Here is a 55,306-nt window from a genome sequence, read left to right as displayed (position 1 = left end):
GCATGCGCCAGAACATTCAGCTTCCGCTGCGTCCATCCTCTCGCGGCTCGGTCAGCGCGCGGCGGTACTTGGCGTAGAGCTCGTCGGACATATTGCTGGAGCCGAGGATCTTCAGCGCGAAGGACTTCACTTCGTCGTTGCTGTAAGGCTCCGGCCGAGGCGCAGACTGGCTGCTGCAACCTGCCAGCCACAGCGGCGTGATCAGGGTCAGTAAGGCAAGGGCACGGTTCATCGGGTTTACCCGTAGAGGGAGCGGAATGGATGCGAGGCTATCAATTGCACGGATCGCGCAGAAATCATCCCGTTTGATAGTGAGTATCGTTATGGCGACTTCCGACAGGTCGGTCTGTAAGAAGGTTCCCTACTTACGGCGTTTTTTCGTGATTGCGGATATCCTTCGCGGCTGTTCATCTCTTCTCAGGACCTCCCCATGAAAGCGCAACTCGTCGAACTCCTCACACTGATCAGCTCGGGCTGCCTGGGCGAGGCGGAGATCGAGCAGATCGCCGACGAGGCCACCCAGGCCTACGCCGATCCGAAGGCGTTCCACGCGGCCAACCCGGACATCAACTACGACGACAGCTTCCCGATTCCCCTGGGGGAGTGGGTGGTGGTGGGCAGCCTCCCGGAAATCGTGCTGTTCCAGGGTGACAGCTATGAAGAGTTGTTCGGGGAGATTCGTGCGTCCTTCGATCCGGGCGTCAACTTCGTCCTGCAGGCCAAGCAACTGCGCAAGGCCGAGCCGCTCGTGGCGCTGAACCGCATCCAGACCCAACTGGGCGCGCTCTACCCCGAGAAGGGTGGCTATGTCCTGGTGGACTTCAGCGAGCCGCTGGATGACGAGCTGCAGTGCGTGCTGGTCTACCGCAACGACCTGGAGCGCGCCATGAACCTTTGCGTGGAGATCGGCATTCCCGCGGCCCCCGCACTGGAAGCCGCGCAGGACGCCGCTCAGGAGTGATCGAAGTCCTTGGGCGATGGGCGAAAGCTGCCGATATGGGTCGGCAGCCAGCGGTAATAGAAGTGAAAGGCGAACAACCGGGGATGCCGACAGGTGCAGAGCGTCGCCTGGCGGTCGAGCGCTGGCGCCTGCATGTGCAGCAGGCCGATGTGCTGGAACTCTCGCAGCGCATGGCACTCTTCATGGACGAGCAGCACTTGCTTGCCGCGCGCCAGGTCTGCCGCGTGAAGGCAGATCCGTGGCAGCAGGGGCAGGCTCATTTCGCCGAGTCGGCCTGTTTGAGCAGGGCGCTCAGGTCCACCAGGAGCTGGCCGCCAATGATGCGCGAAGGCACCTCACCGAGGTCGATCCATCGCTGCACCACGATCAGCCGGTCGCCCATGCCGATCAATTGCGCAAAGCGCTCGGGCGTCAGGTAGTACTTGCCCTCGATGAGGTCCGGGGAGAACGGTTCTTCCACTTTCATGCTGCATCCTGCACCATCGGAAATTGCTCGAAACGGCAGGTTCGAGCCCCTGTGAAAGGGTAATTTTATCCTAATTGTTAGGAATTTATAGCCGGACTATACAGTCTCGGACACGGATGACATATGGTGAAGAAACGTTTCCTGTTCACTGCAGGAGAAAGACTACGGGCGCTTCGTGCGCTGACTGGCCTGTCGCGCCGCGCATTTGCCGAAACAGTCGGTATGAAAGAGAAAGATGTGGAGAACATCGAGTACGGCAACCAGCGCATGCGCGACGAGGACTTCGAAAAAGTCTGCAGCGAGTATCAGGATTTCAGCCGCTGGATCACCTACGAAGGGCCGATCGACTCCGCCGAGGTGACCTGGAAGGTCGCCGATTCCGCCCAGCGCGCCGCGGTCTATCTGGTCAAGCGCCATCCGCAGTTGCTCGCCACCAGCAACCTGAGCCTGGAAGAGTGGCAGGCGCGCCACCGTGAGGTGCTGGAAAGCCTGAGCGAGGAAGAGCGCCGGATCAGCGAGGACGATGCTGCCGAGTAGCGCGGCGGATCTCAGCCGGCCGAGCTGGCGCGTCGCAGGTAGTCGATGACGTCCGCGGCACCGGCCTCCCGCAGGCCCTGGCCGAAGGCGTCGGATTGCGGATGATCCTTGGGCAGCAGCAGGCTTTCCGGGGTTTCCGTGTTGAACAGACCGAAGCGCGCGTAGGGCATGCCGGTGTCCAGCAGCAGGTCCATGAACGCCGGGTCGCTCCAGGCCCGTGCCGGCATTGCCAGCATGTGGAAGCCGCGATCCAGTTCATCCAGCACCGCTGCGTGCAGCTCGAAGCACTGAATGACCGCCGGCAGCGTGATCTCCAGCCCTCGCCGCCGGGCATAGACCACGGCGCAGGCCATCTCGCAGGCGTGATTGTCGTCATCCCAGAACAGCCGGTCGCCATGCCAGCTGGCGCGCCGCAACTGCAAGGCGGCCTTGCGCTGGAAACCCGGCAGCGCCTGGCCGAGAACCTTGGTGAAGTCGTTGTAGCTGATGATCCGCACCTTGCGGCAGTTGTCGCTTTGCGTCAGTTCGTCCAGTGTTGCCAGGGTGCTGTCCTGCAGTGAGCGGTGGCACAGGCCGTCCAGCGTGCGCAGGTCGAGGGCCGGATGCTCGTCGCGGTGGCTGCCGACCAGGCGCTTGAGCACCGCGTGGATGCGCGCCTTGTCTTCCTGGACCGGCCCGGACAGCGCTCCGCGCGGCAGGTCGATCAGGCGGTGGAGCGGTGCGCCGGACTGCCAGCCGATGCCGCTGACGAAGGCGCCGGGGGCCTCGAACGGCAGGGAAAGGGTACGGCTGCGTTGCGCGACATTGTGGGCATCGGCGCCGCCAAGTCCCAGGCGCTGGGCGAGGGCGGACAAGCGGCTGGTCATGCTGCGGTGGCGAGGGGGCTGGCTCATGTTCGACGCAAGACTCCCGATGGCCGGACGGTCAGTGCAGGAAGCGCCGAAGCGGATGCGCGGCGAATTGCCCTAAGCATAGAAAACCCTGGCGCCATGTGGCGCATGCGTTGCGGCAAAAATCTTCCTATCACTCGGGGGAGACCTCCGTGGCTTGCGTGGTGCTGAACATCCGTCTGCCGGCGCACCGGTTGCAGGCAGTCTATCGTGGCACGCCATCGCGTGCGGGGGCCGACCTCGATGGTCGCTGCCGGTCCATCCTCTGCGGCCTTTCAGCCCGCGCCCGAGCGTGCGGGTCGCTTCGAACGGGCAATTCGATGGCCCCGGGCGGTCGCTGGCGTCGCAGCGCCTCGCCTGAGCGGGGTGCCGCCAGCTATAATAGCGCCCCATTTTGCCGACCGATGCCCGACCATGTACAGCCTGGCCCGCGAGCTCCTGTTCAAGCTTTCCCCGGAAACGTCCCACGAACTGTCCATCGACCTGATCGGTGCCGGCGGCCGCCTTGGCCTCAATGGCCTGGTCACCCAGTTGCCGGTGAGCCTGCCGGTGAAGGTGATGGGGCTGGAGTTCGCCAACCCGGTGGGATTGGCCGCCGGCCTGGACAAGAACGGCGACGCCATCGATGGCTTTGCGCAACTGGGCTTCGGTTTCGTCGAGATCGGCACAGTCACCCCGCGTCCCCAGCCGGGCAACCCCAAGCCGCGCCTGTTCCGCCTGCCGCAGGCCACTGCGATCATCAATCGCATGGGCTTCAACAACCACGGCGTCGATCACCTGATCGAGCGAGTCAAGGCGGCGAAATACCGTGGCGTGCTGGGCATCAACATCGGCAAGAACTTCGATACGCCCGTGGAACGCGCGGTGGACGACTACCTGATCTGCCTGGACAAGGTCTATGGCCACGCCAGCTATGTGACGGTCAACGTCAGCTCGCCCAATACCCCCGGCCTGCGCAGCCTGCAGTTCGGCGACTCGCTCAAGCAACTGCTCGAAGCCCTGCGCCAGCGCCAGGAAGACCTGGCCGTGCAGCACGGCCGCCGTGTGCCGCTGGCGATCAAGATCGCTCCGGACATGAGCGACGAGGAAACCGCGATGGTCGCCAGCGCGCTGGTGGAGGCGGGCATGGACGCGGTGATCGCCACCAACACCACGCTGAGCCGCGAAGGCGTCGAGCACCTGCCCTTCGGCGATGAGGTGGGCGGGCTGTCCGGCGCGCCGGTACGCGAGAAGAGCACCCACATCGTCAAGGTACTGGCGGGTGAGCTGGGTGGGCGCCTGCCGATCATCGCCGCGGGCGGTATCACCGAAGGCATCCATGCGGCGGAGAAGATCGCCGCCGGAGCGAGTCTGGTGCAGATCTATTCGGGCTTCATCTACAAGGGCCCGGCGCTGATCCGCGAGGCGGTGGATGCAATCGCCGCGGCTCAGCGGGGATAAGGACGGTAGAAATAAGTAGGGCTCCTTTCGGAGCCCTTGGGCTTGCGCCCTTTTCCGCCCGGATGGGGCGGCTTGGGGAAGTCGGTGTGGTCCGTCGATTCAGCCGTTCGCGTGCTGCATCTGATTCAGACGTTGAATACCGGCGGTGCCGGTCAAACCATCCCAGTTGTCGCCACGGCCCTCACGCCAGCCATTGAGCCAGGATTGCCGAGCGGTGGGATGGGTAAACGGACAGAGGTCGCGAGATTTTCCAGTGATGCCGTGCTGATAACCGCGCAAAAAGGCTCTTTCCAACGGATCACGCTTAAGTCTTCTCATAGGGTGTTGCCCTCACTTGTTGACTGTTATGTCCCGTTGGCCCCCCAGGGAGGCCGGGCGGAAATTTCCGCCAATGGGGCGCATTGCCGGCGTGACGCGCCCCCCCCGTTATCATTGCGATAACGGATTAAGCTGAGTTCTAACCAAAGCCCAAGGGGCTGTGAACAACCAATTTGTCATAAAGACTTAACTCTTATGGAATCAAGCCATAAGCGTTTGCCCGGTCGGAGAGTGCCACCATCGCGTAATCCACCAGGGACGTGGGGTTGTACCGGGTCAAGGGGAAAGTGTGTCTAATTGCGACTTTCTCTCATTCCGACGAGTGGGCCGGTGATATGCGACTCGAGGTCGCAGACAGGTTGAACGACTGTCCCGGAAAATGAACACCGATTGCTGTTCGCGGGAAATCCCCCGCGCGGATGGCCGACAGAGCTCCCTGGTGGAGCTTCATGAAAAAGAGAGGGCTGCGGCCCGGGAAGATTGACATGGCGGAACACTACGAACTTTTCCTGACCTGCCCCAAGGGGCTCGATGGCCTGTTGCTGGACGAGGCGCAGGCCTTGGGTCTTGAGGAGGCGCGCGCACAGGTATCGGCGGTGCGCGGGCAGGGCGACCTGGAGACGGCCTATCGCCTGTGCCTGTGGTCGCGCCTGGCGAATCGGGTGTTGCTGGTGCTGTCGCGTTTCCCGGTGAGCAATGCCGAAGACCTGTACATGGGCGTCAATGCCGTTCAATGGAGCGATCACCTGGACGCCGGCGGCAGCCTTGCCGTGGAGTTCAGCGGCAAGGGCTCGGGCATCGACAACACCCACTTCGGTGCGCTGAAGGTGAAGGACGCCATCGTCGACAACCTGCGCGCCGAGTTCGGCAAGCGCCCGACGGTGGACAAGGTCAATCCGGACATCCGCGTGCACCTGCACCTGGACCGCGGCCAGGCCGTCCTGTCGCTGGACCTTTCCGGCCACAGCCTGCATCAGCGCGGTTACCGTCTGCAGCAGGGCGCCGCGCCGCTGAAGGAAAACCTCGCCGCCGCCGTGCTGATCCGCGCCGGTTGGCCGAAGATCGCCGCCGAAGGCGGCGCGCTGTCCGACCCGATGTGCGGCGTCGGTACCTTCCTGATCGAGGCTGGCCTGATCGCCGCCGATGTGGCGCCGAACCTCAAGCGCGAGCGCTGGGGCTTCAGCAACTGGCTGGGCCATGTGCCGGCCATCTGGAAGAAGCTGCTCGAAGAAGCCCTGCATCGGGCTGACGTCGGCCTTTCGAAGACCCCGTTGTGGATTCGCGGCTACGAGGCCGACCCGCGCCTGATCCAGCCGGCGCGCAACAACATCGAACGTTCCGGTCTGGCCGAATGGGTGAAGATCTACCAGGGCGAACTGGCCACCTTCGAGCCGCGTCCGGACAAGGGCCAGAAGGGCCTGATCATCTGCAACCCGCCCTACGGCGAGCGCCTGGGCGATGAAGCCAGCCTGCTGTATCTCTACCAGCACCTGGGCGAGCGTCTGCGCCAGAGCTGCCTGGGCTGGAGCGCCGGGGTGTTCACCGGGGCGCCGGAGCTGGGCAAGCGCATGGGCATCCGCAGCCACAAGCAGTACGCCTTCTTCAACGGCGCGCTGCCTTGCAAGCTGATCATGCTCGACGTGGAGCCGCGCCAGTTCGTGACCGGCGATCGGGGTGAGCGCAGCGAGTCGGCGCCGACCCAGGGTCCGGCGGTGATCGAGCAGGCCCGCCTGAGCGAAGGCGGGCAGATGTTCGCCAATCGCCTGCAGAAGAACCTCAAGGCGCTGGGCAAGTGGGCGCGCAAGGAAAAGATCGAGTGCTACCGCCTGTATGACGCGGACATGCCCGAGTACGCCCTGGCCGTGGACCTGTACCGCGACTGGGCACATGTACAGGAGTACGCCGCGCCCAAGTCCATCGACCCGGCCAAGGCCCAGGCTCGCTTGCTCGACGCACTGGCGGCGCTGCCGCAGGCGCTGGGTATTCCCACCGAGCGCATCGTGATCAAGCGTCGCGAGCGTCAGGCCGGCAAGAAGCAGTACGAGCGGCAGAGCGCCGAAGGTCGCTTCATGGAAGTGGAAGAGGGCGGCGTCAAGCTGCTGGTCAACCTGACCGATTACCTCGACACCGGCCTGTTCCTCGACCACCGCCCGATGCGCCTGCGCATCCAGCGCGAGGCCCAGGGCAAACGCTTCCTCAACCTGTTCTGCTACACCGCTACGGCGACCGTGCATGCGGCAAAGGGCGGGGCGCGCAGCACCACCAGCGTCGATCTGTCCAAGACCTATCTGGACTGGGCGCGGCGCAACCTGTCGCTGAACGGCTTCTCCGACAAGCAGCGTCTGGTGCAGAGCGACGTGATGGAGTGGCTGCGGGAAGATCGTGGCGAATATGAGCTGATCTTCATCGATCCGCCGACCTTCTCCAACTCCAAGCGCATGGAAGGCGTGTTCGACGTGCAGCGCGACCAGGTCGAACTGATCGACCTGGCGATGGCGCGCCTGGCCAAGGGGGGAGTGCTGTACTTCTCCAACAACTTCCGCAAGTTCGAACTGGATGAGGGCGTGGCGGCGCGTTATCAGGTCGAGGAGATCAGTGCGCAGACCCTGGACCAGGATTTCGCGCGCAATAGCAGGATCCACCGGGCCTGGCGCATCAGCATACGCTGATGCCGGCTGGCGCACGGCACGCCGTGGCCGTGCGTCGAGTGGCTTTCGGGCAATCTGCCATCATCTGCTATAAGAACTGGGTACCCTTTCCGCAGCCCTGAACGCGGGAGTCCCCATGACTCAGTTGCCGGCCTATGAGCAGTTGCCTGCCGCTCAGGGAGTCGCCCGCCAAAAGAAGGCGCTGCGCGCGGCCGGCCTGGTACTCGCCGCCGGGGTGCTGCTGACGGGCCTGCTGGGTTGGAATGTCTGGCGCAACGCGCGCACGGCGCTGGAGCAACAGTTCGCCCTGGCGGCCAACGAGCGGGTCGACCGGGTGCGTGAGCGGTTGCTGCTGCAGCGCAGCGAGCTCGAATCCATCCAGCGCTTCTTCGAGAACTCCAATGAGGTATCGCGCGAGGAGTTCGAGCATTTCGTCAGCCCCTTGCTGGGCGATGCCCTGGGGTATGCCTGGCTACCCAGGATCGAACACGGCGGGCGCGCGGTGTTCGAGGCGCAGGTCCAGGCGTCGGGGATGCTCGACTATCAGCTCCATGAGCTGGGCCCACAGGGCGATCCGGTTCCCGCGCAGGTTCGTGAGCGCTACTTCCCCGTGCTCTACGGAGCTTCCGAGTATCTGCAGGAGTTGCCGCTCGGACTCGACCTGGGGTCCACCTTGCCGGGGCGCGAACTGACGCAGCGGGTGCTCATCGGACGACAACTGACGGCTTCGATGCCCGTGGTCCTGCCCGGCGCTCCCGTGGCGGATGCGGCCGGCGTCCTGTTGGCCGCGCCGTTCTACCGAGGCGGCGTGACGACCGCCGCCGGAGAGGAAGGCCGTGGCGGCCTGCTGGGTATCCTGGTAGCGGCGATCAGCTACCGCCTGCTGATCGAGCAGGGCATGGATGCCGACAGCCTGGCGCAACTGGCCCTGACCCTGCGCGACAGTGCGGAGGAGCAGCCGGATCCGCCGATGTATCGCAGTGCGGTGATGGCCGCGCCGGATTCCGGCCTGGTGGCGGAGCGGCATCTGGATTTCGCCGGGCGGGACTACCTCGTTCGTATCGAGCCTTCCCGGGATTTTCTGCAGCGCAACGAGGGCCATCCACAGTTATGGGTGGTCTTGGGCGGACTGCTGACGTCGCTGCTGCTGGCGGGGTATGTACTGGCGCTGCTGGGGCAGCGTCAGCGGGCGTTGCAGCTGGTGGCGGAGCGCACTGCCGAGCTGCGTGCCAACCAGCTGGAGCTCCAGGAGAACCAGGCACGCCTGCACTTCGCGATGGACAGCGCCGGACACGGCGTGTGGGACTGGAACCTCGATCTGGGCAAGGTGTTCTACTCCCACGCCTGGAAAGCCATGCTGGGGTTCCGCGCGGCGGAGATCGGTGCGAGTCCGGACGAGTGCGCGCGCCGGGTTCATCCTGACGACCGGACCGCGCGCAGCGAGGCCCTGCAACGGCATCTGCGCGGCGAGACGTCGCTGTACCAGAGCGAGCACCGCTTGCGCTGCAAGAGCGGCCGCTGGCTGTGGGTGCTGGATCGCGGCCAGGTGGTGGAGCGGAGCGGCGAGGGTTCGCCGCGACGGATGATCGGTACGCAGACCGATATCAGTTCACGCAAGGCGGTGGAGCTGGAGCTGGGGGAGGTCAACAATCGCCTGCACGGGCTGCTCGATGCGGCGACCCAGGTCGCCATCGTGTCCACCGACCTGCGAGGCTTCGTACGCAGCTGCAACGTCGGCGCCGAACGCCTGTTCGGCTACAGCGCGCGGGAGGTGCTGGGCCGACCGGTGCCGGAGAATATCTTCGTCAAAGAGGAAATCCTCCGCCGGGCGCATGACCTGTCGATTGCGCTGGGACGCGAAATCCGTGGCTTCGAAGTCGTTGGCGCGCTGGTTGGCGAGGGGCATGAGGAGCATGAATGGACCTGTGTTCGCCGGGACGGCCGGCAGTTGAAGATCAATCTGATCATTACCGGCGTACGAGACTCCTCGGGCGTGCTGACCGGCTACCTGGGCATCGCCACGGACATCACCCGACGCAAGGAAGCGGAGTTGGAGTTGCGGCGGCTCTCGGTGACCGACGCGCTGACAGGGGTGCACAACCGGCGGTACTTCAAGGAGCAACTGGAACTGAGCATGGCGCGCTGCTCACGCAGCGGCGAGCCGCTGGCGCTGGTGATGTTCGACGTCGACCATTTCAAGGACATCAACGACCGTTTCGGCCATGAGGCGGGCGACACCGTGCTGATCACGCTGTGCCAGAGAGTCTCCCAGCGCCTGCGCAAGGTGGATGTGTTCTGCCGGCTGGGCGGGGAAGAGCTGGTGGTGCTCTGTCCGGGTAGTTCTGTGGAGCAGGCGGCGCAGTTGGCCGAAGCGCTGTGGCAGGCGCTGCGGAGTCAGCCCGTGGAGGGCGTCGGTGTGGTGACCGCCAGCTTCGGGGTGGTCGGTTGGCGTCTCGGCGAGACGGCCGACGATCTGCTGCGCAAGGTGGACCGCGCGGTTTACCGGGCGAAGCGCTCGGGGCGTGATCGGCTGGAACGCGACGACGGGTGAGGACCCCGGCATGGACCGGGGTCCTTGCGTATCAGCCGCCGGTGCGCCTGGTGCTGCTGTAGAGGTCCAGCAATACCTGGTCGAGGATGGACGAGGCCCCCCAAGGCCGATTGCTGTTGAGGATCGCCACCACCACCCAGTTGCGTCCGTTGGCGTCGCGGCTGAAGCCGGCCAGGGCGCGGACCGTGTTCAGCGTACCGGTCTTGACGTGCGCCTCACCGGCCATCGGGGTGCCGCGCAGGCGTTTGCGCATGGTGCCGTCCTTCGCCACGATCGGCAGCGAGGAGATGTACTCGGCGGCATAGGGGCTGTGCCAGGCGGCTTGCAGCATCGCGGCCATCTCGCGAGCGCTGACGCGCTCGTCGCGGGACAGGCCGGAGCCGTTCTCCATCACCAGGTGCGTGGCGGTGATGCCCTTGCGGGCCAGCCATTGGCGAATCACCCGCTGCGCGGCCTGGGCGTCATCGGCATCGGCACTGTTGCGGAAGCGTTCGCCCAGGGAGAGGAACAGCTGGCGCGCCATCGTGTTGTTGCTGAATTTGTTGATGTCACGGATGACTTCCACCACGTCCGGTGAGTTGGCGCGGGCGACCAGCGTGGCGCTCTTGGGCACGTTGCCTTCGCGGTCCTTGCCCATGATGCTGCCGCCCAGCTCCCGCCAGATGCCGCGAACGGCACCGGCGGTGTAGCCCGGATGGTCGAGCAGCGACATGTAGGTCTGCGCGCTGCAGCCCGATGGGATCTGGCCGGTTGCCACCAGCGAGGTGCCGTCGAACTGGGTGACGGGGTTGAAACGCAGTTTCGGCCAGGCCGGGCAGGGCGCCGCCTTGCTGACCTTGACCTGGTTGTCGATACGCACGTTGGCCAGCGGCGGGTCCATCAGCACGCTGGCCTTTCCGCCGTCGGAGCGCACGACCAGGCGCACGCTCTTGAGGTTGACCAGCAGGGAGTCGGGGCCGACCAGGAAGGGTTTGTTGTCGTCGCCGCCGTCGTCGTTGAACACCGGCAACTGCGGAATGTTGAAGTAGCTGCGGTCCAGCACCAGGTCGCCGGTGACCTTGCTGACGCCATTGGCGCGCAGGTCACGCATGAGCAGCCAGAGCTTCTCCATGTTCAGCTTGGGGTCGCCGCCGCCCTTGAGGTACAGGTTGCCGTTGAGCACGCCGTCCTTGAGCTGGCCGTCGGTGTAGAACTCGGTCTGCCATTGGTACGTCGGGCCGAGCATTTCCAGGGCGGCGTAAGTGGTGAACAGCTTCATGGTTGACGCCGGGTTCACCGAGACATCGGCGTTGAAGTAGGTTGGATTGCCGGGGCCGTCGAGGGGAATCATCACCAGCGACAGCGCGTCATTGGTCAACTTGCTGGCCTTCAGGGCCTTTGCAACGCGGTCGGGCAGGGTGGTGTTGATCTGGGCCAGTGCCGGCAGGGTGAAGGGTAATAATGTGGCGAAGGCGAGAACACGCAGCGATTTGAACATAGGAAAGGTGACATCCCAGTGGTCGGGCATTGACTTGAAAAAATGAAAAGATGAAACGCAACAATACGAATGAGCAGCTCCTTGTTTCCCCGGAGCTGCGGACATTATGCCGCAAGCTGCCGCGTGTTGCGCTGGGCAACACATGCCAGTTGTCATGGGAGCGGCGGTGGAGCTGTTAGAGTTGTGGATGGCCTGCCCGGGGAGCGTCGGGCAGTAGTTGGAATAATCATGATAAGGCCGACCTGTCGCCTTATCCGCAGGAGGTTGTCAGATGGCCACCAATCGTTCTCGTCGTTTGCGCAAGAAGTTGTGTGTCGATGAGTTCCAGGAGTTGGGATTCGAATTGAGCTTCCAGTACCAGTCCGGTCTGGATGCAACGGCGATTGCGGCCTTCATGCAGCGCTTCGCGTCGGATGCGGTGGAGCCCAACGAGCTGGTGTACGGCGGGTGTGACGAATACGGCTTCATCTGCCTGGCGCACCGTGGCTCGGTCAGCGAAGAACAGCGCGCCACTGTGGATGGCTGGCTCAGGCAACAGCCGGAGCTGGCCGCTTTCACGGCGGGACCGTTGATGGATGCCTGGTATCCGGATCAGCCCATCAACGCCAAGACGGAATGAGGGCGTGCGCCGGATGCGCTCGCTGCGCAACGCGGCGGTGCATCCAGGCGCTCCGGGCCGTTACCCGGCCTTCTCCCCCAGGGTTTGCAATAGCGTCCGCTGGTCCAGGGGCTTGGACAGGCAGGCTAGAACGGGGAGGCCGCTGCTTTTGAGCTGCTTTTCCAGCCTCTGCAGCTCGTCTTCCTCCCTGTAACTGAACAGTATCGCCTGCTGTATGCCGCCACTGCTGGCCAGCTCGGTGAGCAGCTCTATGCCGTTGGTATCCGGAAGGTTGATGTCGCACAGCAGCAGGTCGAAGGGTTTTTCACGCCGTTGACAGGCTTCCCTGGCCTCCTCGGCGTCCAGCGCGGGAGTCAGGTAGAAGAACCCCATTCGGTTGAGGTGCATCTGCATGGCGATCAACTGAAAGGGGTGATCCTCGACGACCAGGATGGCGAGCGTGCTGTCCTGCATGGCGGTTTCTCCTGGGGTTCTGGGGTGTCTGAGCATCGGGTGGGGGCTGATGGCGCGGGTCGGCGTCTGGTAGTGCCCGGTCCTGTTTTCGATATGGCTGCTCCGTTCAGGATGTTGCAGGTCGGCTATTTCCAGATTGATGGAGCGATTATTGAGTTGGCGGGTGGAGCTGTCCGTTTCAATGAAGGTCAGTGACTTATCGATGGTAAGCCGGGTTGGTTGAAGTTTCAGGTCGTGAACTTTCATAAATCCAGAAGAGTGTGTGAAGTGACTTGCTCTGGGTTTTTGCTTATTCATCGAGTAGATCTTTCTGCGTCGCACTCTGAAGTGGTGGTGGAATTTGTCGTCGGTTGTAAGGGGTGAAATCTTGATTCGCGAGCACTTGGTGAATTGCATTGACGGCAATGTCGGGATAAACGAGTTTGGTTTTGCCTCTCCAGGATATCTATAAACACTGTTCTGCTCTTGCAGTCTCGATAGATAGATGGATTTTTCAACTCCACCCAGAACTTGGAGTTTGTACCGATCGGCCAGATGCAATATCGCTTGGCGCAGCTCGGGCGATAACTCGCTGACTCGTATCGCTGGCCTTGACCTGATACGTCTGGGCGGCCAGTCGGAGGATGCTCAAACCGTCCATGCCCGACCCGTGGGCATCGCAGGTCACGATGTCTACGCCTCCGCTCTGGCGGAGCTGCAGCAAGGCGTCCTGTTCGTTGGTTGCAGCTTGTATCCCCCGATAGTCGAGAGTCTGCAGGGGGGCATGTAGTGGACTGCCTGGGGAGCGGGTGATCCTCCAGAACCATCAGCAGAGGAGAGGTCATGTGGGAAATCCGTTGGTGCCGGAGCTTTCTGTCGATGGTGCTGATCTGACCGAGGAATCGATGTCGGTGTTTCGCTTGTTTGGTGTCGGAAGATTCTTATTGAGAATTAGATACGGGAGCGGGATTTGTATATTCAGGCGGGTGAATGATCAGGATTTAGGAGTTTTGTAGGATATCTACGCTTGTTGTGTAGGAAATCCCCTTGATGCTGAATATCGAGGGGGGGACGTCTCGACAGAACAGGCCTAGAAGATATCTTACCGACAGATATTCGATTCCATGAAACTGTCGGAGGGATTCCGTGAGCAAGGTACTTATTGTCGATGATCACCCGGTTATCCGCATGGCAATGCGCGTGTTGCTGGAGAAAGAATGCCATGTCGTCGTGGGTGAGGCCGACAACGGCGTGGATGCGCTCTCTATGGTCAAGGACCTGGTTCCGGATCTGGTTGTTCTGGATATTGGTATCCCCCGGCTGGACGGCCTGGAGGTCATCAGCCGAATCTCCGCCTTCGACCTGCCGCTGAAAATCCTGGTCCTGACCGGGCAGAGCGCCTCCCTGTTCGCCATGCGCTGCATGCAGGCCGGTGCCTCGGGCTTCGTCTGCAAGCAAGGCGGACTGGCCGAGCTGATCAGTGCGGTCAGCGCCGTGGTGGCGGGATACAACTACTTCCCCAGCACGGCTATCCGGCAGACGCGCAGGAACAACGGACAGCTGGATGACCAGGAACTCATCCAGCGCCTCTCCGATCGCGAGATGGCCGTACTCCAGTACCTGGCGAATGGTTACTCGAACAAGGAGATTTCCGAGCAGATGTTCATCAGCAACAAGACCGTCAGCACCTACAAGACGCGACTGCTGCTGAAGCTGAATGCTCATTCCCTGGTCGACCTGATTGAGTTTGCCAAGCGTAACGCGCTGGTTTGAGGTGTGTGATGTTCAACTGGCGTGGACACCTTCGCTTGGCTCTGGGCGCGATTCTGCTGCTGGGCTGCCTGGGAGCCGTGGGTGCGGAGTCCTCTTCTTGGTCCCACATGAATTTGCTGGCGCGGTCATCGGATGTGCTGGTCAAGGTCCAGTTGGACGAAGCCGACTGGCAATGGCTGCGAGGCAAGCGCACTCTCGTGCTGGGAGTGACCGCCCCCGACTACGCACCGTTCGACATCATGGCCAGCGGTACGGATCTGGAAGGCGTGACCGCCGACTACATGGGCGTACTCGCCGAGGCGCTTAACGTACGGGTCGAAGTGCGCCGATACGCTGATAGACAATCTGCCATCAGCGCACTCCAGAAGGGGGAGATCGATCTGTTGAGCCGCGCGACCCACTATGAGTCGAGCTTCCCCGGAATCAGCCTTTCCCTACCCTACTTCACCAATCAGCCGGTCATTGTCGGTCCTCAGGGGATGCGCCTGGACAGTGGCGATCAACTGCGTGGCAAGCGACTATCGGTGGTGAGCGACTACTTCTCCAATGAAGAACTCGCCAGGGACTTCCCCGGGGCCACGATCATGCCGTTCCTGTCCCTGCACCAGGCACTCGAGGCGGTGGCATTCGGGCAGGCGGACCTGTTCGTGGGAGATACGTTCAGCGCGCAGTACCTGATGAGCCAGGGCTATCTCGCCAACCTGAAGCCGCTCAATTTCGCCAGTTTCAACGGCGCGGGTTTCAGCTTCGCCGTCAGGAGCTCTGACGAACCCCTGCTGAAAATCCTCGATCGAGCGCTGGCGGCGACTCCGCAGCAGCTCGACAATGCCATTCAGCGGCGCTGGAGCCCGGGGGGCGCTTATTCCATCGCCAGCCAACGACTGATCCTCACACCTCAGGAACAGCGCTGGATGGAGCGCAACCCGCATCCGGTGCTGGTGGTCGATCGAGCGCAGGCGCCGATTTCCTTCTTCGATTCGCAGCGGAACTTCCAGGGAATCGCCGCGGATCTGCTGGACCTCATTCACGCGCGGACTGGACTCAGCTTCGATGTACGGCCTGAGCCGAGCGTTTCCACCATGCTGGACGAAGTCAAGGATGGCAAGGCGAAGGCGATCGGCGCGCTGACGCCAACCGCGGATCGGGAGGAGTGGCTGGCCTTCACTCGCCCCTACATGAGCGCCTCCTTTGCGGTGGTGGTGGCGAAGGATGCGGGCTGGTTCCATTCGTTGGCCGATCTCCGTGGTCGGCGTGTCGCGGTGCCCAGAGGTTCGGTCCTGGAGAGTTTCATGCGCGAGCGGCACCCGGAGGTGCGGCTCGTGCCGGTGGAAAATAACGTCGACGACCTGCCGATGATCAGCGAGGGCAAGGTGGATGCGAGCATCCATCTGTCAACGTCGGCGAATTACCTGATTTCGCGGTATTACCACGAGCTGCGTGTGGCCGCGTCCCTGGACCGGGAGCCCGGGCAGTTTTCGATTGCCGTGTCGCAGAGGGATCCGGAGCTCCTGAGCATCCTGAACAAGGCGATTCTGGCGATCTCCCCGGATGACATGGCCAACGTCATCGGGCGCTGGTCGGCGAGCGTCGAAGGTCCTGATAGCACCTGGGAAGGCTATCGGACCCGGATCGTACAACTGGTCTGGGGCGGTATCGCGTTGCTCTGCGCAGTACTGCTATGGAACTGGCGCCTGCAGGTGAAGGTTCGTCGCAGACGGTTGTCGGAGAAGGAGCTCAACTATCGGCTCGGATTCAAGCGCGCGATGATCAATGGCATTCCCCACCCCGTCGCGGTGCGGGACAGGGAGGGGCGGTTGCTCACCTGCAATCGCAGTTTCCTCGAGGTCACGGGCATGACCCGTAATGCCGCCCAGGGCAGCCGCCTCATCGATTGCGACTGGTTGCCTGCCGAGGAGGCCCAGGCACTGCATGAGGAGTATCTGCAGACTATGACGCACGGACGGGCGCTGGCCTCGGATCGGGTGTTCCTGCTGTGCCAGCGCATGGTGGAGGTCTACCACTGGGCGACCCCGTACAAGGGACCGAAGGGCGAGGTGCTGGGACTGGTGAGCGGCTGGCTCGACGTCACCGAGCGTGAACGTTTGCACCATCAACTGCAGGCAGCCAAGGATCAGGCCGAAGAAGCCAGCCGTGCCAAGAGCACCTTCCTGGCCACCATGAGTCATGAAATCCGCACGCCAATGAATGCAGTGATCGGCATGCTCGAACTGGCCCTGACCCGCGCCGACCAGGGACATTGGGAGCGTGAGTCGGTCGAGGTGGCCTATGACTCGGCCAAATCTCTGTTGACGTTGATCGGCGATATCCTCGATGTCGCCAAGATCGAGTCAGGGCGTTTGACCCTGATGCCGGAGCGTGCCCGGCTGCGTGAACTGGTCGAGTCCATCGCTCGGGTATTCGATGGACTGGCGCGGCAGAAAGGGCTGGAGCTCAAGGTGGAGATCGATGCCGAGGCCGCCTGCGACGTTCTCATCGACCCGCTGCGTTTCAAGCAGATCCTGTCGAACCTGGTCAGCAACGCCATCAAGTTCACCGACAAGGGCCAGGTACGGATTCAAGTGTGCGGGGAGCGCTTCGCAGGGGCGCACATGGCTCTGGAGGTCGCGGTTGAAGACAGCGGCATCGGGATCACCGCCAGCGATCAGGCGCAGCTCTTCGAGCCATTCAGCCAGGCTTCGCAGACCAGTCAGGCATCTCGTGGCGGTACTGGCCTGGGGCTCACCATCTGTCGCAAGCTGGCGGAGATGATGGGGGGCAGTGTGCAATTGGAGAGTCAGCCCGGAGAAGGCACGCGGGTCTGCGTGAGCCTGTCGCTGCAGGTTCTGGAGCCGCTCGCCGAGGAGAAGATGGCTCCCAGGCTGGCGCATCAGCCCTGCGGCCGATCACTCCGGGTGCTGGTGGTCGATGACCACGCCGCCAACCGCCTGTTGCTGACGCAACAGCTCGAGCATCTCGGGCATCAGGTGGATGTGGCATGTGACGGCGCAAAGGCACTTCAGGCTTGGCATCCCGGCGATTTCGATCTGGTGATTACGGACTGCAACATGCCGGTGCTCACTGGCTATGACCTGGCACACCGTATTCGCGAGCTGGAGGTGGAAATGGATGTGGAGCCCTGCGTGATTTTCGGCTTTACCGCCAACGCCCAGCCCGATGAGATGGAGAACTGCCGCCGTGCCGGTATGAACGATTGCCTGTTCAAACCCATCGGGCTGGAAAACCTGCGTAAACGCCTGGAGTCCGTGCCCTGCTGTGCGTCCGATATCCCGTGCCCTGAAATGCAAGGCCTGGATCTCCAGTTGCTGGAGGGAATGACCGGAGGGAACCCCACGTTGATCCACCGGTTGCTGGAAGAGTTGTACAACAGCAATGACACGGATATCGAGCAGGTGGGGCCTTTGCTGGAAGCGCAGGACTGGAAAGAGCTGGGCGAGCTGGCGCATCGCATGAAAGGCGCTGCCCGCCTGGTCAATGCAAGTGCCCTGCAGGAGGGGTGCGCCGAGCTGGAGGCCGCCTGCCGTGATCACCTTGAAGTCTCGAAGATCCGCGCGAAGGCGTCGAGTGTCATCTCGGTGATGTTTGAGTTGCAGCGGGGACTCAGCGAGCAGTTGGCCAGGTCCGGGCGGGTGGCGTAAGGCTCAGCTCGGGCTGGAACGCCCCGTCATTTCCCGGGCCAGTTCCGTGGCGTAGCTGTCCGTCATGCCGGCGATGAAGTCGATGACGCGCAGGAAGGAGCGGTACAGTGGCCAGCTCGGGTCCGGCGCGTTCTGGCCGAGCAGGTCGAGGATTCGCCGGTGCTTGAACGATGGGGTGCGGCCACCATGCTGCTCCAGCGCCGCACCGCAGAAGGAGTTGAGCAGGATTTCCAGCGTGGTGTAGGCACCGATTTCATGCAGTGTCTTGCGCTTGTCCTGGAAGATCTTCTCCCGTGCCATTGCCTTGGCCCTTTGCACGCAACGCTTGGCGGGGCCGTGCATGTGCTCCACCAGGTCGCCGGACAACCGCCCTGCCAATAGCGCCGGCTCCTGTTCGACGAAGGCCCGCGCCGCGGCATTGGTCAGGTGCTCGATGGCCTTGCCGCGGAGGATTGCCAGCTTGCGCCGGCGGGAGTCGTTGGGGCCCAGCTGACGGTAGGTCTCCGGTAGATCGTCGCCCACCAGGTCGAGCAGCAGCGCCTCGACTTCGGCGTAGTCCAGAAGCTCCATTTCCAGCCCATCTTCGAGATCGATCAGGCCGTAGCAGATGTCATCCGCCGCTTCCATCAGGTAGACCAGCGGATGGCGGGCCCAGCGCTCGGACTCCAGCTGCGGCATGCCCAGTTTCTGGGTGATCTGCTCCAGCAGCGGCAGCTCGCTGCGGTAGCAGCCGAACTTGTGCTTCTTGTAGCCGAGCGAGTCGGCATGGCGGGCAGTCCAGGGGTACTTCAGGTAGGTGCCGAGGGTCGCGTAGGTCAGGCGCGTGCCGCCGTCGAACTGGTGGTATTCGAGTTGGGTGAGTACGCGGAAGCCCTGGGCGTTGCCTTCGAAATGCAGGAAGTCGGAGCGTTCCTCGTCGTTCATGTCGTCCAGCCAGCCACGTCCGGCGGCCTGTTGGAACCAGTGGCGGATGGCGTCTTCGCCGGAGTGGCCGAAGGGCGGGTTGCCGATGTCATGGGCGAGGCAGGCGGACTGCACGATTACCCCCATGTCCGCCGGGTCGCACCATTCCGGCAGGCGGTCGCGGATGATCTCGCCGACGCGCATGCCCAGCGAACGGCCGACGCAGCCGACCTCCAGCGAGTGGGTCAGGCGCGTATGGATGTGGTCGTTGCTCGACACCGGGTGCACCTGGGTCTTGCGTCCCAGGCGGCGGAATGCCCCGGAAAAGATGATGCGATCATGGTCCTTGTGGAAGGCGCTGCGGCCGAGCTCGGCGCTGCTGTGTACCGGTTTGCCGAGGCGTTCTCGGGGGAGCAGGGTGTGCCAGTCCATTCGTCTTTCCGCAATCTGGAGAGTTACCGGCAACGCTAGCCGTTCGCGCCGGCAATCTCAATCGCAGGACTACAGGCCGTCGGCATCGATGTCGATGAGGAAAAGACGCCGGCCCTGGTCGATGAACTGCCCGGCGGTCATGCAGTACTGGTTGGTGGTGGCATCGCGGTAGGTGTTGGACAGCATCAGGCGGCGCTCTTCCCAGCCTTCGGCCAGCAACTGGTAGAAGTACGGGCGCCAGGACCAGTTGTGACCCAGGTAACGCCGGTCTTCCTTCCAGAACAGACCGTTCCACTCCAGGTTCGGTGAGGTCTGGGTGCCGTGGCGGTCGCACTGGTAGATGCGCAGCAGCCGGGTGAAAGACTCCGGCGCCGGCGGCAGGCTGCTGAGGATGGCGCCGCTTTCGGCCCAGGGGCGCAGCATGTCCATCAGCTCGGCGAGTTGCTGGCGCAGTTGGATGAGGTTGGCGCGCTCTCGCAGCTTGCGTCGTACATAGTGCTCGCGGCGCTGGGCGAAGGCGTCGCGGAAGGCGTCGCTGGCCGGGAACTCCAGTGCGGGTCTGGCGAACAGGTAGCCCTGCACGTAGCGCACGCCGCACTCCAGGGCGAAGTCCATTTCCTCCTCGGTTTCCACGCCTTCTGCGATGATCCAGCAGCCGGTTTTCTCGGCCATCTGTGCCAGGGCCTTCACCACGTCGCCGCTGGGACCGCCGCGAGCGGCCGCCTGGAACAGGCGCATGTCGAGCTTGAGGATATCCGGCTGCAGTGCCAGTACGCGATCGAGCTGCGAGTAGCCGGCGCCGAAGTCGTCGATGGCGATACGCGCCCCCGCCTCTCGGTAGCGCGCCACTACTTCCGGCAAGCGCTGATGGCCGCCGCCCAGTTCGGTGATCTCGAACACCACGCGCTTGGGCGGAACCCCTTGCTGCTCCAACTGCTTGAGGCTGGGCAGCGGCTGGTTCGGCCGCAGGCGACTGATCCAGCGTGGCGAGATGTTCAGGCTGAGGAACCAGTCCGCCGGGGCTTCGTGGATCCGTGCCAGGGCTGCATCGCGGATCTGGCGATCGAGTCGGCGCAGTTCGCCGAGGCTGATTCGCGGATTGAAGAACAACGGGCCGACCGAGAGCAGCTCCCCGGTCTCCTGACGCAGGCGTCCCAGTGCCTCGACCCCCGCGACCAGACCGGTCGCGGTGTCGATGAAGGGTTGGAAACAGGCGATCGGTTGTCCTTCGGTCACGGAGCACATCCTTAGTGGTGCGACAGTGGGCGCCGGCGGCGCGGGCAGCTGTCACGTTGCAAGAATGTGGCCACTCAAGGCGGTGGTGGCGCCTCGCTGCGCGGTTTGCGCAGTTGCAGCAACAGCGGGGCAAGGGCAATGCCGATGCGCAGCAGGCGGATCCAGCGGCGCTTGCCGAGCAGCAGCGCCAATGCCGCCGCACCGCCGGCGCCGGCCCACAGCGGCGTGCTGCCGCGCAGGCTCTGGCCCAGGTTGCGGGCTTGTTTCAGGGGCTGCAGCAGCAGATCGCTCTCGCGTTTGAGGTGCTGGCGCTGCATTTCCAGACGCAGCCGCACGATGGCCTTGCGCAATTCGCTCCGTGACAGGTGGCTTGCGGATTCCGGCAGTTCGCTCATGGCTGCAGGCGCTCCCGGTCACGGGCCAGCTCGTCGAGTGTCGCACTGAATGGCGAGCGCTCGTCGCTGAGCAGTTGATAAAGGCGCCAGGCGCACAGGGCGCTGCCGGCGATATAGAAGAGGCAGAGGCCAATGGCCGCCTGCAGTCGGTAGCTGTCCCAGAACACCAGCAGGACCAGCGTCGACAGGCCGATCAGCAGGAGCAGCGCGAACACCAGCGCAAGACCTGCCAACAGCAGGATCTGCAGGGTGCGTGCCTTCTGTTCCTGCAGTTCGATGCCCAGCAATTCGACGTGCCCGTGCAACAGTCCGAGGAAGGCGGCGCCCAGGCGCCGCAGGGAAGGGGAACTGGGCTTTTCGGCGTCCATTCCGTCACTCATGGATCAGCGCCGGCTCACCAGCAGGCCGAGCAGGAAGCCAACGCCCGCGGCGATGCCCACGGCCTGCCAGGGGTGTTCGTTGACGTATTCCTCGGTGGCATCTGCGGCGGCCTTGCTCTGGTCGCGCAGGGTGTCCTTGGTGGAATAGATGGCTTCGCGGGCGCGCTTGAGGCTGGAGTGGATCTGTTCGCGCATCTGGTCGGCTTCGGCGCCAGCCAGGTCGGCGGAGCTCTGCAGGAGTTTCTCGGTGTCGCTGACGAGAGCCTGAAATTCAGCCAGGAGTTCTTCCTTGGCGGCGTTCACTGCGGTCTTGCGAGGCATGTGATGCTCCTTGATCGGGTTGAGGTTCCTAATTTTCGAGCGCCCTGGGCCGGGGAAGTTTCTCATAAGTTGCGCGCCCGGCAATGCCGACGACACGGGGTAAAGCCTAGCCGCTGATTTTCCGGGTGGGTGGTATGCGGCTTGCATTTCGCCGGTGCGCAAGGAGAGCGGAATGCCCCGTGGCGGGGCGTTTCCGGAGCGATGAAAGGCCGGAGGGATCTGCTCAACACACTGAAAAACAAAAGGAAGTACAGAAAACAGCCGTGCTCTCCGAATCGCCCGCGGGCGAATCCGGGGCAGCAGTTGGCCCCCGCTTGGTGCGCCGCCGCTTCAAGGTGGTGCAAGGGGCGGTGGTCGCGGGCCGTTTTGGTGCTTTCCCCTTGACCTTCGGGGCTGCCTGTAGCGATGGAAAATCTCAATAGCGCCGTGGAAACCCTCGTCCACGGTTCCAATACGTTGTTCATCCTGATGGGCGCGGTCATGGTCCTGGCCATGCATGCTGGTTTCGCCTTCCTCGAAGTCGGTACGGTGCGCCTGAAGAACCAGGTCAATGCGTTGTCGAAGATCCTCTCGGACTTCGCCATCTCGACCCTGGCCTATTTCTTCATCGGCTACTGGATCGCCTATGGCGTGAACTTCCTGCAGCCGGCGGCGAGCCTGGCGGCGGAGAACGGTTATGCCCTGGTGAAGTTCTTCTTTCTGCTGACCTTCGCCGCGGCGATTCCGGCGATCATCTCCGGCGGTATCGCCGAGCGCGCACGGTTCGGTCCCCAACTGTGCGCCACGGCGTTGATCGTGGCCTTCCTCTATCCGTTCTTCGAAGGGCTGGTATGGAATGCCAACTTCGGTTTCCAGGATTGGCTGAAGGCCGAGTTCGGCGCTACCTTCCACGATTTCGCCGGCTCCGTCGTGGTGCACGCCTTCGGCGGCTGGCTGGCGTTGGCGGCGGTGCTGCTCCTGGGGCGGCGTAATGGCCGTTACCGTGACGGCCGGCTGGTGGCCTTTGCGCCATCGAGCATTCCGTTCCTGGCGGCGGGCTCCTGGGTGCTGATCGTCGGCTGGTTCGGCTTCAACGTGATGAGCGCGCAGGCCCTGGCCGGCGCCAGCGGTCTGGTGGCGGTCAACTCGCTGCTGGCGATGGTCGGCGGTACCGTGGCGGCGCTGCTGGTGGGGCGCAACGACCCGGGTTTCCTGCATAACGGTCCGCTGGCGGGCTTGGTGGCGGTCTGCGCGGGCTCCGACCTGATGCACCCGATCGGTGCGCTGGTTACCGGCATGATCGCGGGGGCGCTGTTCGTCTGGGCCTTCACCGCGACCCAGGTGCGCTGGAAGATCGACGATGTGCTCGGTGTCTGGCCGCTGCACGGCCTGTGCGGTGCCTGGGGCGGTATCGCCTGCGGCATTTTCGGCCAGTCGGCGCTGGGTGGCATCGGCGGCGTGAGTCTGGCCAGCCAGGTCGTCGGGACACTGCTCGGGGTGACGCTGGCGTTCGCCGGCGGTTTGCTGGTCTATGGCCTGATCAAGCAACTGACGGGTATTCGCCTGACCCAGGAACAGGAGTACTACGGCGCGGACCTGTCGATCCACAAGATTGGTGCGATCAACCAGGAGTAGGTGGCGCTGCAACGAAAAGGCCCGGCATGTGCCGGGCCTTTTCGTTTCGCCTCCGGGGTTACCAGAGCGGCATGGTGTAGCTGACGATCAGACGGTTCTCGTCGTAATCGTTGGTGTAGTTGGTGCGCATGGTAGCATTACGCCACTTCAGGCCGAGGTTCTTCAGCGGGCCGTCCTGGAAGACATAGGCGATGTCGGTGTCGCGTTCCCATTCCTTGCCTTCGCCGTCGCTGGTGATCAGGTCGATGTTGTCGCCGTTCACGTAGCGGGTCATGAAGGTCAGGCCGGGAATGCCCAGGCCGGCGAAGTTGTAGTCGTAGCGCGCCTGCCAGGATTTCTCGTCCTTCATGGCGAAATCGCCGATCTGAACATAGTTCACCAGGTAGGGGTCGGTACCGTTGATGTAGGCGAAACCGGTGTCGCCGCTCATCTTCTGGTAGCCGAGGCCAAAGGCGTGATAGCCCAGGGCGTAGGTGAACATGGCATTGAGCGCCTTGTTGTCGATGTTGCTGCCGCCGTCGTCATCGGACTTGGCCCAGCGGATGTCGGATTTCAGCGACTGCTTGTCGGCGATCGGCAGCACATGGACCAGGCCCAGGTAGTGCTGCTTGTAGATGTTGTCGAGGCCGCCGTAGTGGTAGCTGGTGCTCAGGTTGTCGGTCCACTTGTAGCTGAGGCCGCCGAACAGGAACTCGTTGGTCTTGGTGGTATCGCCCAGGACGATGTTGCGCTTGCCACCACCGGTGATGGTCATGTCCTCGTAGTCGGAGGAGTCGCGCTGGTTCACCTGGTACAGGCGGCCGGCGTCGACGGTCAGGCCGTCGATTTCCATCGAGTTCAGCGCTGCGCCGCTGAAGGTCTGCGGCAGCAGGCGGGTGTCGTTGTACTGCACCACCGGTATCTTCGGCAGCAGGGTGCCGGCCTTCAGGGTGGTCTTGGAGGCGCGCAGCTTGGCGGTGACGCCAAGGTCGCCATAACTGTCTTCGGCGCGGCCATCGCTGCGCGAGCGCTGCAGCAGGCCGGTGCCGCTGCGGTCAGGCGACGAATCGAGTTTCAGGCCTAGGGTGCCCAGGGCATCGACGCCAACGCCAATGGTGCCGTCGGTGAAGCCGGATTCGTATTTGAGGATGAAGCCTTGCGCCCATTCTTCGGCCTTGTTCTGCGCCGGAGTCGGGCTGTCCTGACGGAAGTCGCGGTTGAAGTAGAAGTTGCGTAGTTCGACGCTGGCTTTACTGTCCTTGATGAAGTCAGCGTGGGCAATGGTCGGAACGGTAACGCTGGAACCCAGCGCGGCCAAGGCCACGGCACGGGCGATCGGGGTCTTGCTCATTGTTATTGTCTCCTCGAGCGCTTGGGGCAGGTCGGTGACGCCGGATGGGGGCGGCATGTCGATCTGTTACAGCCTATCTACTAAATCATTACCGAATGTTGACGACTCTTAGACCTTAGTCGTTGATTAGTAAGCTGGCTATTGACGCGCCGGACGGCGTGCGCAGCGGTTCGGCCTGGATCCAATGGGGGTAGTAGCCGAGACGGTCCTGCACTTGGGCGTCATGGGCGGGGATGACGGTCAGCTCCGGGTGCGAGCGCATCAGCAGATGCACGCGGGCCACTTCGTCGAGGGTGCGTTCGCGGTCGTTGTCCACCAGCCGGCGGCTGAGCCAGAACTTCTCGCGCGGGCTGCTGAAGCCGGACAGGCGCCAGGTGGTGTCGCCGCTGAAGAAGAAGCGCCGGCCGTCGTCCAGCGTGATGAGCAGCCCCACCGAGCCGGGCGTGTGGCCGCGCATCGGCACCAGCACCAGACTGCCGTCGCCGAACAGGTCGAGGCTCTCGTCATAGCCCAGAATGGGCGTCGGCTCGAACTGGAAGGGCACCCACTTCACCGGATGGCGGAACTGGCTGGGGAACACCGCCGGTGGATGCGCGATATGCGCGTAGTTGATCTCCTCATAGGGTGCCCAGACCGGCACCTCGGGGAAGTCCGACAGTCCGGAGGCATGGTCCCAATGCGCGTGGGAGAGCAGGATGCGGTCGATGCGGATGCCGCTGTTCTGCAACTGCTCGCGTACCGGTTTCAGTCCCTCGTAGCGAAACAGCGGCTTGTCCCACCAGGGCATGTCCTGCTTGAACTGCGCGTCCGCCTGGCTGCCCAGGCCGGTATCGAACAGCAGGGTGGCGGCGTGGTGCTGGATCAGCACGGCGGTGTGGTTGAGCTGCACCTGGCGGGTCCAGTCGCCGCCGGCGACGGTGAAGGCGTCCAGGGTGGTGACGCCGGAGGTGCGGACCAGCGCGAAGCGCAGGTCGGCGGCAGCATTCAGGCAGGCGAGGGCGAACGCCCCGGCAAGCAGCAGGGAAGACAGGCGCATGGAACATTCCTTTTTAGTCGGCGGCCGGCAGGAACGGCGAGTACTGCAGTTCGGAGAACCCCAGTGGCAGGCGTGCGCGCCGCAGTCGCCAGGCGCCGGGGCGCAGGCTGAGCATGCGTTGCGCGCCGGGCGTCCAGTCAGGTGCGCCATCCCGTGGCCAGTGGATACGCGCGGTTGCTTGCAGGTGCAGCAGGTCGCCGCTGTCGAAGTCGATCAGCAGCAGGGCGCAACGCGGCTCCAGCGCCAGGTTGCCGAGGGTGTTGAAGAGGTTGTTGCCGGCGTAGTCCGGCAGCCAGAGCTGGCCGTCTTCGCCGAGGCGGAGAAAGCCCGGCGGGCCTCCCCGGTGAGAGATATCGACGCCGCCATTCTCGCCGGCATACCGGCTGGCGATGAACAGGGTATCGCTGCGTGTCGCCAGTCCCACCCAGCGTGAGTCGAGGCCGACGCCACTCACGCTGGGGCCCGGCGTGCGCGGCAGGGCGTGCCAGTGGCGTGACTGGATGTACTTCGGGCAATTGCCGAAGGATTGCAGCGCGCGCAGGCTGAAGCCCTCGTCGTCCAGGGACTCCACGCGGCCGTTGAGGCGGTTGCGCCGCCGCGTCGGCAGTTCGAGTCCAAGCAGGCCCAGCAGGGCGCCGTCGTACAGGTTGGCGCGCAGCGGGTCGTCCGCCTCGGCCAGGGCCTCGACGCGCAAACGCTCCGCTTCCGGCGAGTGGGCGAATCCGGGCGAACCCCAGAGCACAGAGGCCTGGGGCTGCCCATCGGGATCGACACTGCCGACCAGCAGCCACGGCAGCAAGGCGAAGAACTCACGGTGCTGGTCCGGCATGAAGCAGCGGATCGCGCGGCTGCCGAACCCCGCAACCTGCTCGCGTACGCCGGCCCGCTCCTGAATCGCCAGTTCACCGGGGTGGAAGGGCGTGTCCATCGAACACCTCCGGGGGCTTACAGCCGAGGTTGCGGTACGTAGCCGGGCAGGGCGCGGATGCGAGCGAGCCAGTCCTGTACATAGGGATAGCCGGAAAGCTCCAGATCGCCTTCCTCCGCGAGCGCCACGTAGGGATAGACGGCAATGTCGGCGATGCTCGGCTCCTGGGTTTGCGCCAGCCAGCGGTGCTCGGCGAGGGTGGCGTCGAGCAGCTCCAGGGCATGACGGCCCTTGGCCTGCGCGGCCGGCAGGTCGCCGGGGCGCTTGAACAGCAGGATCACCCGCGCCGTCGCCAGGCCATGCTGGACTTCGTTGGCGGAAAAGCTCAGCCAGTGGGCGATGCGCCCCTGGGTCACGGCGTCCTGGGGATTCCAGTGCGGCTCGGCGTACTGCCGGGCGAGGTAGACGAGGATGGCGTGGGAGTCGCCCAGGCGCAGTTCGCCATCTTCCAGCGCCGGTACCTGGCCGCGCGGATTGATCGCCAGGAAGATCGGCCGCTTGTGCGCACCGCCGAGCAGATCGACCGGAGCCAGTTCGGCCGACTGGCCGATCAGTCCGAGGAACAGGCGCACCTTGTAGCAGTTACCGGAGAGCGGGACGTCGTGCAGTTTCATGGCGGAATCCTTTGCGTGAGTCGTTGTGGGGACTGCGAAATGGATATTAGACAGACAGGTCTGTATAGTTCAAGTGGAAAGATTGCCCGTCGGTCACGCCAGGGGCTCGCGGCTCGCGCATAATGTCGGGTCAGGAGGTAATTTCATGGCATCCAGCAAACGCGAACTGCTGCTCAGCACCGCCCAGGACCTGTTCTACCGCGAGGGCTACCACGCCACCGGCATCGACCGCATCCTCGCCGAGTCGGGCGTGGCGAAGATGACCCTGTACAAGCACTTCAAGTCGAAGGACGAGCTGATCATGGCGGCGTTGGAAGAGCGCCACGCCCGGATGGTCGAGCGCATGAACGCCGCCGAGCGGCTCATGGAGCCTCGCGCGGCGATCCTGGTGACCTTCGAGGCTTTGCAGGACTTTCTCGGCGCCGAGGATTTCTGCGGCTGCGCCTTCATCCATGCCGCCGGCGAGTTCCATGATCGCGATCACCCGATCCACCGCCAGGCCGCCGAACACAAAGCCTTCATCGAGCGCTACTACATCGCCCAGTTGGGGCGGCTGGGCGTCGCACAACCGGAGACGCTGGCGCGGCAGTTGCAATACCTGTTGGAAGGCGTGCTGGTGATGGCGCACATGCAGGGGCCGGCGAACCAGGCCCTGGAAGCTCGCGCGGCGGCCGATGTGCTGCTGCAACACGCCGGAGTCTGAGCGATGGAGTCGAACATGCCCCCCGAATGCCAGCTCTTCGGCACCCTGGGTTGTCATTTATGCGAAGTGGCGGAAGCGGTGCTGATGCCCTTCGTCGAACACGGCTTGCTGGTCGAATTGGTGGACATCGCCGACCGCGAAGAGTGGGTCGAGCGCTACGGCCTGAACATCCCCGTGTTGCGTCGTTGCGACAGCGGCGCGGAGCTCAACTGGCCCTTCGATACCGAGCAGGTCGCCAGCTTCCTTCGCTGCTAGCGCCTGGGCGGCCTTCTGCCGATTCAACCGCGGCGAGGCGTTTCATGACGATCGGATTTCCCGGGCTCGGCGGCATGGGGACCGCTGCCGTTCACCAGTCCGGGCAGTACTGATACGCCCATGAAAATCGCAGGCAATAAAAAACCCGCCGTTAGGCGGGTTTTTCGGGAATTGGTCGGAGCGACTGGATTCGAACCAGCGACCTTCTCGTCCCGAACGAGACGCGCTACCAAGCTGCGCTACGCTCCGTTTGATGGCGCGCATTCTACCGAAAAACTTTTGATGCACAAGGGGTTAGCGAAAAAAATTTCAGAAATTTTTTCTCCCCCCACTCAAAAGCAAACGCCCCGCAGACCGGCTGGGGCCTGCGGGGCGTTTTCATGGGCGGGAAGCTCAGAGCTCCTTGACGGTCCGCACCTGATCCTTGTTCACACGGGCGGTTTTGCCATCCAACTGCTCGAACTCATAGAAGCCGGATTGTTCGTCGTACTGGGGCTTGTCGACGGACTGAATCTCACGGCCATCGTTCAGCGTGATGACGGAAGGCGTGGAACAACCTGCAAGCACGCCAATGCCCAGGGCGAGCAGGAAGGCGGGAAGCATCCGGTTGGTCATGGGTGAATCTCCTGATGAGCGAACAGAAATGTACGACGATTCGGACAGAGATTTTCCCAGCAAAGTTCCCAGAATCTTTTCGAGAACGTCGCTATCGACCGTCGTAGAGCAATTCAGGCGTATTGAGGTTGGCCAGGCGCGGATCGCCCGCGAGGCAGTCCACGGCATGCAGGCCCAGGTGCGAGAAGACATGACGCGGACTACGGTCGCCGCGCTGCCAGGCGTCTTCTATCTGCGCCCGCAAGGCGACGGGGATCACGCTGAACAGCGGTTCCCACTGATCGCCACAGCGCAGCATCTGTACGTCGTTCGGCGAGGCGGCCGAGGCCCGCAGCAGGCGCTCCAGCAGTTCGCGGTCGAGCAACGGGGCATCGCAGGGCAGCACCAGCAGGTGGGGGTGCCGCGCCACGGCGAGGCCGGCACGGATACCGGCCAGCGGGCCGGGATAGTCGGGGCTGTCGTCGTGCACCAGGCGGTCCGCGTAGGGCGCGTACTCCTCCGGGTGGCGGTTGCAGGAAATGATCAGGTCATCGCTCAGCGGGCGGATGAGGGCGGCGGCATAGCTCACCAGCGGCTGCCCTCTCCAGGGCAGCAGCCCCTTGTCGCGCCCGCCCATCCGCTGCCCACGGCCTCCAGCGAGGATCAACACGGAACAGGGCGGCAGCGGGGCTTGTGGCATGTCAGGGTCTCCAGGGCGGGCCTGTGATATAACACCGCGCATTCCAACCTCACAAGCAAGGGCCCTCATCATGAGCCACAAGGCCGAGCAACCATTCGTCCCGCTGAACATCGCTGTCCTCACTGTCAGCGATACCCGCACCCTGGAAACCGATACCTCCGGCCAGTTGTTCGTCGACCGCCTGAAGGGCGCCGGACACAACCTCGCCGCCCGCGTCCTGCTCAAGGATGATCTCTATCGCATCCGCGCCCAGGTGGCGACCTGGATCGCCGAGGATGACGTGCAGGTCGTGCTGATCACCGGCGGCACCGGCTTCACCGGCCGCGACAGCACCCCGGAAGCCGTGACCTGCCTGCTGGACAAGGTCGTGGACGGCTTCGGCGAGCTGTTCCGGCAGATTTCCGTGGCCGATATCGGCACCTCCACCGTGCAGTCCCGCGCGCTGGCCGGCCTCTCCAATGGCACCCTGGTCTTCTGCCTGCCGGGCTCCACCAATGCCTGCCGCACCGCCTGGGACGGCATTCTCGGCGAACAGTTGGACGCCAGCCATCGCCCCTGCAACTTCGTGCCGCACCTGAAGAAGGCGGCGCCCTGCGAGAGCCGCGGATGAGCTGCTGCGACAAGCCCGGCCTGCTGCCGGTCGAGGACGCCCTGGCGCGCCTTTTGACCCTGGCCGAGCAGTCCCCGATCGCGGAAACCGATGCCGTGACCTTGGCCGAGGCGGACGGCCGCGTGCTGGCCGAGCCGTTGCTGGCCGGGCTGGACCTGCCGCCGTGGCCGAACAGCGCTATGGACGGCTACGCGCTGCGCCTGGCCGACTGGCAGGGCGAGGCGCTGCCGGTGAGCCAGAAGATCTTCGCCGGCCAGGCGGGCGAGCCGCTGTTGCCGGGCACCTGCGCGCGCATCTTCACCGGCGCGCCGGTACCCGAGGGCGCCGATTGCGTGGAGATGCAGGAAAACGTCGAAGTGCTCGCCGATGGCCGTGTGCGTTTCCTCGAAGCGCTCAGGGCCGGCCAGCACGTGCGCCCGCAAGGCCAGGAAACCCGCAGGGGCGACTGCGTGCTGCCCGCGGGCACGCGCCTGGGGCCCATCGAAATCGGCCTGGCGGCCTCCCTTGGCCAGGCCGAGCTGAAGGTGCGTCGCCGCCCGCGCGTGGCGCTGCTGTCCACCGGCGACGAACTGGTCGAACCCGGCAAGTCGCTGGCGCTGGGGCAGATCTACAACAGCAATCGCCACCTGCTGCGCACCTGGCTGCAACGCTTCGGTTGCGAAGTGGTGGACGCCGGCATCCTGCCGGACGATCTCGAGCGCACGCGCGCCGCGCTGGCGGGCTTGTCGAGCGTGGACCTGATCCTTTCCACCGGCGGGGTGTCCGTCGGCGAGGCGGACTTCCTCGGCGCGGCCCTGCGCGAAGCGGGCGAGCTGGCACTGTGGAAGCTGGCGATCAAGCCGGGCAAGCCGTTGACCGTCGGGCATTACCAGCAGGTGCCGGTGATCGGCCTGCCGGGCAATCCCGCGTCCACCCTGGTGACCTTCGCGCTGCTGGCGCGGCCTTACCTGATGCGTCGCCTCGGCATGCAGAAGGTCGAGCCGCTGCGCGTGCAGGTGCCGGCGGGTTTCAGCTGGACCAAGCCGGGCAACCGCCGCGAGTACCTGCGCGCGCGCCTGGAGGATGGTCGCGCGGTGCCCTACGCCAACCAGAGTTCCGGCGTTCTGCGTAGCGCGGCCTGGGCGGAAGGGCTGGCGGAGGTGCGCGAGGGGACGACGCTGGCCGAGGGCGATTGGCTGAACTTCATTCCGTTCAGCGAGCTTCTCGACTGAGACATCCCCGAACTGATCGGCTTTTCGTAGAAGCGAGCTGGCTCGCGAACATCCCTCTACCGGTGCTTCGCTGTGAAGCAGTTCACCAGCAAGCTCGCTCCTGCAAAGACGCCACGCCGGGCATGCAACTCGATGAAAAACGCCGGTCTCAGACCGGCGTTTTCTTTTGCTGCTGGCGGTACTCGCCCGGCGTCTGCCCGGTCCAGCCCTTGAAGCTGCGGTGGAACGAGCGCGACTCGGTGAAGCCCAGGTACTGGGCGATGTCCTGGATCGGCAGGTCGCTGTGCACCAGGTAGTGCTCGGCCAGCTCCTGGCGCAGCTCGTCGAGAATCTGCTGGTAGCTGGTGCCGGCCTGCTGCAGGTGACGCTGCAGGGTGCGCACGGTTATCTCGAAACGCTCGGCGACGCGTTCCTTGCGCGGCAGGCCGTCTTTCAGCAACAGGCGCAGGGCGTTCTTCACGCGCAGCGGCAGCGGCTCGTCGTCGTCCAGTTCGGCCATCAGCGCCAGGGCGTGTTCTTCCAGGGTGCGCAGCAGGTTGGCGTCGGCCTGGCGCAGCGGGTAGGCCAGCAGCGGCAGGGGCACCAGCAGTGCGCTGCAGGGCTGATCGAAGCGCACCGGGCAGCCGAACAGTTGCTCGTACTCCTCGATCTGCGTGCCCTCGGGCTGCGCGTGCTGGAACCAGACTGCCTGCGGCGAGCCCTGGGTGTCGGCGATCCAGCGCGCATAGAGCAGCCAGGACGCCAGCACGTTCTCCACCATGTGCCGGCGGATCGGCGCCGCGTCGTGGCGGCAGTTCCAGATTAGCTTCACATGGTCGCCGGCCGGTTCCAGCTGGCTGGTGCCCATGTCGCCCACCAGTTTCTCGTAGGGAATGATCCGGCCCATCGCTTCGCCCAGGTTGGCGCAGTTCATGGTGATGTAGCCGAGCACGCTCCAGGAGCCGGGCTGGACGAAGCGCGCCGAGTGCAGCCCGAACAGCGGGTCGCCGGAGTGCGCGCAAAGGTACTGCAACAGACGCTCGTGGGTCTCGCTGGGCAGGCGCTGGCTGTTGTCGTTCAGTTGCGAACGTTCAAGGCCCGCGGCTTGCAGGGCGGCGTCCAGGTCCATGCCGAGGGACTCGGCGTGGCGCAGGTATTTCAGCAGGGCGGGGACGGAGGTGTAGCCGAGGGAATGCATGGCGTTCGTTCTTGTTCTGGTGTCTCGATCGGCAACTGTGCCTGTCTTGATCCGACAGTGACAGCGCAGGGCGGCTGGCTAGTATAGGCAGCCATTACATTGCATCGAAATAGCCAGGTTCTGTGCGAAAAGTGTCTGCGCATCGGTGATGCTTCGTTGGAAATCGCTTCGGACGGTTCATTAACTGCCGTTAACTCCGCGTCCCTCCGACTCCTGCTTCGCCTGACCTTCGCTCGACGACTTCTCGTACAGACCCAAATTAAAAGGAGCGGGCATGCGACGCTGGAACGGCTGGGGTGAGGAAACGACGGTGGTGGAACTGCCCGAGAACGGGCGCGGTTTTCTCGCCGAGCTGGTTGGCAGCGGTCAGCCGTTGCCGGACGCCACGCTGGAGGGGGTGCTGGCGAAAGTCCCGGCTTCGCGCCTGCCGGAGCACCCACTGGTAGTGCGCGATGCCCGCGACCGCCTGCTGCACGCCCGTGGCCAGAGCCTGCCGGACTGGCTGGCGATGCGCGAAGGCGACTTCGGCGTGTTCCCCGATGGCGTGGCCTACCCACAGACCGCCGAGCAGATCCGCGAGCTGCTGAAGTTCGCCGAGCTCTGGGATTGCCTGGTGATCCCCTACGGCGGTGGCACCTCGGTAGCCGGCCACATCAATCCGCCTGCGTCGGACAAGGCGGTGCTCACCGTTTCCCTGGAGCACATGAACCGCCTGCTGGAACTGGACGAACAGAGCCTGATCGCCACCTTCGGCCCCGGCGCCAACGGTCCGCAGGTGGAAAGCCAGCTGCGCGCCCGTGGCTACACCCTGGGGCACTTCCCGCAGTCCTGGGAACTGTCCACCCTCGGCGGTTGGGTTGCCAGCCGCTCCAGCGGCCAGCAGTCGCTGCGCTATGGGCGCATCGAGCAACTGTTCGCCGGCGGCTCGCTGGAAACCTTCGCCGGCACTCTGGAAATACCCACCTTCCCGGCGTCCTCGGCGGGGCCCGATCTGCGCGAGATGGTGATGGGCTCCGAAGGCCGCTTCGGCATCCTCTCCTCGGTGAAGGTGCGCGTCACGCGCATCGCCGAGGACGAACGCTTCTACGCGGTGTTCCTGCCGTCCTGGGAGCAGGCGCTGGCAGGCATCCGCACGTTGGCGCAGGCGCGGGTGCCGCTGTCGATGCTGCGCCTGTCCAATGCCATCGAGACCCGGACCCAGCTCGCACTCGCGGGCCATCCGGGCCAGATCGCCTGGCTGGAGCGTTACCTGAAGCTGCGCGGCGCGGGAGAGGGCAAGTGCATGCTGACCTTCGGCGTCACCGGCGACCGCGCGCAGAATGCCACCTCGCTGCGCGCCGCGCGCCGCCTGCTCAAGGGCTTCGGCGGCGTGTTCACCGGTACCCTGCTGGGCAAGAAGTGGGCGCAGAACCGCTTCCGCTTCCCCTACCTGCGCGAGGCGCTGTGGGAGAACGGCTACGTGGTCGACACCCTGGAAACCGCAACCGACTGGTCCAACGTCGACAACCTGTTGAATCGCATCGAAGCCAGCCTGCGCGACGGGCTGGCCGCCGAGGGCGAGCGGGTGCACGTGTTCACCCATCTGTCCCACGTCTACGGCGAAGGCTCGAGCATCTACACCACCTACGTGTTCCGCCCGGCCGCCAGCTATGCCGAGACACACGAGCGCTGGCGCAAGCTCAAGCACGCCGCCAGCCAGACGATCGCCAACAACCACGGCACCATCAGCCACCAGCACGGCGTGGGCAAGGATCACGCGCCCTACCTGGCGGTGGAGAAGGGCCCGCTGGGCATGGCGGCGCTCAAGGCGCTGGCCGGGCATTTCGACCCGTCCGGCCGCCTGAGCCCCGGCACCTTGTTGCAGGACTGACGGCATGTCCGCCTGGAATGCGGCCTGGCGCGCCACGGCGTTGCCGGAGCTGGCGGTGCGCGACTGGGATCTGATCGTGGTCGGCGGCGGCATCAGCGGCGCCGGCATCCTGCGCGAGGCCGCGCGACGTGGTTGGCGCTGCCTGCTGGTCGAGCAGCGCGACTTCGCCTGGGGCACCTCCAGCCGCTCGTCGAAGATGGTCCACGGCGGCCTGCGCTACATCGCCAAGGGCCAGTTCGGCCTGACTCGCGACTCGGTGCGCGAGCGCCAGCGCCTGCTCGGCGAGGCGCCGGGGCTGGTCGATCCGCTGAGCTTCATCATGCCGCACTACCAGGGCGGCTTCCCCGGCCCGCGTGTGTTCGGCACGCTGCTGTCGCTGTACGACGCACTGGCCGGGCGGCGCAATCACCTGTTCTATCGCCTGGAGGAGCTGCGTTACCTGGCGCCGGGCCTGAAGGAGGAGCGCCTGCTGGGCGGCACCCGCTTCCAGGATGCGGTGACCGACGACGCGCGACTGGTGATGCGCGTGCTCGGCGAGGCGCGGGCCGAGGGCGGCGAAGCGCTGAATGGCTTGAAGGTGATCGCGCTGGATCGCCGCGACGGCCGTGTTCAGGGGCTGGTCGCCGAGGACAGCGAGAGCGGCGAGCGCTTCACCTTCCGCAGCCGCGCCGTGGCGCTGGCCACCGGCGCCTGGGCCGATGTGCTGCGGCACAGGCAGGGCGGCGAGCACATTCGCCCGCTGCGTGGCAGCCACCTGCTGCTGCCGGCCTGGCGCCTGCCGGTCGCCCACGCCTTCAGCTTCATGCACGGGCAGGACAAGCGTCCGGTATTCGTCTTCCCCTGGGAAGGCGCGACTGTGGTCGGCACCACCGATCTGGATCACCGCGACACCCTGGATGACGACGCGGCCATCAGCCGCGAGGAACTGGACTACCTGTTGGCCGCCTGCGCCCAGCAGTTTCCCTCGGCGCGGATCACCGCCGCCGACGTGCGTGCCACCTGGGCCGGCGTACGCCCGGTGGTCAGCGATGGCGCCCCGATGCTCAAGCCCTCCGACGAGAAGCGCGAGCACGCGCTGTGGGTCGAGCCCGGCTGCGTGACCCTGGCCGGCGGCAAGCTCACCACCTTCCGCCTGCTGGCGCTGGAGGTGCTGGCGGCGTGCGCGCCGATGCTGGACAGGTCGCTGGAGGCGGCGGGCGACAACCTCTTCGCCCCCTGCGAAAGCCCTGTCCCAACGGGGTTGACTCCGACCCAGCAGCGTCGCCTGAGCGGCCGTCACGGGCGTGCGTTACCGGAGCTCGTACGTCTGCTGAAGGACGTGGGCGTCGGGCGCATCGGCGACACCGACTGCCTCTGGGCCGAACTGGCCTGGGCGGCGGAGGGCGAACTGGTGCTGCACCTGGACGACCTGCTGCTGCGCCGTACCCGCATCGGCCTGCTGCTGGCCGACGGCGCCGCCGCCGAACTGCCGAAGATCCGCGCGCTGTGCCAGCCCCGCCTGGGCTGGAGCGATGCCCGCTGGAAGCGTGAAGAACAGGACTACCGGGCGCTCTGGCGGCGCAGCTACAGCCTGCCGGATGCGCACTGAGCGAACGCGCCCACACCCAGAACAAGAAGGACCGCACCTTGAGCGAACAGAACTACCTGCTGGCCATCGACAACGGTACCCAGAGCGTACGCGCGCTGCTTTTCGACCTGGACGGCAATCTGGTCGGCAAGGGCAAGGTGGAGCTGGAAGCCTATTTCTCCGACAGCCCCGGCTGGGCCGAGCAGCATCCGGAGTATTACTGGGAGCAATTGGGCGAAGCCTGCCGGCGCCTGTGGGCCAGCGTCGACGTCGATCGCAGCCGCATCCGCGGCGTGTCGCTGACCACCCAGCGCGGCACGGTGATCCATGTCGATGAGGCGGGGCAGGCGCTGCGACCGGCGATCATCTGGCTGGACCAGCGCCGCGCCGAACTGGGCGAGTCGATCAAGGGACCCTGGAGCTGGCTGTTCAAGCTGGTGGGCGCGCAGGGGGCGGTGGACTACTTCCGCACCCAGGCCGAGGTGAACTGGGTGGCCCAGCAGCAGCCGGACATCCACCAGCGTACCCACAAGGTGCTGCTGCTTTCGGGCTTCCTCACCCACCGCCTGTGCGGTCGCTACGTGGACTCGGTGGCCTCCAGCGTGGCCTACCTGCCGTTCGACTACAAACGCCTGCACTGGGCCGCGCCGCGCGACTGGAAGTGGCAGGCGCTGGAGGTGCGTCGCGAGCAACTGCCGGACCTGCTCAAGCCTGGCGAGCGCCTGGGTGAGATCACTGCTCAGGCCAGCCGCCACACCGGCATTCCCGAAGGCCTGCCGCTGATCGCGGCGGGCGCGGACAAGGCCTGCGAAGTGCTCGGTGCCGGTGCCATCGATCCGCGGATTGCCTGCCTGTCCTACGGCACCACGGCGACCATCAACACCACGCGGTCGCGCTACCTGGAAACCATCCCGCTGATTCCGCCGTACCCGGCGGCGATCCCCGACCACTTCAACACCGAAGTGATGATCTACCGTGGCTTCTGGATGGTCAGCTGGTTCAAGCGCGAGTTCGGCCTGCGCGAGATGCAGCGCGCCACCGAGCTGGGCGTCGAGCCGGAGAAATTGTTCGACGAACTGGTCAACAGCGTCCCCGCCGGCTCAATGGGGCTGATGCTGCAGCCTTACTGGACACCCGGCATCCGCGAGCCGGGGCTGGAAGCCAAGGGAGCGATCATCGGCTTCGGCGACGTCCACACCCGCGCGCACATCTATCGCGCCATCCTCGAGGGCCTGGCCTACGCGTTGCGCCAGGGCAAGGAGCGCATCGAGAAACGCTCCGGCACCCGCATCGAACGGCTGCGCGTGGCGGGCGGCGGCTCGCAGAGCGACGCGGCGATGCAGCTCACCGCCGACATCTTCGGCCTGCCGGCGGAGCGCCCGCACGTCTACGAGGCGTCCGGACTGGGTGCGGCCATCGACTGCGCGGTGGGCCTGAAGCTGTACCCGGACTTCGCCAGCGCCATCGCCGCGATGACCCGCGTCGGCGATGTCTTCCAGCCGCGCCCGGAGGCACAGCGCACCTACGAGCGGCTGTACAGCGAGGTCTACCAGCGCATGTACAGGCAACTGAAGCCGCTGTACCAGAGTATCCGCGAGATCACCGGCTATCCGGCCTGAACCGGCGGATTAAGGTTGGCGCAATGACCGTCCGTTAACCTGGGTCCATAGTCATTGGATCATTCGGGAGGAAACCGGCCATGACGCAACCCAGGACGATGCTGATCCTGCACGGCAAGCAGGCGGCCAACGACGCGGTGCGCGAGGCGGTGAAGAGCGTGCGGCGGATGGGGCGCGTACTCGACGTGCGGGTGACCTGGGAGGGCGGGGATGCCCGGCGGCTGGTCGAGGAGGCGCTGGCCGCCGGGTACACGACCCTGATTGCGGGCGGCGGCGACGGCACCGTGCGCGAGGTGGCCGAAGCGCTGGCCCAGTGCGGCGGCGAGGCCAGTCTGGCGGTCCTGCCGCTGGGTACCGCGAATGACTTCGCCCGTGCTGCCTGCGTGCCGCTGGAGCCCGCGTCTGCCCTGGCGCTGCTGGAGGTGCCGCCACGTCCTGTGGATATCGGCGAGATGGACGGCCATCTGTTCCTCAACATGGCCACCGGCGGCTTCGGTTCGAAGGTCACCGCCAACACCCCCGAGGACCTGAAGAAGCTGCTGGGCGGCGCGGCCTACCTGCTCACCGGGCTGACGCGCTTCTCCGAAGTGCATACCGCCCGTGGGCGCTTCCGTGGGCCGGACTTCCACTGGGAAGGCGAGTTTCTCGCCCTGGGCATCGGCAACGGCCGGCAGGCGGGCGGTGGGCATGTGCTGTGCCCGGAGGCTCGGGCGGATGACGGGCTGCTGGACGTCAGCATCCTGCCCGCCCCGCAGGACATGGTCGACGCCCTGGGCGCCCTGCTGGGCAGCGGGCTGGGCGGCCAGGAGCTGTTCGTCCGCGCGCGCGTGCCCTGGCTGGAGGTGGAGGCGGCCGAAGGTCTGGACGTGAACCTCGATGGCGAGCCGCTGGAAGGCCGGCACTTGCGCTTCGCGGTGAGGCCGGCGGCGTTGTCCATGCACCTGCCGACGGATTCTCCACTGCTGGCGGAGGTGCTGCCGGCCCGCTGATGCGACTGGTGGCGTGCGAGAGAGTCAGGCATGATGGCTCTGCGCCATTATCCTGGGCTGGGGTAATCGGCCGATAGCTTCCCGCATGATCCCTTTCGAACCAGGAGCAGGCATGGCCGGTATTCTCGACAGCGTCGACTCACGCACCCAACTGGTGGGACAGAACCGACTGGAGATCCTCGTCTTCCGCCTGGCGGGACGGCAGCCGTTCGCGATCAACGTGTTCAAGGTGCAGGAAGTCCTGCAGTTGCCCCGCCTGACCCTGATCCCGCAGCGCCACCCGATGATCTGCGGGGTGATCAACCTGCGTGGCCAGACCCTGCCGGTGATCGACCTGTCGCGAGCCATCGGCATGCGCGCGCTGGTGCCGGATGCCAGCAGCACCATCATCGTTACCGAGTACAACCGTTCGGTGCAGGCCTTCCTGGTCGGCGGGGTGGAACGCATCCTCAACCTCAACTGGGAAGCCGTGCAGCCTCCGCCCGGCGGCGCCGGCCGGCAGCACTACCTGACCGCGATCACCCGGGTGGAAGACCGCCTGGTGGAGATCATCGACGTGGAGAAGGTACTGGCCGAGATCGTGCCGATGAATACCCGGGTGTCCGCCGACCGCCTGGATGACGCGCTGCTGGAACAGACCCGTGGCCGCGAGGTGCTAGTGGTGGATGACTCCAGCGTGGCTATCGCCCAGTTGCGCGATACGCTGACCCAACTCGGCCTGCGCCTGCACGTGGCCACCGACGGCCTGCGCGCGCTGCAGCAGCTCAAGCGCTGGGCGGACGAGGGGCACGACATGGACGAGAAGCTGCTGATGGTCTTCACTGACGCCGAAATGCCGGAAATGGACGGCTACCGGCTGACCACCGAAATCCGCAACGACCCGCGCCTGCGCAGTCTCCACGTGGTGCTGCATACCTCGCTGTCGGGCAGCTTCAACGATGCGATGGTGAAGAAAGTCGGCTGCGATGACTTCCTCTCCAAGTTCCAGCCCGACCAACTGGTGGAAGTGGTGCGCCGTCGCCTGCAGAAAGTCCTCGCCTGACACCGAGTCTTCCTTTGCAGGAGCGAGCTTGCTCGCGAACCGCCTGATGCCAATGCATCAGGCGAAAAGCCTTCGCGAGCAAGCTCGCTCCTACCGTTCGTTGCCATTGCTAGGCGCCCGCTCCACGCCGTATAAGGTCGCTTTCGCCCACGTGAAAGGACGTCCCGATGTACACCCTCAGCGAGCTCTACCGCTACCCGGTCAAATCCACCGTCAACGAGCCCCTGCAGTCGATTCGGCTGGACGCGCTGGGGTTGGAGGGGGACCGTCGCTGGATGGTGGTCGAGGCTGCCAATGGTCGCTTCCTGACCCAGCGCCTGCTGCCGCAGATGGGCCGTATCGAGGCGCGCTGGCAGAATGGTTTCCAGGCCCTGCGCCTGCGCGCGCCAGGCATGGACGACCTGCTGGTGAACGTGCCGGGCCGCGATGACAACCTGCGTGGCGTGGTCATCTGGCGCGACATGCTGCAGGTGCCGGATGCCGGCGATGCCGCTGCCCAGTGGCTGAGCCGCTTCCTGGGCCGCGCTGTGCGTCTGGTGCAGATGCCCGAGCAGCGCGCGCGGCAGGTGGATACCGCCTATGCCGAGCCGGGCGAACAGGTGCACTTTGCCGATGGATTCCCGCTGCTGCTGATTGGCCAGGGTTCGCTGGACGATCTTTCCGCGAAGGTCGGCCGTCCGCTGGAAATGCCGCGCTTTCGTCCGAACCTGGTGGTGGCGGGCGCCGAGCCGTTCGCCGAGGACGGCTGGAAGCGCATCCGCGTCGGCGACGTCGTCTTCAAGGTGGCCAAGCCCTGCTCGCGCTGCATCCTCACCACCATCGACCCGCAGACCGGTGAGCGTGACCCGGAGCGCCAGCCGCTGGCGACGCTGCTGCAGTACCGCAACGTCAACGGCGAGGCGCTGTTCGGCCAGAACCTGATCGCCCTGAACAGCGGCGAGCTGCGCGTGGGTATGGATGTGGAAGTCCTGGAGTAGCCCCGACATTGGGGCACTTGTAGGAGCGAGCTTGCTCGCGAACAGCTTGATGCGGGTACATCCGAGGAAGCGTTCGCGAGCAAGCTCGCTCCTACAGGTAGCATCAGGGGCACAACCGTTGGTACTCCGCCAGCGCTTTACAGCTTGGCTTCGACGCAACCGGTGCTCTGGCACTCGCGCTCCCGCTCGCGCAGCACGCCCAGGCGCTCCTGGGTCCTGTCCACCGCGCACTGCAGGTTGACGAAGTAGCCGCCGTCGCGCTCGTAGCTGCACTGGGCGTCGCGGTCCTTGATCCAGGCAAGCTGGCTTTTCTTCAGCGTGGCCTTCTGGCTGTCGTTGAGCAGTTTGCGCAGGGTGCCGAATTCCTGGTTCAGCTCGCGGTCGACCTGGGCGTATTCGGTGCTCAGGCAGTACACGCTGTCGAAGGCGTTGCGCGGCTTCTCGCAGGCGGCCAGGGCCAGGTCGGCGCCGAGCAGGCCCGCCGCCAGGGCAGTAAGGGACAGTACGGTCTTGCGCATGGGAATTTCCTTTTCCGTGAGGGGATGGAAACCGCCCGGCGGGTGCCGGGCGGGGGAGTGGATCAGAGTTCGTCGAAGAAGCGTTCGTGCCAATCGACGATGGGCTGCGGCGCGTTGAGCTTCTGCCCGTAGATCACCGCGTACGACAGCACGTTCTGCACGTAGGAGCGGGTTTCGTCGAACGGGATGGTTTCCACCCAGACGTCGAAGGCCAGGTGGCGCGCATCCTTCAGCCACTGGCGCACGCGGCCGGGGCCGGCGTTATAGGCGGCGGTGGCCAGTACGCGGTTGCCGTTGAACTGGGCATGCACCTGGCTGAGGTAGGCGGCGCCGAGCTGGATGTTCAGGTCCGGCACGATCAACTGCTGTGGCGAGGCCAGCGGGATGCCGAATTTCTTCGAGGTTTCCTTGGCGGTGGCCGGCATCAACTGCATCAGGCCGGTGGCGCCGACGCCCGAGCGCGCATCGGACATGAAGGCGCTCTCCTGGCGGGTGATGGCGAACACCCAGCTGGAATGCAGGCCACGGTTGCGCGCCTCGCGTACCAGGGTGTTGCGGTGCGCCATAGGGAAGCGGATGTCCAGGTCGTCCCAGTACTTGGCCTGGCTGATCGCGCGGATCGCCGGGAAGTACCACTGCATGTCGTAGGCGATCTTCGCCTGGGCCAGCAGCTCGTCATGACTGAGCAGGCGGGCGGCGTGGTACCACTCGCGACGGGCGTTGATGATCTCGCCGCGGGCGTAGAACTCCAGGGCGCGGCGGGTGCTGGCGGCATTGCGCACGCGCTGCAGGGTGCGCGGATCCGGCGATACCGGGCGGTTGTTCAACTGGTAGGGGGCGTTGATCCGGTCGGCGGCGAGGAAACCGTAGAAGTCACGCTCGCGGGCGACTGGCTGGTACAGGCTGATCGCCTGCTTGCTTTGCGGTTCGGCCAGTTGCAGGGCACGGGCCTGCCAGTACTTCCAGCGGTTGGTTTCCGCCAGTTCCGGCGGCAGGGCGCGGGTCAGCTGGTAGGCGTCCTGCCAGCGGCCCAGGCGCAGCAGCAGGCGCAGGCGCCATTCGGTGACGGTGTTGTCGCGCAGTTGCGGGTCGTACTTCTCCATCAGCGGCAGGGCGCGCGGGTCGTAGCGGCGCGCCAGACTCAGGCCGATTTCGCGGGCGATGGAGACTTTCTCGTCGCTGGAGAAGGGCAGCACCGATTCGTAGTAGTCGAGCAGGCCGATGGCTTTTTCCGGGTCCTGCCTGGCCAGGCGGCGCAGGCCCAGGCCGACTACGTCGGCGGTGGCGTGGTCGCGGGCGGTGAAACGGGTGGTCTGGCTGAGCTGCGCGGGGTTCTGCGCCACCTTGACCAGCAGCGCGCCCTGGCTGCCGAGGGTCGGCAGGCGCCTGGACAGGGTGGTGGCCAGGCCATAGTTGCGGGCCTCGGCGGCGAGCTTCAGGCGCTTCCAGACCTTTTCCTCGGTGAGCTGGCCGTCGGCCTGCCAGATCGAGAACAGGGTGTCGCAGGCGTCCGGCTGTGATTTACCCACCAGCCAGAGTTTTTCGGTGGTGGCGTAGCCCTCGGCCTTCTTGCCGTGGCCGAGCTGGTACTGGCCGTAGAGGCAGTCCAGCTCGGTGAAATTCATCTTCGGGTCGTAATAGTTGACGAAGGTGTTCCAGTCGCCGCGGTCGGCCAGCTGGCGCAGCCAGCGCAGTTTCAGCCAGTTGATCTGCGGCAGGTCGCCATGCTCGGTGATGAAACGCTCGATCTCGTCGTTGCTGGCGCTTTTCAGGCGGTTGGTCAGCTCGTCGTAGGCCAGGTAGGGTTCCAGCGGATAATCGGCGAGCGCCGACTGATAGCGGAAATAAGGGCCACTGTCGTTGCGGGCGAGGGCTTTCTGTGCCTCGTCGTACATCTGGCGCTGTTGGGGCAGGGACGCTGCGTTGGCCGTCTGGACGGACAGGCTGAGGAACAGGCAGGAAAACAGTGTGAAAAGACGACCGCGCATGGCACTTCCGGAATGATGATCGGAGGGCGGGCGATGGCTCGCGCCGCTGCCGGTAGCTTAGCCGTTGCGGCAGGGCGGTGAAAGCGCCGCCCATAGCTGCTGCGGGGGAGTCGACGATTGAGCGCAACCCTCTGACTTTTCCGCGCTTTCCCGTAAACTGCGCGCCCTGCTTGTGGAGATGCCCCATGACCCTGCTGAAGTTCACCGATGTGTCCCTTGCCTTTGGCACCACGCCGCTGCTGGACAAGGTGTCCTGGCAGATCGCCCGAGGCGAGCGGGTCTGCGTCATCGGCCGCAACGGCACCGGCAAGTCGAGCATGCTCAAGCTGGTCAAGGGCGAGCAGAAGCCCGACGACGGCGATATCTGGCGCGCGCCGGCGCTGAAAATCGGCGAATTGCCCCAGGAGCTGCCGCGCGCCGACGACCGCACGGTCTATGACGTGGTCGCCGAAGGCCTGGCCGAAGTCGGCGAGCTGCTGGCGCGCTACCACCACCTGAGCCTGCATATCGAGAACGAGGACGACCTGACCAAGCTGGCCCGCGTCCAGCAGGAACTGGAAGCCCGCGACGGCTGGCGCCTCGGGCAACTGGTGGACACCACCCTGAGCCGCCTGCAACTGCCGGCCGACAAGACCCTCGCCGAACTCTCCGGTGGCTGGCGCCGCCGCGTGCTGCTGGCCCAGGCGCTGGTCGCCGAGCCGGACCTGCTGCTGCTGGACGAACCGACCAACCACCTGGACATCGGTGCCATCGCCTGGCTGGAAAACGCCCTGGCGGACTTCCCCGGCGCCGTGCTGTTCATCACCCACGACCGCGCCTTCCTGCAGGCCGTGGCGACCCGCATCCTGGAACTGGATCGCGGCCATCTGATTGACTGGAACGGCGACTACGCCAGCTTCCTGGTGCATAAAGAGCAGGAACTGGCGGCGGAAGAGGCGGCCAATGCGCTGTTCGACAAGCGTCTGGCCCAGGAAGAGGTCTGGATTCGCCAGGGCATCAAGGCTCGCCGTACCCGTAACGAAGGCCGGGTGCGCGCGCTGAAGGCGATGCGCAACGAGCGTGCCGAGCGCCGCGAGCGCCAGGGCAAGGCCAGCTTCCAGCTGGAGACGGCGGAGAAGTCCGGCAAGCAGGTGATCGTCGTCGAGAAGGCCGGCTTCGCTCATCCGGGCGGCCCGGCGCTGATCCGTGATTTCTCCCTGGTGCTGCAGCGCGGCGACCGTATCGGCCTGCTGGGTGCCAACGGCACCGGCAAGACCACCCTGCTCAAGCTGCTGCTGGGCGACCTGCAGCCGACCTCCGGCTCCATCAAGGAAGGCACCCGACTGGAAGTGGCCTATTTCGACCAGTTGCGTCACCAGCTGGAGCCGGAAAAGACCGTGATCGACAACATTTCCGAAGGTCGCGAGTTCATCACGATCAATGGCCAGAATCGCCATGTCCTCAGCTACCTGGGCGACTTCCTGTTCTCCCCGCAGCGCGCCCGCACGCCGGTGAAAGCGCTCTCCGGTGGCGAACGGGCACGCCTGTTGCTGGCGAAGCTGTTCAGCAAACCGGCCAACCTGCTGGTGCTGGACGAACCGACCAACGATCTGGACGTGGAAACCCTGGAACTGCTGGAAGAGGTGCTGCTGAGCTTCGATGGCACCGTGCTGATGGTCAGCCACGACCGGGCCTTCCTCGACAACGTGGTCACCAGCACCCTGGTGTTCGAAGGCGAAGGGCGTGTGCGCGAGTTCGTCGGCGGCTACCAGGATTGGCTGCGCCAGGGTGGTTCGCCCAAGTTGCTCGGCGTGGGCGAGGAGAAGGGCGACAAGCCTGCCGCCGAACCGGCTCCCGCGCCGGCGGCTGCCGTAAGTGCGCCGGTGGACGCGGCGCCGAAGAAGAAGCTCAGTTACAAGCTGCAGCGTGAGCTGGAGGCCATCCCCGGGCAGATCGACGCCCTGGAGGCGGAACTGGCCGCGTTGCAGGAAGAAACCGCGTCGTCGGACTTCTACCAGCGTCCGCAGAGCGAAACCCAGGTTGCCCTGGAGCGCCTGACTTCCCTGCAGGAGGAGCTGGACCGGTTGATCGAGCGCTGGGCCGAACTGGAGGAGTGATCCGTTCGGTCCGGTGACGTACCCGTGCGTGTCGCTGATCAAAGACTGTTAGGGATGGCCGAATGGCAATCGAATACCGCATCACCCTGGATGATGAGCACGCGTTCAGCTACCGCATCGAACTGGACCGGGGTTACGACCCGGAAGCCGCCGCCCGGGCACCACGCTGGACACGCCTGGACTACAACCAGTGCAGCAATTGTCCGCTGAGTGCGCAGCAGTGCAGCCACTGCCCGGCCGCGGTGGACCTGCATCGGGTGATCGAGGATTTTCGCGGTCTGCCGGCCTTCAAGAAGGCCTCGGTGCAGGTGAGTACGCCGGAGCGCGAGTACATCAAGCTCACCGGCCTGGAAGAAGGCTTGCGTGCGCTGCTCGGGGTGATCATGGCCACCAGCGCCTGCCCGCTGCTGGGCAAGCTCAAGCCGATGGCGCAGCAGCACCTGCCGTTCGCCAGCAACCAGGAATTCATCCTGCGCGCGGTGTCGTTGTACCTGATGCGGCAATACTTCAACTTCCGCGAGGGGCGGCATGCGGACTGGGAACTGAAGGGGCTGGTGAAGCAGTTCCAGCAGCTGCAACTGGTGAATCAGGCGTTCTGGCAGCGCATCCATGAAACCTGCGAGAGCGATTCGAACCTGAAGGCGTTCCTCAGCTTCTTCTCTATGGCGTCGAGCATGAGCTATTCGCTGGAAGCGCAACTGCAGAAGGTACGCCCGCTGCTGATGAGCGGCGATATGCTCTGAGGCGGAAGGCGGCGGGCCCAGCGGGCCCGCCGTATCCATCAGCTGGTTTTCTGCAGGCGGACGGCGAGGACGTCGCAGGGGGCGCCATGCAGCACATCATTGGCGGTAGAGCCCAGCAGCAGGGCGAGGCCGTGGCGACCGTGGCTGCCGACGATGATCAGGTCGCAACCCTGTTCGTCGGCGAGCCGGTGGATTTCCTGGCGAGGCTGGCCGTAGACCAGATGGCACTGGGAACTGGTGATTTCCGAGTAGGTGAGGGTGAACTGGTGCAGGCGCTCCTTGGCCTGGTCGAACTGCTGCTGTTGCAGCATCGACAGGTCCATCGGCACGTCACCGCCGAAGGCCATCGCCATGGGTTCGACGACATGCACCGCCGAGAGCCGGGCGTCGTTGGCCTTGGCCAGCGCGACGGCTCGCTTCATCACCGGATCGCATTCTTCGGTAAGGTCGACGGCGACCAGAATGTGTTGGTAGAGCATGAGCGTCTCCTCCGGGGGACTTGTTAGTATCAGTATGGCCCGACTGGCCATGTTTGACCGGTATACCCGATATGACCGTTTGGATGGTGATCCTGCTCATTGCGTTGGTGCTCAGCCCGCTGACCTGGCTGATTCCTTCGCGAGGCCAGCGTGGGCAGATGGACCAACGCCTGCAGGCGCGGCGCCTGGGCCTGGCCATGCAGATCGCGCGCCAGGAATGGCCGCACTGGATGGAACGGCAGCCGCCGCGCCAGTGCGCGCAGTACCACCGTGCCCGTGGGAAAAATCGCGATGTCTGGTGTTACTGGCAGAGCGCGCCGGGTGTCTGGCTGGATCGCTGGCGCGAGGCGAGCGCCGAGGGCGAGCTGGCCGAGGCCCTGGCCAGCCTGCCGAAGGATGTCTACATGGTCGAGGCGACGCCCCAGTTCCTGGCGTTGTACTGGGGCGAGCGGGGCGGCAGCAGCGACCTGCAACGGGTCGCCGATTTCCTCAAGCAGCATGCCTGAAACGATCAGCTCTGCTGCGCGGCGTAGAGGCTGGAGGCGGTTTCCAGGTCTTCGATGATGCGGTCGGAGTACTTGTTGATCAGGAAGGGCACGCTGTTCTGGTTGTAGTTCTGCAGCGATTTCTCGATGTAGTGCCACTTGATCGCCACCGAACGCAGTGTCTTGCCGATCTCCGGCGTGGTCTGCGGTGCCTGCTGCAGCTTCACCAGGTTGATCGCGAAGCGATTGGCCAGGTCATCCAGCGGGCGCTCCTCGCCGCCACCGAAGAAGCTCGCGCCGACCGAGGCGTTGCGCGAGGCGTAGTCCACGGCGATGTCCTGCATCAGCAGGCTCTGCTCACGGGTCTGCTGGGTCAGCGGCGGGACCTTGCTGCCGCTTTCATCCTGGATACTGGCGTAGAGCTGGTCGGCGGTCTCCAGCAGCTTGCGGTTCTGCGTGGCGAGGTCGGCCACCGGCTGCAGGTCGGTATAACCGCTCTTGTCCAGTGCGCCGGTCAGTGTCTGCAACTGGGCCGTATAGCCTTTCCACTGATCCTGCAGTTGCGCTTTCAGCTTCGTGGATTGGTTGCCGGGCATGGGCCCCAGCTTGCCCAGTGCCTCGCCGGCATTCTGTGACGAAGCCTCGACCAGCCTGGCGTACTTCTGGTCGCCTTCCATCGCGTTGAACATGAAGAAGTCACCGAGGCTGCGCTGGGCGGCCAGGCGCATCTGGTGGAGACTGAGCAGGTCGCTGGCGGCATCGGCCGCGGCGAAGAGGGGGAGGGTGGTGAGCGCGAGCGCAGACAACAGACGCACAAGCGAACGGCTTGTCATCGTTCCATCTCCTTGGAGCCAGGGGCTTCTTGTTGTTGTGTTCCACAGGTTCCAGGCGGTCCGGCCGGCGGCAGTGTCCTTCCATCCGGCGGTTGCGGGCGGATCGCCATTAGCGTCGGACTCTAACGTGCGGTCTGGCGTTTGAACAGTTGTCTACCGGTTTCCGGCACGCAGGTGCCAGCTGGAAATTGTCACGATAGGCGTGGTGAATAGGGGCGGGTTAGCCTGCTGAATGCTCCGGCCCAGACGTTCCGGCCGCTTTGCGACTGTTGCGTCTCGCCGATTGACAAGCAACGGCTTTTCCTAGAAGGTGGGCGCACCCAAATCAAACGGGCGTATGAATCGAGCGTTTGCCCTGTGCGAATGCTCGGACAGAACGCCCCGGCTATCGCGTCGGCGGGTGTGCCGCCAGCTTTGGGACTATCCTCGGCGACTGCCGGGCCGTCCCGATACGTGGCGTCCGACGTGTGATTTCAAGCTTCCCTAGCGTGGAGATCAGTTGATGATTTACCAAGGTAAAGCCATCACGGTTAAGGCTCTTGAGAGCGGCATCGTCGAACTGAATTTCGACCTCAAGGGCGAGTCCGTCAACAAGTTCAACCGACTCACCCTGAATGAACTGCGCCAAGCAGTCGATACCATCAAGGCCGATGCGTCCGTCAAGGGCGTGATCGTGACCAGCGGCAAGGGCGTGTTCATCGTCGGCGCCGACATCACCGAGTTCGTCGACAACTTCAAGCTGTCCGACGAAGAGCTGCTGGCCGGCAACCTCGAAGCCAACAAGATCTTCAGCGACTTCGAAGACCTGAACGTTCCCACCGTGGCCGCGATCAACGGCATCGCCCTGGGCGGCGGTCTGGAAATGTGCCTGGCTGCCGACTTCCGTGTCATGAGCGCCACCGCCAAGATCGGCCTGCCGGAAGTGAAGCTGGGCATCTACCCGGGCTTCGGCGGCACCGTGCGCCTGCCGCGCATCATCGGCTGCGACAACGCCGTCGAGTGGATCGCTTCGGGCAAGGAAAACAAGGCTGAAGACGCGCTGAAAGTCGGCGCCGTCGATGCCGTCGTGGCGCCGGAGCAACTGCAAGCCGCCGCCCTGGACCTGGTCAAGCGCGCCATCGCCGGCGAGCTGGATCACAAGGCCCGCCGTCAGCCGAAGCTGGAAAAGCTCAAGCTGAACGCCATCGAGCAGATGATGGCCTTCGAAACCGCCAAGGGCTTCGTCGCAGGCCAGGCCGGCCCGAACTACCCGGCTCCGGTCGAAGCAATCAAGTCGATCCAGAAAGCCGCCAACTTCGGTCGTGACAAGGCGCTGGAAATCGAAGCCCAGGGCTTCGTCAAGCTGGCCAAGACCTCGGTTGCGCAGAGCCTGATCGGCCTGTTCCTCAATGACCAGGACCTGAAGAAGAAGGCCAAGCAGTACGACGAGATCGCCAAGGACGTGAAACTGGCCGCCGTACTGGGCGCTGGCATCATGGGTGGCGGCATCGCCTACCAGTCCGCTTCCAAGGGCACTCCGATCCTGATGAAGGATATCCGCGAAGAGGGTATCCAGATGGGTCTGAACGAAGCCTCGAAGCTGCTGGGCAAGCGCGTCGAAAAAGGCCGCATGACCCCGGCCAAGATGGCCGAGGCCCTGAACGCCATTCGCCCGACCATGTCCTACGGCGACTTCGGCAACGTCGACATCGTCGTCGAAGCCGTGGTCGAGAATCCGAAGGTCAAGCAGATCGTTCTGGCCGAAGTTGAAGGCGTCGTGAAGGAAGATGCGGTCCTCGCGTCCAACACCTCCACCATCTCCATCAACCTGCTGGCCAAGGCGCTCAAGCGTCCGCAGAACTTCGTCGGCATGCACTTCTTCAACCCGGTGCACATGATGCCGCTGGTCGAAGTGATCCGTGGCGAGAAGTCCAGCGACGTCGCCGTCGCCACCACCGTGGCCTACGCCAAGAAGATGGGCAAGAACCCCATCGTGGTGAATGACTGCCCCGGCTTCCTGGTCAACCGCGTGCTGTTCCCGTACTTCGGCGGCTTCTCCAAGCTGCTGGGCTTCGGCGTGGACTTCGTGCGCATCGACAAGATCATGGAGAAGTTCGGCTGGCCCATGGGCCCGGCCTACCTGTCCGACGTGGTCGGCATCGACACCGGCCACCACGGCCGCGACGTGATGGCTGAAGGCTTCCCGGACCGCATGGCCGTGGAAGGCAAGACCGCCGTCGACGTGATGTACGACGCCAACCGCCTGGGCCAGAAGAACGGCAAGGGCTTCTACGCCTACGAGACCGACAAGCGCGGCAAGCCGAAGAAAGTCACCGATCCGCAGGCTTATGAGCTGCTGAAGTCCATCGTCACCGAGCAGCGCGAGCTGACCGACGAGGACATCATCAACTACATGATGATCCCGCTGTGCCTGGAAACCGTGCGCTGCCTGGAAGACGGCATCGTCGAGACCGCTGCCGAGGCCGACATGGGCCTGATCTACGGCATCGGCTTCCCTCCCTTCCGTGGCGGTGCCCTGCGTTACATCGACTCCATCGGTGTGGCCGAATTCGTCGCCCTGGCCGACAAGTACGCCGACCTGGGTGCGCTGTACCACCCGACCGCGAAGCTGCGTGAAATGGCCAAGAACGGCCAGAAGTTCTTCGGTTGAGTGCGCAACGAATAGAGCGAGAGTGAATTTATGAGCCTGAATCCGAGAGACGCCGTCATTGTCGACTTCGGCCGCACCCCGATGGGCCGTTCGAAGGGTGGCATGCACCGCAACACCCGCGCGGAGACCATGTCCGCGCACCTGATCAGCAGCGTGCTTGCGCGCAACCCGAAGATCGACCCGGCGGAAGTCGAGGACGTGATCTGGGGCTGTGTGAACCAGACCCTGGAGCAGGGCTGGAACATCGCGCGCATGGCGTCGCTGATGACCCAGATCCCGCACACCAGCGCCGGCCAGACCGTCAGCCGCCTGTGCGGCTCGTCCATGAGCGCCCTGCACACTGCCGTGCAGGCGATCCAGACCGGCAACGGTGACGTCTTCGTCATCGGCGGTGTGGAACACATGGGCCACGTCGGCATGATGCACGGCGTCGACCCGAACCCGCACCTGTCGCTGTACGCCGCCAAGGCGTCCGGCATGATGGGCCTGACCGCAGAAATGCTGGGCAAGATGCACGGCATCACCCGCGAGGCGCAGGACAAGTTCGGCGTGCGTTCGCACCAGCTGGCCTGGAAAGCCACCCAGGAAGGCAAGTTCAAAGACGAAATCATCCCGATGGAAGGCTACGACGAGAACGGCTTCCTGAAAGTCTTCGACTTCGACGAAACCATCCGTCCGGAAACCACCCTGGAAAGCCTGGCGGCCCTGAAGCCGGCCTTCAACCCGAAGGGCGGCACCGTGACGGCGGGTACTTCCTCGCAGATCACCGACGGCGCCTCCTGCATGATCGTCATGAGCGCCCAGCGCGCCCAGGACCTCGGCGTACAGCCGATGGCCGTGGTTCGCGCCATGGCCGTGGCGGGCGTTGATCCGGCGATCATGGGCTACGGCCCGGTTCCGTCGACCAACAAGGCGCTCAAGCGCGCCGGCCTGACCATCAACGACATCGACTTCTTCGAGCTCAACGAAGCCTTCGCCGCACAGGCCCTGCCGGTGCTGAAGGACCTCAAGGTGCTCGACAAGATGGAAGAGAAGGTCAACCTGCACGGCGGCGCCATCGCCCTGGGTCACCCGTTCGGCTGCTCCGGTGCGCGTATCTCCGGCACCCTGCTGAACGTGATGAAGCAGAACGGCGGTACCCTGGGCGTGTCCACCATGTGCGTGGGCCTCGGCCAGGGCATCACCACCGTCTTCGAACGCGTCTAAGCTGTCGGAGATGGACGAGCCGGGGCCTTGTGCCCCGGCTTTCGTTTTTCGGTAGGGATTGCCCGGAGCGAGGGCAACATGGACAATCGCGGCCTTTTTTCTGTCAGCCGCAAGAGGACGACCCATGCAACTGCAGACCGGACTGTATCGACACTACAAGGGGCAGCAGTACCGTGTGCTCGGCGTGGCACGGCATTCCGAAACCGAAGAGACGCTGGTGATCTACCAGGCGCTGTACGGTGAGTTCGGCCTCTGGGTGCGTCCGCTGAGCATGTTCACCGAGGCCGTGGAAGTGAACGGCGAGCGGGTTCCGCGCTTCGCGCTGGTCACTGTGGAAAACGATCCGCTGGGGCTTCAGAGTGACCCGTCCGGCGAAAGCCACGCTTGACCTTGGCGCGACCGCCACTATATATAGCGGTGCCGCTCCTAGCTCCTCCCTCCTTATAAATTCATCTTTTCGACGCAGGAATCTTCCGATCCATGGGTAAATCGCTGGTCATCGTGGAATCACCGGCCAAGGCCAAGACCATCAACAAGTACCTGGGCAACCAGTACGTGGTGAAGTCGAGCATCGGCCACATCCGCGACCTGCCCACCAGTGGCTCGTCCGCGTCGAAGGAGCCTGCGGCGAAAGCGCGCAAGGCTGCTTCCGAAGCGCCGGCCCTGTCGCCCAAGGAAAAGGCCAAGCGCCAGCTCGTCACCCGTATGGGCGTCGACCCGGAGCACGGCTGGAAGGCCAAGTACGAGATCCTGCCCGGCAAGGAAAAGGTGATCGAGGAACTGCGCCGTCTGGCCAAGGATGCCGACACCATCTATCTCGCAACCGACTTGGACCGCGAAGGGGAGGCCATCGCCTGGCACCTGCGCGAGGCCATCGGCGGCGACGACTCGCGCTACAAGCGCGTGGTCTTCAACGAAATCACCAAGAAGGCCATCCAGGAGGCCTTCTCCCAGCCCGGCGAGCTGGACATCAATCGCGTGAATGCCCAGCAGGCGCGCCGCTTCCTCGACCGCGTGGTGGGCTACATGGTCTCGCCGCTGCTGTGGGCGAAGATCGCCCGCGGCCTTTCAGCCGGCCGCGTGCAGTCGGTGGCGGTGAAGCTGGTGGTCGAGCGTGAGCGCGAGATCCGCGCCTTCGTTCCGGAAGAATACTGGGAAGTGCATGCCGACCTGGGCACGCCGAAGAGCGACAAGGTTCGCTTCGAAGTGGTGCGCGAGAAGGGCGAAGCCTTCAAGCCGCTGAACGAGGCCCAGGCAATGGCCGCCCTGGAGAAGCTCAAGGCGTCCAGCTACAGCGTCTCCAAGCGCGAGGACAAGCCCACTTCCAGCAAGCCCTCGGCGCCGTTCATCACCTCCACCCTGCAGCAGGCCGCGAGCAACCGCCTGGGCTTCGGGGTGAAGAAGACCATGATGATGGCCCAGCGTCTCTACGAGGCGGGCTACATCACCTATATGCGTACCGACTCGACCAACCTGTCGGCCGATGCCATCGACATGGTGCGCGGCTTCATCGACAGCGAGTTCGGCAAGAAATACCTGCCGGCCAAGCCGAACTTCTACTCCAGCAAGGAAGGCGCCCAGGAAGCGCACGAAGCGATTCGTCCGTCCGACGTCAACCTGCGTCCGACCCAACTGTCGGGCATGGAGCGCGACGCCGAGCGCCTGTATGACCTGATCTGGCGCCAGTTTGTGGCCTGCCAGATGCCGCCGGCCGAATACCTGTCGACCACCGTCAGCGTTGCCGCCGGTGACTTCGAGCTGCGCGCCAAGGGTCGCATCCTCAAGTTCGACGGCTACACCAAGGTGCTGCCGCAGCAGGGTAAGCCGGGCGATGACGACGTCCTGCCGGAGATGAACCAGGGCGAAGCCATGAAGCTGCTCAAGCTCGACCCGAGCCAGCACTTCACCAAGCCACCGGCGCGCTTCTCCGAAGCCAGCCTGGTCAAGGAGCTGGAAAAGCGTGGCATCGGTCGTCCGTCCACCTACGCGGCGATCATCTCCACCATTCAGGAACGCGGCTACGTCACCACCCACAACCGCCGCTTCTACGCGGAAAAAATGGGCGACATCGTCACCGACCGCCTCAACGAGAGCTTCTCCAACCTGATGGACTACGGCTTCACCGCCGGCATGGAAGAGCACCTCGATGACGTGGCCCAGGGCGAGCGCGACTGGAAACACCTGCTGGACGAGTTCTACGGCGATTTCCGCAAGAAGCTCGACCTGGCCGAAGCCGCCAACGACGGCATGCGCGCCAACCAGCCGACCCTGACCGACATCCCCTGCCGCGAGTGCGGTCGGCCGATGATGATCCGTACCGCCTCCACCGGTGTGTTCCTTGGCTGCTCGGGCTACAGTCTGCCGCCGAAAGAGCGTTGCAAGGCGACGGTCAACCTGATTCCGGGCGATGAAATCGCCGCGGATGACGAAGGTGAGTCCGAGTCCCGCGTGCTGCGTGGCAAGCACCGCTGCCCGATCTGCAGCACCGCGATGGACGCCTACCTAGTCGACGAGAAGCGCAAGCTGCACATCTGTGGCAACAATCCGGACTGCGCCGGCTACGAGATCGAAGAAGGCCAGTACCGCATCAAGGGGTACGAAGGCCCGAGCCTGGAATGCGACAAGTGCGGCAGCGAGATGCAGCTCAAGACCGGCCGCTTCGGCAAGTTCTTCGGCTGCACCAACCCGACCTGCAAGAACACCCGCAAGCTGCTGAAGAACGGCGAACCTGCGCCGCCGAAGATGGACGCCATCCGCATGCCGGAGCTCAAGTGCGAGAAGGTGGACGACATCTACGTGCTGCGTGACGGCGCTTCTGGCCTGTTCCTGGCCGCCAGCCAGTTCCCGAAGAACCGCGAGACCCGCGCTCCGCTGGTGGCCGAACTGGTGCCGCACAAGGACGAGCTGGATCCGAAGTACCACTTCCTGCTCGCCGCTCCGGCAAAAGACCCGGATGGCCGCCCGGCGGTGATTCGCTTCAGCCGCAAGACCAAGGAGCAGTACGTGCAGTCCGAGGTCGACGGCAAGCCCACCGGCTGGCGCGCGTTCTTCGACGGCGGCAAGTGGAAGGTCGAAGACAAGCGCTGATGGAAGGCGCGCCCCGCTGAGGCGGGGCGTGCTTATACTGCCGAAGTCGACTGCAGAGGGCCCGGTCATGGCGCACGAACTCTATACTCGTACCAACCAGAAGCTGTTCTTTGCCGGCCTTGCCCTGGAAGCCTGGCGCAGCGCCGAAGCGGCGCGTGCGATGAATGCCCAGGCGCGCATCCAGGCCGAGCGCGAAGCGGCGCTGTTCCATCTCTACGGAGCGGTGCTGGGCGTGGCCCATGAGATCGCTGGGTACTACCGCCTGCCCCAGGCGGGTGCGCCGCGCGTCGATATGCTGCTGAATGCCGAGGTGCTGACCGCGGCTCCAAGTCCGGAGCTGGCGGAAATGGTCGAGCTGGCGCAGGCCCCGGAAGCCTGGCTGAGCCGCCTGCTGGCCGCCTACGCTGCACTGTTCCAACCACCGAGTGAGCCGAAGAAGGCCAAGGTCGATCCGACCCAGCCGTTGATCCAGGCGGTGAACATCGATGAAGAAGCGCCGGTCGAGCTGGGCCACGAAGAGCTCGAGGCCTGGCGCAAGTCCCTGAAAGAGCTGGTGCTGCGCTTTCGCGCGTCGCTGACCGAACTCTGATACATGCTCTGATACGCACGGGTACGACCAGTCGGTCGGTCGGCGGAACGTTGGGCTAGGGTGTAGCGAATGTGACTGTTACACTACGCGTTCTGCTGTGGAGAACCCTTGCTATGCCAACCTCGTTTCTGGAAATCGTAGAGCTGCCTGACGGGCGTATCGTGCTGCGTCGCGCAGATGATGAGGAGGCATTGGTGACCCTGGAATTTTCCGCCGATGCCAAGGGCTTCCTGCAGGGGCAGCACATCGAGATCGCCAAGGCGATGTTCAATGTCGGCGTGCAGATGGCGGGGCGCCTTGCCGAAGGCAGTGACGCCGGCATGGATGAAGGTCCGCGCGTCCTGCACTAAGGTTCGTTCTG

At 64.7% G+C, this 55,306-nt stretch carries 51 protein-coding genes and 1 tRNA gene; 28 read left to right on the top strand and 24 right to left on the bottom strand.

The annotated features are described in order from the left end of the window. Positions 1–16: 16 nt before the first annotated feature. Positions 17–232, bottom strand: a complete 216-nt coding sequence (locus tag ACYCAX_RS14370) for a hypothetical protein (RefSeq protein WP_015478019.1) — start codon at positions 230–232, stop codon at positions 17–19. Between the two features lie 198 nt (positions 233–430). Between ACYCAX_RS14370 and ACYCAX_RS14365 the strand changes: the two genes are divergently transcribed. Further along, a complete protein-coding gene (locus ACYCAX_RS14365) occupies positions 431–961 on the top strand; it encodes a hypothetical protein (protein ID WP_460248277.1) in 531 nt (176 codons plus the stop codon). On the opposite strand, the gene ACYCAX_RS14360 is transcribed toward ACYCAX_RS14365, so the two are convergent. Next, positions 952–1,221: a hypothetical protein gene (locus ACYCAX_RS14360; RefSeq protein WP_015478017.1), complete on the bottom strand. Its 270-nt coding sequence runs from the start codon at positions 1,219–1,221 to the stop codon at positions 952–954. The genes ACYCAX_RS14365 and ACYCAX_RS14360 overlap by 10 nt on opposite strands. Next, entirely contained in the window at positions 1,218–1,427 is a 210-nt protein-coding gene (locus ACYCAX_RS14355) for a MerR family transcriptional regulator (protein WP_015478016.1), read from the bottom strand. Before ACYCAX_RS14355 ends, ACYCAX_RS14360 begins: the two co-directional genes overlap by 4 nt. Positions 1,428–1,550: 123 nt before the next feature. On the opposite strand from ACYCAX_RS14355, the gene ACYCAX_RS14350 reads away from it, so the two are divergent. After that, a complete protein-coding gene (locus ACYCAX_RS14350; protein ID WP_051070440.1) occupies positions 1,551–1,964 on the top strand; it encodes a helix-turn-helix domain-containing protein in 414 nt (137 codons plus the stop codon). 11 nt (positions 1,965–1,975) lie between these two features. Here ACYCAX_RS14350 and ACYCAX_RS14345 read toward each other — a convergent pair whose 3' ends face one another. Continuing rightward, positions 1,976–2,857, bottom strand: coding sequence for a DUF6685 family protein (locus ACYCAX_RS14345; RefSeq protein ID WP_460248276.1), 882 nt, complete (start codon positions 2,855–2,857; stop codon positions 1,976–1,978). Positions 2,858–3,268: 411 nt separating this feature from the next. Here ACYCAX_RS14345 and ACYCAX_RS14340 point away from each other — a divergent pair, with 411 nt between their 5' ends. Beyond that, positions 3,269–4,294: a quinone-dependent dihydroorotate dehydrogenase gene (locus ACYCAX_RS14340; protein WP_015478013.1), complete on the top strand. Its 1,026-nt coding sequence runs from the start codon at positions 3,269–3,271 to the stop codon at positions 4,292–4,294. A 99-nt stretch (positions 4,295–4,393) separates the two neighbouring features. Here ACYCAX_RS14340 and rmf read toward each other — a convergent pair whose 3' ends face one another. Beyond that, the gene (rmf, locus tag ACYCAX_RS14335) at positions 4,394–4,612 is read right to left on the bottom strand and encodes a ribosome modulation factor (RefSeq protein ID WP_015478012.1); all 219 of its coding nucleotides are present in this window, start codon (positions 4,610–4,612) and stop codon (positions 4,394–4,396) included. A gap of 485 nt (positions 4,613–5,097) precedes the next feature. On the opposite strand from rmf, the gene rlmKL reads away from it, so the two are divergent. Next, the gene (gene rlmKL / locus ACYCAX_RS14330) at positions 5,098–7,281 is read left to right on the top strand and encodes a bifunctional 23S rRNA (guanine(2069)-N(7))-methyltransferase RlmK/23S rRNA (guanine(2445)-N(2))-methyltransferase RlmL (RefSeq protein ID WP_015478011.1); all 2,184 of its coding nucleotides are present in this window, start codon (positions 5,098–5,100) and stop codon (positions 7,279–7,281) included. 115 nt (positions 7,282–7,396) lie between these two features. Further along, a complete protein-coding gene (locus ACYCAX_RS14325) occupies positions 7,397–9,811 on the top strand; it encodes a sensor domain-containing diguanylate cyclase (RefSeq protein WP_460248275.1) in 2,415 nt (804 codons plus the stop codon). A gap of 31 nt (positions 9,812–9,842) precedes the next feature. On the opposite strand, the gene dacB is transcribed toward ACYCAX_RS14325, so the two are convergent. Beyond that, complete coding sequence (gene dacB / locus ACYCAX_RS14320; protein WP_460248274.1) at positions 9,843–11,288, bottom strand: D-alanyl-D-alanine carboxypeptidase/D-alanyl-D-alanine endopeptidase; 1,446 nt, start codon at positions 11,286–11,288, stop codon at positions 9,843–9,845. A 271-nt stretch (positions 11,289–11,559) separates the two neighbouring features. On the opposite strand from dacB, the gene ACYCAX_RS14315 reads away from it, so the two are divergent. Further along, complete coding sequence (locus ACYCAX_RS14315) at positions 11,560–11,907, top strand: YggL 50S ribosome-binding family protein (RefSeq protein WP_015478008.1); 348 nt, start codon at positions 11,560–11,562, stop codon at positions 11,905–11,907. Positions 11,908–11,967: 60 nt separating this feature from the next. Here ACYCAX_RS14315 and ACYCAX_RS14310 read toward each other — a convergent pair whose 3' ends face one another. Then, positions 11,968–12,360: a response regulator gene (locus ACYCAX_RS14310; protein WP_294973758.1), complete on the bottom strand. Its 393-nt coding sequence runs from the start codon at positions 12,358–12,360 to the stop codon at positions 11,968–11,970. 1,125 nt (positions 12,361–13,485) lie between these two features. Here ACYCAX_RS14310 and ACYCAX_RS14305 point away from each other — a divergent pair. Continuing rightward, positions 13,486–14,112: a response regulator transcription factor gene (locus ACYCAX_RS14305; protein WP_015478005.1), complete on the top strand. Its 627-nt coding sequence runs from the start codon at positions 13,486–13,488 to the stop codon at positions 14,110–14,112. A gap of 8 nt (positions 14,113–14,120) precedes the next feature. After that, the gene (locus tag ACYCAX_RS14300; RefSeq protein ID WP_460248273.1) at positions 14,121–17,768 is read left to right on the top strand and encodes a transporter substrate-binding domain-containing protein; all 3,648 of its coding nucleotides are present in this window, start codon (positions 14,121–14,123) and stop codon (positions 17,766–17,768) included. A 3-nt stretch (positions 17,769–17,771) separates the two neighbouring features. On the opposite strand, the gene ACYCAX_RS14295 is transcribed toward ACYCAX_RS14300, so the two are convergent. The 5 genes from ACYCAX_RS14295 to ACYCAX_RS14275 form a co-directional block, all read right to left on the bottom strand. After that, a complete protein-coding gene (locus ACYCAX_RS14295) occupies positions 17,772–19,103 on the bottom strand; it encodes a deoxyguanosinetriphosphate triphosphohydrolase (protein ID WP_460248272.1) in 1,332 nt (443 codons plus the stop codon). 69 nt (positions 19,104–19,172) lie between these two features. Further along, positions 19,173–20,339 (bottom strand): EAL domain-containing protein, encoded by a 1,167-nt coding sequence (locus ACYCAX_RS14290; protein ID WP_015478002.1) that lies wholly within the window; start codon positions 20,337–20,339, stop codon positions 19,173–19,175. A gap of 74 nt (positions 20,340–20,413) precedes the next feature. Continuing rightward, positions 20,414–20,734, bottom strand: coding sequence for a hypothetical protein (locus tag ACYCAX_RS14285; RefSeq protein ID WP_015478001.1), 321 nt, complete (start codon positions 20,732–20,734; stop codon positions 20,414–20,416). After that, positions 20,731–21,114, bottom strand: a complete 384-nt coding sequence (locus tag ACYCAX_RS14280; RefSeq protein WP_460248271.1) for a phage holin family protein — start codon at positions 21,112–21,114, stop codon at positions 20,731–20,733. The genes ACYCAX_RS14285 and ACYCAX_RS14280 overlap by 4 nt, the downstream gene beginning before the upstream one ends. Positions 21,115–21,117: 3 nt before the next feature. Further along, positions 21,118–21,435, bottom strand: coding sequence for an ElaB/YgaM/YqjD family protein (locus ACYCAX_RS14275; RefSeq protein WP_015477999.1), 318 nt, complete (start codon positions 21,433–21,435; stop codon positions 21,118–21,120). A 405-nt stretch (positions 21,436–21,840) separates the two neighbouring features. Here ACYCAX_RS14275 and ACYCAX_RS14270 point away from each other — a divergent pair, with 405 nt between their 5' ends. Next, positions 21,841–23,049 carry an ammonium transporter gene (locus ACYCAX_RS14270; protein ID WP_294973722.1) on the top strand — a complete coding sequence of 403 codons (1,209 nt, stop codon included), beginning with the start codon at positions 21,841–21,843 and terminating at the stop codon, positions 23,047–23,049. 58 nt (positions 23,050–23,107) lie between these two features. Here the strand turns inward: ACYCAX_RS14270 and ACYCAX_RS14265 are convergent, their stop codons facing one another. The 4 genes from ACYCAX_RS14265 to ACYCAX_RS14250 form a co-directional block, all read right to left on the bottom strand. Further along, positions 23,108–24,379 carry an OprD family porin gene (locus ACYCAX_RS14265; RefSeq protein WP_015477997.1) on the bottom strand — a complete coding sequence of 424 codons (1,272 nt, stop codon included), beginning with the start codon at positions 24,377–24,379 and terminating at the stop codon, positions 23,108–23,110. Positions 24,380–24,494: 115 nt separating this feature from the next. Then, positions 24,495–25,415 carry an MBL fold metallo-hydrolase gene (locus ACYCAX_RS14260; protein ID WP_294973720.1) on the bottom strand — a complete coding sequence of 307 codons (921 nt, stop codon included), beginning with the start codon at positions 25,413–25,415 and terminating at the stop codon, positions 24,495–24,497. A 13-nt stretch (positions 25,416–25,428) separates the two neighbouring features. Then, entirely contained in the window at positions 25,429–26,343 is a 915-nt protein-coding gene (locus ACYCAX_RS14255) for a flavin-nucleotide-binding protein (protein WP_460248270.1), read from the bottom strand. Between the two features lie 17 nt (positions 26,344–26,360). Next, positions 26,361–26,957 (bottom strand): glutathione S-transferase family protein, encoded by a 597-nt coding sequence (locus tag ACYCAX_RS14250; RefSeq protein WP_460248269.1) that lies wholly within the window; start codon positions 26,955–26,957, stop codon positions 26,361–26,363. 145 nt (positions 26,958–27,102) lie between these two features. Between ACYCAX_RS14250 and ACYCAX_RS14245 the strand changes: the two genes are divergently transcribed. Both ACYCAX_RS14245 and ACYCAX_RS14240 read left to right on the top strand, forming a co-directional pair. Continuing rightward, complete coding sequence (locus ACYCAX_RS14245) at positions 27,103–27,660, top strand: TetR/AcrR family transcriptional regulator (protein WP_015477993.1); 558 nt, start codon at positions 27,103–27,105, stop codon at positions 27,658–27,660. A gap of 15 nt (positions 27,661–27,675) precedes the next feature. Beyond that, entirely contained in the window at positions 27,676–27,915 is a 240-nt protein-coding gene (locus tag ACYCAX_RS14240; protein WP_015477992.1) for a glutaredoxin family protein, read from the top strand. A gap of 172 nt (positions 27,916–28,087) precedes the next feature. Here the strand turns inward: ACYCAX_RS14240 and ACYCAX_RS14235 are convergent. The 3 genes from ACYCAX_RS14235 to mobA form a co-directional block, all read right to left on the bottom strand. Then, positions 28,088–28,164 (bottom strand) — tRNA-Pro (locus ACYCAX_RS14235). Between the two features lie 144 nt (positions 28,165–28,308). Next, positions 28,309–28,530: a YgdI/YgdR family lipoprotein gene (locus ACYCAX_RS14230; RefSeq protein WP_015477991.1), complete on the bottom strand. Its 222-nt coding sequence runs from the start codon at positions 28,528–28,530 to the stop codon at positions 28,309–28,311. A gap of 91 nt (positions 28,531–28,621) precedes the next feature. Continuing rightward, positions 28,622–29,209 (bottom strand): molybdenum cofactor guanylyltransferase MobA, encoded by a 588-nt coding sequence (gene mobA, locus ACYCAX_RS14225; RefSeq protein ID WP_460248268.1) that lies wholly within the window; start codon positions 29,207–29,209, stop codon positions 28,622–28,624. Positions 29,210–29,279: 70 nt separating this feature from the next. Between mobA and moaB the strand changes: the two genes are divergently transcribed. Together moaB and ACYCAX_RS14215 are read left to right on the top strand one after the other, a co-directional pair. After that, on the top strand, positions 29,280–29,819 hold the full coding sequence (gene moaB / locus ACYCAX_RS14220) for a molybdenum cofactor biosynthesis protein B (protein WP_015477989.1): 540 nt from the start codon (positions 29,280–29,282) through the stop codon (positions 29,817–29,819). Next, the gene (locus ACYCAX_RS14215) at positions 29,816–31,030 is read left to right on the top strand and encodes a molybdopterin molybdotransferase MoeA (protein WP_460248267.1); all 1,215 of its coding nucleotides are present in this window, start codon (positions 29,816–29,818) and stop codon (positions 31,028–31,030) included. Before moaB ends, ACYCAX_RS14215 begins: the two co-directional genes overlap by 4 nt. Before the next feature lie 148 nt (positions 31,031–31,178). Here the strand turns inward: ACYCAX_RS14215 and gliR are convergent, their stop codons facing one another. Continuing rightward, positions 31,179–32,207 (bottom strand): AraC family transcriptional regulator GliR, encoded by a 1,029-nt coding sequence (gliR, locus tag ACYCAX_RS14210; RefSeq protein ID WP_294979343.1) that lies wholly within the window; start codon positions 32,205–32,207, stop codon positions 31,179–31,181. A 274-nt stretch (positions 32,208–32,481) separates the two neighbouring features. On the opposite strand from gliR, the gene ACYCAX_RS14205 reads away from it, so the two are divergent. The 6 genes from ACYCAX_RS14205 (at position 32,482) to ACYCAX_RS14180 (ending at position 40,271) form a co-directional block, all read left to right on the top strand. Beyond that, a complete protein-coding gene (locus ACYCAX_RS14205; RefSeq protein ID WP_015477986.1) occupies positions 32,482–34,077 on the top strand; it encodes an FAD-binding oxidoreductase in 1,596 nt (531 codons plus the stop codon). A 4-nt stretch (positions 34,078–34,081) separates the two neighbouring features. Then, the gene (locus ACYCAX_RS14200) at positions 34,082–35,665 is read left to right on the top strand and encodes a glycerol-3-phosphate dehydrogenase/oxidase (protein ID WP_294979340.1); all 1,584 of its coding nucleotides are present in this window, start codon (positions 34,082–34,084) and stop codon (positions 35,663–35,665) included. Between the two features lie 38 nt (positions 35,666–35,703). Next, positions 35,704–37,263, top strand: a complete 1,560-nt coding sequence (locus ACYCAX_RS14195) for an FGGY-family carbohydrate kinase (protein ID WP_294979337.1) — start codon at positions 35,704–35,706, stop codon at positions 37,261–37,263. Between the two features lie 80 nt (positions 37,264–37,343). Further along, entirely contained in the window at positions 37,344–38,252 is a 909-nt protein-coding gene (gene yegS / locus ACYCAX_RS14190) for a lipid kinase YegS (RefSeq protein WP_460248266.1), read from the top strand. 112 nt (positions 38,253–38,364) lie between these two features. Further along, entirely contained in the window at positions 38,365–39,294 is a 930-nt protein-coding gene (locus ACYCAX_RS14185) for a chemotaxis protein CheV (protein ID WP_460248265.1), read from the top strand. Between the two features lie 167 nt (positions 39,295–39,461). After that, positions 39,462–40,271: an MOSC domain-containing protein gene (locus tag ACYCAX_RS14180; protein WP_460248264.1), complete on the top strand. Its 810-nt coding sequence runs from the start codon at positions 39,462–39,464 to the stop codon at positions 40,269–40,271. A 137-nt stretch (positions 40,272–40,408) separates the two neighbouring features. Here the strand turns inward: ACYCAX_RS14180 and ACYCAX_RS14175 are convergent, their stop codons facing one another. Both ACYCAX_RS14175 and ACYCAX_RS14170 read right to left on the bottom strand, forming a co-directional pair. Then, positions 40,409–40,789: a lysozyme inhibitor LprI family protein gene (locus tag ACYCAX_RS14175; RefSeq protein ID WP_294979327.1), complete on the bottom strand. Its 381-nt coding sequence runs from the start codon at positions 40,787–40,789 to the stop codon at positions 40,409–40,411. Between the two features lie 62 nt (positions 40,790–40,851). Beyond that, a complete protein-coding gene (locus tag ACYCAX_RS14170; RefSeq protein ID WP_460248263.1) occupies positions 40,852–42,777 on the bottom strand; it encodes a transglycosylase SLT domain-containing protein in 1,926 nt (641 codons plus the stop codon). Positions 42,778–42,962: 185 nt separating this feature from the next. Here ACYCAX_RS14170 and ACYCAX_RS14165 point away from each other — a divergent pair, with 185 nt between their 5' ends. Further along, positions 42,963–44,873 (top strand): ATP-binding cassette domain-containing protein, encoded by a 1,911-nt coding sequence (locus ACYCAX_RS14165; protein WP_294979317.1) that lies wholly within the window; start codon positions 42,963–42,965, stop codon positions 44,871–44,873. Between the two features lie 62 nt (positions 44,874–44,935). Next, the gene (locus ACYCAX_RS14160; protein ID WP_015477977.1) at positions 44,936–45,616 is read left to right on the top strand and encodes a DUF6901 family protein; all 681 of its coding nucleotides are present in this window, start codon (positions 44,936–44,938) and stop codon (positions 45,614–45,616) included. A 38-nt stretch (positions 45,617–45,654) separates the two neighbouring features. Here the strand turns inward: ACYCAX_RS14160 and ACYCAX_RS14155 are convergent, their stop codons facing one another. Further along, on the bottom strand, positions 45,655–46,095 hold the full coding sequence (locus ACYCAX_RS14155) for a universal stress protein (protein ID WP_015477976.1): 441 nt from the start codon (positions 46,093–46,095) through the stop codon (positions 45,655–45,657). Between the two features lie 71 nt (positions 46,096–46,166). Here ACYCAX_RS14155 and ACYCAX_RS14150 point away from each other — a divergent pair, with 71 nt between their 5' ends. Continuing rightward, positions 46,167–46,601, top strand: coding sequence for a hypothetical protein (locus ACYCAX_RS14150; protein ID WP_460248262.1), 435 nt, complete (start codon positions 46,167–46,169; stop codon positions 46,599–46,601). A 5-nt stretch (positions 46,602–46,606) separates the two neighbouring features. On the opposite strand, the gene ACYCAX_RS14145 is transcribed toward ACYCAX_RS14150, so the two are convergent. Beyond that, positions 46,607–47,413, bottom strand: a complete 807-nt coding sequence (locus ACYCAX_RS14145; protein WP_460248261.1) for a hypothetical protein — start codon at positions 47,411–47,413, stop codon at positions 46,607–46,609. A 502-nt stretch (positions 47,414–47,915) separates the two neighbouring features. On the opposite strand from ACYCAX_RS14145, the gene fadB reads away from it, so the two are divergent. The 6 genes from fadB to ACYCAX_RS14115 all read left to right on the top strand — a co-directional run bounded on the left by fadB (position 47,916) and on the right by ACYCAX_RS14115 (position 55,295). Further along, positions 47,916–50,063, top strand: a complete 2,148-nt coding sequence (fadB, locus tag ACYCAX_RS14140; RefSeq protein WP_460248260.1) for a fatty acid oxidation complex subunit alpha FadB — start codon at positions 47,916–47,918, stop codon at positions 50,061–50,063. Positions 50,064–50,093: 30 nt separating this feature from the next. After that, entirely contained in the window at positions 50,094–51,269 is a 1,176-nt protein-coding gene (fadA, locus tag ACYCAX_RS14135; RefSeq protein WP_015477972.1) for an acetyl-CoA C-acyltransferase FadA, read from the top strand. 124 nt (positions 51,270–51,393) lie between these two features. Then, entirely contained in the window at positions 51,394–51,657 is a 264-nt protein-coding gene (locus tag ACYCAX_RS14130) for a DUF1653 domain-containing protein (protein WP_015477971.1), read from the top strand. A 92-nt stretch (positions 51,658–51,749) separates the two neighbouring features. Then, entirely contained in the window at positions 51,750–54,356 is a 2,607-nt protein-coding gene (gene topA / locus ACYCAX_RS14125; protein ID WP_460248259.1) for a type I DNA topoisomerase, read from the top strand. A 67-nt stretch (positions 54,357–54,423) separates the two neighbouring features. After that, the gene (locus ACYCAX_RS14120) at positions 54,424–54,945 is read left to right on the top strand and encodes a DUF6586 family protein (RefSeq protein ID WP_015477969.1); all 522 of its coding nucleotides are present in this window, start codon (positions 54,424–54,426) and stop codon (positions 54,943–54,945) included. A gap of 113 nt (positions 54,946–55,058) precedes the next feature. Further along, positions 55,059–55,295 carry a hypothetical protein gene (locus ACYCAX_RS14115; protein WP_015477968.1) on the top strand — a complete coding sequence of 79 codons (237 nt, stop codon included), beginning with the start codon at positions 55,059–55,061 and terminating at the stop codon, positions 55,293–55,295. Positions 55,296–55,306: the final 11 nt, after the last annotated feature.

Source organism: Pseudomonas sp. MT3, assembly GCF_054720805.1.
Note: the sequence above shows the minus strand (reverse complement) of the source record. Positions and strands in the feature narration are given on the sequence as shown.

Bases quoted from the DNA above. Each gene is read 5' to 3' on its own strand.
- topA (WP_460248259.1), top strand. From the start codon at position 51,750: ATGGGTAAATCGCTGGTCATCGTGGAATCACCGGCCAAGGCCAAGACC.
- moaB (WP_015477989.1), top strand. From the start codon at position 29,280: ATGAGCCACAAGGCCGAGCAACCATTCGTCCCGCTGAACATCGCTGTC.
- ACYCAX_RS14245 (WP_015477993.1), top strand. From the start codon at position 27,103: ATGGCATCCAGCAAACGCGAACTGCTGCTCAGCACCGCCCAGGACCTG.
- ACYCAX_RS14175 (WP_294979327.1), bottom strand. From the start codon at position 40,789: ATGCGCAAGACCGTACTGTCCCTTACTGCCCTGGCGGCGGGCCTGCTC.
- ACYCAX_RS14350 (WP_051070440.1), top strand. From the start codon at position 1,551: ATGGTGAAGAAACGTTTCCTGTTCACTGCAGGAGAAAGACTACGGGCG.
- ACYCAX_RS14370 (WP_015478019.1), bottom strand. From the start codon at position 232: ATGAACCGTGCCCTTGCCTTACTGACCCTGATCACGCCGCTGTGGCTG.
- dacB (WP_460248274.1), bottom strand. From the start codon at position 11,288: ATGTTCAAATCGCTGCGTGTTCTCGCCTTCGCCACATTATTACCCTTC.
- ACYCAX_RS14205 (WP_015477986.1), top strand. From the start codon at position 32,482: ATGCGACGCTGGAACGGCTGGGGTGAGGAAACGACGGTGGTGGAACTG.
- ACYCAX_RS14340 (WP_015478013.1), top strand. From the start codon at position 3,269: ATGTACAGCCTGGCCCGCGAGCTCCTGTTCAAGCTTTCCCCGGAAACG.
- ACYCAX_RS14300 (WP_460248273.1), top strand. From the start codon at position 14,121: ATGTTCAACTGGCGTGGACACCTTCGCTTGGCTCTGGGCGCGATTCTG.
- ACYCAX_RS14180 (WP_460248264.1), top strand. From the start codon at position 39,462: ATGTACACCCTCAGCGAGCTCTACCGCTACCCGGTCAAATCCACCGTC.
- ACYCAX_RS14315 (WP_015478008.1), top strand. From the start codon at position 11,560: ATGGCCACCAATCGTTCTCGTCGTTTGCGCAAGAAGTTGTGTGTCGAT.
- ACYCAX_RS14160 (WP_015477977.1), top strand. From the start codon at position 44,936: ATGGCAATCGAATACCGCATCACCCTGGATGATGAGCACGCGTTCAGC.
- ACYCAX_RS14165 (WP_294979317.1), top strand. From the start codon at position 42,963: ATGACCCTGCTGAAGTTCACCGATGTGTCCCTTGCCTTTGGCACCACG.
- ACYCAX_RS14170 (WP_460248263.1), bottom strand. From the start codon at position 42,777: ATGCGCGGTCGTCTTTTCACACTGTTTTCCTGCCTGTTCCTCAGCCTG.
- ACYCAX_RS14200 (WP_294979340.1), top strand. From the start codon at position 34,082: ATGTCCGCCTGGAATGCGGCCTGGCGCGCCACGGCGTTGCCGGAGCTG.
- ACYCAX_RS14250 (WP_460248269.1), bottom strand. From the start codon at position 26,957: ATGAAACTGCACGACGTCCCGCTCTCCGGTAACTGCTACAAGGTGCGC.
- ACYCAX_RS14270 (WP_294973722.1), top strand. From the start codon at position 21,841: ATGGAAAATCTCAATAGCGCCGTGGAAACCCTCGTCCACGGTTCCAAT.
- rmf (WP_015478012.1), bottom strand. From the start codon at position 4,612: ATGAGAAGACTTAAGCGTGATCCGTTGGAAAGAGCCTTTTTGCGCGGT.
- ACYCAX_RS14295 (WP_460248272.1), bottom strand. From the start codon at position 19,103: ATGGACTGGCACACCCTGCTCCCCCGAGAACGCCTCGGCAAACCGGTA.
- ACYCAX_RS14345 (WP_460248276.1), bottom strand. From the start codon at position 2,857: ATGAGCCAGCCCCCTCGCCACCGCAGCATGACCAGCCGCTTGTCCGCC.
- ACYCAX_RS14120 (WP_015477969.1), top strand. From the start codon at position 54,424: ATGGCGCACGAACTCTATACTCGTACCAACCAGAAGCTGTTCTTTGCC.
- ACYCAX_RS14215 (WP_460248267.1), top strand. From the start codon at position 29,816: ATGAGCTGCTGCGACAAGCCCGGCCTGCTGCCGGTCGAGGACGCCCTG.
- fadB (WP_460248260.1), top strand. From the start codon at position 47,916: ATGATTTACCAAGGTAAAGCCATCACGGTTAAGGCTCTTGAGAGCGGC.
- ACYCAX_RS14355 (WP_015478016.1), bottom strand. From the start codon at position 1,427: ATGAAAGTGGAAGAACCGTTCTCCCCGGACCTCATCGAGGGCAAGTAC.
- gliR (WP_294979343.1), bottom strand. From the start codon at position 32,207: ATGCATTCCCTCGGCTACACCTCCGTCCCCGCCCTGCTGAAATACCTG.
- mobA (WP_460248268.1), bottom strand. From the start codon at position 29,209: ATGCCACAAGCCCCGCTGCCGCCCTGTTCCGTGTTGATCCTCGCTGGA.
- ACYCAX_RS14275 (WP_015477999.1), bottom strand. From the start codon at position 21,435: ATGCCTCGCAAGACCGCAGTGAACGCCGCCAAGGAAGAACTCCTGGCT.
- ACYCAX_RS14260 (WP_294973720.1), bottom strand. From the start codon at position 25,415: ATGCGCCTGTCTTCCCTGCTGCTTGCCGGGGCGTTCGCCCTCGCCTGC.
- ACYCAX_RS14185 (WP_460248265.1), top strand. From the start codon at position 38,365: ATGGCCGGTATTCTCGACAGCGTCGACTCACGCACCCAACTGGTGGGA.
- ACYCAX_RS14285 (WP_015478001.1), bottom strand. From the start codon at position 20,734: ATGAGCGAACTGCCGGAATCCGCAAGCCACCTGTCACGGAGCGAATTG.
- yegS (WP_460248266.1), top strand. From the start codon at position 37,344: ATGACGCAACCCAGGACGATGCTGATCCTGCACGGCAAGCAGGCGGCC.
- ACYCAX_RS14240 (WP_015477992.1), top strand. From the start codon at position 27,676: ATGCCCCCCGAATGCCAGCTCTTCGGCACCCTGGGTTGTCATTTATGC.
- ACYCAX_RS14325 (WP_460248275.1), top strand. From the start codon at position 7,397: ATGACTCAGTTGCCGGCCTATGAGCAGTTGCCTGCCGCTCAGGGAGTC.
- ACYCAX_RS14280 (WP_460248271.1), bottom strand. From the start codon at position 21,114: ATGAGTGACGGAATGGACGCCGAAAAGCCCAGTTCCCCTTCCCTGCGG.
- ACYCAX_RS14130 (WP_015477971.1), top strand. From the start codon at position 51,394: ATGCAACTGCAGACCGGACTGTATCGACACTACAAGGGGCAGCAGTAC.
- ACYCAX_RS14265 (WP_015477997.1), bottom strand. From the start codon at position 24,379: ATGAGCAAGACCCCGATCGCCCGTGCCGTGGCCTTGGCCGCGCTGGGT.
- ACYCAX_RS14255 (WP_460248270.1), bottom strand. From the start codon at position 26,343: ATGGACACGCCCTTCCACCCCGGTGAACTGGCGATTCAGGAGCGGGCC.
- ACYCAX_RS14150 (WP_460248262.1), top strand. From the start codon at position 46,167: ATGACCGTTTGGATGGTGATCCTGCTCATTGCGTTGGTGCTCAGCCCG.
- ACYCAX_RS14365 (WP_460248277.1), top strand. From the start codon at position 431: ATGAAAGCGCAACTCGTCGAACTCCTCACACTGATCAGCTCGGGCTGC.
- ACYCAX_RS14230 (WP_015477991.1), bottom strand. From the start codon at position 28,530: ATGACCAACCGGATGCTTCCCGCCTTCCTGCTCGCCCTGGGCATTGGC.
- ACYCAX_RS14360 (WP_015478017.1), bottom strand. From the start codon at position 1,221: ATGAGCCTGCCCCTGCTGCCACGGATCTGCCTTCACGCGGCAGACCTG.
- fadA (WP_015477972.1), top strand. From the start codon at position 50,094: ATGAGCCTGAATCCGAGAGACGCCGTCATTGTCGACTTCGGCCGCACC.
- ACYCAX_RS14115 (WP_015477968.1), top strand. From the start codon at position 55,059: ATGCCAACCTCGTTTCTGGAAATCGTAGAGCTGCCTGACGGGCGTATC.
- ACYCAX_RS14155 (WP_015477976.1), bottom strand. From the start codon at position 46,095: ATGCTCTACCAACACATTCTGGTCGCCGTCGACCTTACCGAAGAATGC.
- ACYCAX_RS14310 (WP_294973758.1), bottom strand. From the start codon at position 12,360: ATGCAGGACAGCACGCTCGCCATCCTGGTCGTCGAGGATCACCCCTTT.
- rlmKL (WP_015478011.1), top strand. From the start codon at position 5,098: ATGGCGGAACACTACGAACTTTTCCTGACCTGCCCCAAGGGGCTCGAT.
- ACYCAX_RS14145 (WP_460248261.1), bottom strand. From the start codon at position 47,413: ATGACAAGCCGTTCGCTTGTGCGTCTGTTGTCTGCGCTCGCGCTCACC.